Source organism: Rubrivivax rivuli (assembly GCF_004016505.1).
In the GTDB taxonomy this organism is placed as follows: Bacteria; Pseudomonadota; Gammaproteobacteria; order Burkholderiales; family Burkholderiaceae_C; genus Rubrivivax; species Rubrivivax rivuli.
Genome location: NZ_SACR01000001.1, coordinates 958842 through 1012940, shown reverse-complemented (window position 1 = coordinate 1012940; position 54099 = coordinate 958842). Strand labels below are relative to the sequence as shown.

Below are 54099 nucleotides of genomic sequence, written 5' to 3'. Positions count from 1 at the left end.
GCGCAGACGGTGGGCTTGTGTGTCGGGCCTCAGGCCCTTCAACGAAACCGCCGGCGGGCACAAGTGCTCACCGGCGCGGGAAACTCTTGATTGTAGCGCAGGCGAATGGACTTCGCCCGGAGCGTACCGGGCTGACCGCCCGGCACCAACTCAGATGCGACGGCGCTTCTGCGGGCGGCAACCGTTGTGCGGCACCGGCGTCACATCGCTGATCGAGTTGATGCGGATACCCAGCGAGGCCAGGGCACGCACGCTGCTCTCACGGCCGGGGCCGGGGCCCTTGATGCGGACGTCGAGGTTCTTGATGCCTTGTTCCTGGGCGGCACGGCCACAGGTCTCGGCAGCCACCTGGGCAGCGAAGGGCGTGCTCTTGCGCGAGCCCTTGAAGCCCTGACCACCGCTGGAAGCCCAGGCCAACGACCCGCCTTGGCGGTCGGTGATGGTGATGATGGTGTTGTTGAACGACGCGTGCACGTGCGCAATACCGTCGGCGACGTTCTTGCGGACCTTTTTGCTGACGCGCCGGGCGGCGGTGTTGACGGGTGCCTTGGCCATGTCTTGATTCTCTCAGTGTTCCGGGCAGCTTACTTCTTCAGCGCGGCAGCGCCCTTGCGCGGACCCTTGCGGGTGCGGGCATTGGTGCGCGTACGCTGGCCGCGCACGGGCAGGCCGCGGCGGTGACGGAAGCCGCGGTAGCAGCCCAGATCCATCAGGCGCTTGATGCTGATGGACAGTTCGCGACGCAGGTCGCCTTCGATGGTCATGCGGCCGATCTCTTCACGGATCTTTTCCAGATCGGTGTCAGAGAGGTCCTTGATCTTCTTCGAGTAGGGGATGCCCACCGTGTCGCAGATCTTCTGCGCCGTGGTGCGACCAATACCGTAGATCGAGGTCAGGCCGATTTCCGCATGCTTGTGCGGAGGGACGTTGATACCGGCAATGCGTGCCATGTTGCTTCCTCTGGATCAGCCTTGACGCTGCTTGTGACGCGGGTCGGTGCAGATCACGCGCACCACACCCTTGCGGCGGATGATTTTGCAATTGCGGCACATCTTCTTGACGGAAGCGGCGACCTTCATGATCTTCTCCTTGACCCGAATTCGGGGGCTCTTACTTGGCGCGGAACACGATCCGCGCGCGACTCAAATCGTAGGGCGTGAGTTCAACGGTCACTTTGTCACCGGGCAGGATGCGGATGTAGTGCATGCGCATCTTGCCGGAGATGTGACCGAGCACCACGTGCCCGTTTTCCAACTTCACGCGGAAGGTGGCGTTGGGGAGATTCTCGAGAATCTCGCCCTGCATCTGGATAACGTCGTCCTTGGCCATGTCCTCAGCTTGCCTTGAAGTTGGCCTTCTTCAGCAGACTTTCGTACTGCTGGCTCATCACGTAGCTCTGGACCTGCGCCCAGAAATCCATCGTGACGACGACGATGATCAGCAGCGACGTTCCACCAAAGTAGAACGGCACGCTGTACTTCAAGACCAGGAACTCAGGCAGCAGGCAGACGGCTGTGATGTAAACAGCGCCGGCCAGCGTCAGGCGGCCCAGGATGCGATCGATGTACTTGGCGGTTTGATCACCAGGCCGGATGCCGGGGATGAACGCGCCACTCTTCTTCAGGTTGTCTGCCGTCTCACGGCTGTTGAACACCAGCGCCGTGTAGAAAAAGCAGAAGAACACGATCATCGCGGCGTACAGCATCACGTAGATCGGTTGCCCCGGCGACAACGCGGTCGACAGATCCTTCAACCAGCGCAGGCCTTCACCGGTGGCAAACCAGCCCACCACCGTCGCCGGCAACAGGATGATCGACGAGGCGAAGATCGGCGGGATCACGCCCGACATGTTCAGCTTCAGCGGCAGGTGCGAAGACTGGCCGCCATAGACCTTGTTGCCGACCTGGCGCTTGGCGTAGTTCACCAGGATCTTGCGTTGGCCGCGCTCCACGAACACCACCGCGTAGGTCACGCCGATGACCAGGGCGATGATGATCAGGCAGGCGATGATGCTCATCGCACCGGTGCGCACCAGCTCGAACAGGCCACCGATCGCCGAAGGCAGGCCAGCGACGATGCCCGCAAAGATCAGGATCGAGATGCCGTTGCCCAGGCCACGCTCGGTGATCTGCTCACCCAGCCACATCAGGAACATCGTGCCCGCCACCAGGCTGACCACCGCCGTCATGCGGAAGCCAAAACCCGGTGCCAGCACCAGCCCAGGCGAGCCTTCCAAAGCCAGGGCGATGCCCAGGCTCTGGAAGATGGCCAGGCCCAGCGTGCCGTAACGCGTGTACTGCGTGATCTTGCGCTTGCCCGCCTCGCCTTCCTTCTTGATGGCCTCGAGCGAGGGCACCACGTAGGTCATCAGCTGCATGATGATGCTGGCGCTGATGTAGGGCATGATGCCCAGGGCGAAGACGGTGAAGCGCGAGAGCGCCCCGCCACTGAACATGTTGAACAGGTTCAGGATGCCGCCGGCCTGGCTCTTGAAGAGCTGCTGCAGCGCGACGGGGTCGATGCCCGGCACGGGGATGTGCGCCCCGATGCGATAGACCACCAGCGCGAGCAGCAGGAAGACGATCCGCCTGCGCAGATCGCCAAACTTGCCGCTCTTGGCCAGCTGGTTCGCGTTGGTTGCCACTCGCTTGGTTTCCTGAATCAGGCCGCGGCTTGCGCGGGCTTCTTGGCAAGCTTCTTGGGCGGCGTCACGGCAGCGACGGTCTCCACCGTGCCGCCAGCGGCCTCAATGGCGGCCTTGGCGCCCGCGGTCGCCCCGATGCCCTTCAGGGCCACCTTGCGCGTCAGCTCGCCCGACTTGATCACCTTGACGGTCTTGATCAGCTCGCGCACCAGCCCAGCGGCCTTCAGCGTCAGCAGGTCCACCTCGTCGGCGCCCAGCTTCTCCAGGTCGGCCAGCGTGACTTCGCCGTTGTACTTCAGCTGCGCCGACTTGAAGCCGCGCTTGGGCAGGCGGCGCTGCAGCGGCATCTGGCCGCCCTCGAAGCCCACCTTGTGGTAGCCACCGGCACGCGAGCTCTGGCCCTTGTGGCCACGGCCGGCGGTCTTGCCCAGGCCGGAACCGATGCCACGGCCGACGCGACGGCGCGCCTTCTTGCTGCCCTCTGCGGGCTTGATCGTGTTGATTTGCATCACAGCACCAGAACCAGGTAAGCGACCTTGTTGATCATGCCGCGCACAGCGGGCGTGTCTTCCAGGGTGCGCGTGCTGTTGACCTTGCGCAGGCCCAGGCCCCGCACGGTGTCGCGGTGCGACTGGCGCGTGCCAGCCACGCTCTTGACGAGCTTGACCGTGAGGGTCTTCTTTTCAGTCGAGTCGGACATGAGGTTCTCCTCTTTCAGTTGAAGAGGTCTTCAACCGACTTGCCGCGCTTGGCCGCCACTTCGGCGGGCGTCGTCGAACGCTTGAGCGCGTCCAGCGTTGCGCGGACCATGTTGTACGGGTTGCTCGAGCCCAGGCTCTTGGCGACGATGTCGGTGACACCCATCACTTCGAACACCGCGCGCATCGGGCCACCGGCGATGATGCCGGTACCAGGGGCGGCCGGCGCCATCAGCACCTTGGCAGCGCCGTGCTCACCGCGCACGTTGTGCTGGATCGAGCCGTTGCGCAGGCTGACCTTGGTCATGTTGCGGCGGGCCGATTCCATGGCCTTCTGCACCGCAACCGGCACTTCCTTGGCCTTGCCCTTGCCCATGCCGATGCGGCCGTCGCCGTCACCCACCACCGTCAGTGCGGCGAAGCTGAGCGTGCGGCCGCCCTTCACCACCTTGGTGACGCGGTTGACCGCGATCATCTTTTCCTTGAGCCCGTCGTCGTTCGCTTCGGTCTGCGCGCGGGGAGTGAACTTTGCCATTTCGGTATTCCTGTGCTGCGCGGCTTAGAACTGCAGACCGGCTTCGCGAGCCGCATCTGCCAGCGCCTTGACGCGGCCGTGATAGGCGAAACCCGAGCGGTCGAAGGCGACCTTCTCGATGCCGGCGGCCTTGGCCTTCTCGGCGATGCGCTTGCCCACCAGCGTAGCGGCGGAAACGTTGCCGCCGTTGCCACCGGTCTGGTCGCGGACTTCCTTCTCGGCTGTCGATGCGCTGGCCAGCACCTGGGCGCCATCGCCGGAGACGATGCTCGCGTAGATGTGCAGGTTGGAGCGGTGCACCGCCAGACGCACAGCACCCTGCAGCGCGATGCGCACGCGGGTCTGGCGCGAACGGCGCAGGCGTTGTTCTTTCTTGGTCATGCTCATGGCGGCGCTCCTTACTTCTTCTTCGTCTCTTTCAACACCACGCGTTCGCCCACGTAGCGGATGCCCTTGCCCTTGTAGGGCTCGGGAGGACGGAAGGCACGCACCTCGGCGGCCAGCTGACCCACCACCTGGCGGTCGGCGCCGGTGATGACGATTTCAGTCTGCGTCGGCGTGGTGACCTTGATGCCCTCGGGCATGTCCTTCACCACCGGGTGCGAAAAACCGATCTGCAGATTGAGCTTTTGACCGGCGGCCTGGGCACGGAAGCCCACGCCCACCAGGCTGAGCTTCTTCTCGAAGCCCTTGCTGACGCCACCGACCATGTTGGCCACCAGCGCGCGCATCGTGCCGCTCATCGCGTCGGCCGCAGCGCTGTCGTTGGCGGGCGTGAAGGTCAGCACGCCGGCGTTGTTCTGCACCGTGACCAGCGGGTTGGCGGCGCGCACCAGCGTGCCGTTGCTGCCCTTGACGGTGATCTTCTCTGCCGTGATGGCCACATCCACGCCTTGCGGGACGGCCACGGGCATCTTTCCTACGCGGGACATTGTTCTGCTCCCCTTAAGCGACGTAGCAAAGCACTTCGCCACCGACACCGGTCTGGCGCGCCTTGCGGTCGGTCATCACGCCCTTGGGCGTGGTGACGATGGCCACACCGAGGCCGTTCATGACTTGCGGAATCGCGTCACGGCCCTTGTAGATGCGCAGGCCCGGGCGGCTCACGCGCTCGATGCGCTCGATCACCGGCTTGCCGGCGTAGTACTTCAGCGCGATTTCGAGCTCGGGCTTGCCGGTCTCTTCGTGCACTGCGTAGCCGTCGATGTAACCCTCGTCCTTCAGCACTTGCGCGATTGCGACCTTCAGCTTGGAAGACGGCATCTTGACGGCCGACTTGTCGACAGCCTGCGCATTGCGAATGCGGGTCAGCATGTCGGCGATGGGATCACTCATGCTCATGAAATTGCTCCTGATCTTCTCGCCGGATTACCAGCTGGCCTTGACCACGCCGGGAATGTCACCCTTGAAGGCGAGCTCACGGATCTTGTTGCGCGCCAGGCCGAACATGCGGAACGTGCCACGGGCGCGACCGGTCAGCGCGCAGCGGTTGCGCAGGCGCGTCGGGTTGGCATTGCGGGGCAGCTGCTGCAGTTGCAAGCGCGCGGCATAGCGCTCTTCGTCGCTGAGCTTGGCGTCGTTGGACGTGCTCTTCAGCTCAGCGTACTTCTTCGCGTACTTGGCAACCAGCTTCTCGCGCTTTTCTTCGCGCTGCTTGACGGAAAGTTTGGCCATGGTGGTTGCCTTCAGTTCTTGAACGGGAACTTGAACGCCGCGAGCAGCGCCTTGCACTCGTCGTCGGTCTTTGCACTGGTCGTGATGCTGATGTTCATGCCACGGATCGCGTCGATCTTGTCGTACTCGATCTCGGGGAAGATGATCTGCTCTTTCACGCCGATGTTGTAGTTGCCGCGACCATCGAAGCTGCGGCCGCTGATACCCCGGAAGTCACGCACGCGCGGCAGAGCCACGGTGACGAAGCGGTCCAGGAATTCGTACATGCGCACACCGCGCAGCGTGACCATCGCACCGATGGCCTGGCCTTCGCGGATCTTGAAACCGGCGATCGGCTTCTTGCTCTTCGTGACCACGGGTTTCTGGCCGGCGATCTTGGTCAGGTCGCCCACGGCGTTGTCCATGACCTTCTTGTCGCTGACAGCCTCGCTCACGCCCATGTTCAGCGTGATCTTCTGCAGGCGGGGCACCTGCATGATCGAGGTGTAGCCGAACTTGGCGATCAGCTCGGGGACGATCTTCTCGCGGTAGATGGCCTGCAGGCGCGCTTGCACTGCAGCACCCTGGTTCGCGGGGCCCGGCTGGGCTGTCGATGCTTGTTTCTTTGCCATGACGTTCTTTCCGTTCAGGCCTTGATCTCGTCGCCCGACGACTTGAAGACGCGAACCTTCTTGCCATCGGCCAGCAGCTTGATGCCCACGCGATCGGCCTTGCCGGTGGCGGCATTGAAGATGGCGACGTTCGACTGGTGGATGGGCATGGTCTTGTCGACCACACCACCCGTCGTGCCCTTGAGCGGGTTCGGCTTGACGTGCTTCTTGGCAACGTTCACGCCCTCAACGACGATGTGGTCGGCATCGACGCGCTGCGTCACGGTGCCGCGCTTGCCCTTGTCGCGGCCGGTGGTCACGATGACCTGGTCGCCTTTGCGAATCTTGTTCATGGTCGGGTCCTAACGAAGCGGCGCTTACAGCACTTCAGGGGCCAGCGAGACGATCTTCATGAAGCGCTCGCCACGCAGTTCGCGCGTGACCGGCCCGAAGATGCGGGTGCCGATGGGCTCGAGCTTGGCGTTCAGCAGCACGGCGGCATTGCCATCGAAGCGGATCAGCGAGCCATCCTGGCGGCGCACGCCCTTGGCGGTACGCACGACAACGGCGCTGTAGACCTCGCCCTTCTTCACACGACCACGCGGCGCAGCTTCTTTGATGCTGACCTTGATGACGTCGCCGATGCCGGCGTAACGACGCTTGGAACCACCCAGCACCTTGATGCACTGGACAGACTTCGCGCCCGTGTTGTCGGCCACGTCGAGCCGCGATTGCATTTGGATCATTGTGTCTCCCCAACTTGCCCCGTTGCAGCAGAGCTGCGTCGGTCAGTCTTGGGCCCTTGGATGGGTTGAACTGCTTCGCGCCAGAGTCGCCCGCCAGGGGCAGCCGCACAGCGCGAGCAGCGAAGCGTTCGAGTATGGCACAGCTTTCAATTCGCCGTCAAGCGGCTGCTGTGCAGAAACTTGGGTCAGGCCAGCAAAGCCTTGGCCTGGGCCAACATCGTGCCGGCGTCGCTGACCTCGAACTTGCCGGGGCCTTCGACGTTCAGCGACTTCACTTCGCCGTCCACCACCAGCATCGAGTAGCGGTTCGAACGCAGGCCCATGCCGCGTGCGGTGAGGTCCAGCGTCAGGCCCGTGGCCTTGGTGAACTCGGCACTGCCGTCGGCCATCATGCGCACCTTGCCGGCGGTCTTCTGATCGCGGCCCCAGGCACCCATGACAAACGCGTCATTGACCGAGACGCACCAAATCTCGTCCACACCCGCCGCCTTCAGCGCATCGGCGTGTTCGACGTAACCAGGCACATGCTTGGCCGAACAGGTCGGCGTGTAGGCACCGGGCAGCGCGAAGATGGCGATCTTCTTGCCGGCGGTGATCTGGGCCACGTCAAAGCTGTTGGGGCCCAGGGAGCAACCGTTGCCCTCGACCTCGATGAATTCGTTCAGCGTGCCCGCGGGCAGCTTGTCTCCGACCTTCAGCATGTGCGTTCTCCTGGCGGGATAAGACAAACGACCGGAGCTGGCATCACCAGCGTCCGGCCGCTCGGCAAGAAGGCAGCCGAAGCTGCCTCACGGTGTGTCAGACCAGCTTGGCCTTTTCGAGCAGCTTGGTGACAACCCACGACTTGGTCTTGCTGATGGGGCGGCCTTCGGCGATCTCGACCAGGTCACCCAGCTTGTATTCGCCTTTTTCGTCGTGCGCGTGGTACTTGCGCGACTTGGCGACGATCTTGCCGTAGAGCTCGTGCGCGGTGCGGCGCTCGACCAGCACGGTGACGGTCTTGGCGCGCTTGTCGCTGACGATGCGGCCAACCAGCGTGCGGGTGTTCTTCACCGGCGCGGCAGCGGTTTGTGCTTCGCTCATTTCGCAGCCCTCTTCTTTTCCGCGATGATGGTCTTCACGCGAGCGATTTCACGCTTCGTGTTGCCCAGTTGCGTGTGGTTGGTCAGCTGCTGGGTCGCCTTCTGCATGCGCAGGCCGAAATGGGCCTTCAGCAGGTCAGAGACTTCCTTTTCCAGCGCCGCCACGTCCTTGGCACGCAGTTCAGATGTCTTGCTCATGGTTGCTCCTGGTCAGGTACCGACCTGGCGGGCCACGAAAGTGCAACGCAGCGGCAGCTTGGCCGAAGCCAGCTGGAACGCCTCACGTGCCAATTGCTCAGGCACGCCGTTGATTTCGTAAAGCACCTTGCCCGGCTGGATCTCGGCCACGTAGTACTCGGGGTTGCCCTTGCCGTTACCCATGCGCACTTCGGCCGGCTTCTGCGAAATCGGCTTGTCGGGGAAGATGCGGATGAAGATGCGACCACCGCGCTTGATGTGGCGGCTGATGGCACGACGGGCGGCTTCGATCTGGCGGGCCGTGATGCGGCCGCGCTCGGTGGCCTTGAGGCCGAAGTCGCCGAACGACACAGCGGCGCCACGGGTGGCGATGCCGGTGTTGCGGCCCTTGTGTTCCTTGCGGAACTTGCGACGTGCGGGTTGCAGCATCGTTATTCTCCTTTGGTCTCGCCAGCGGCCGGCGTGGCCGGCGCAGCGCGACGAACGCGCTTGACGGCCGGGCCCTTGGGGCCATCGGCGGCGGGCGATGCCGGCGCTGCGGCCGTCGTCACTTCACCACGGGGCGCGGGCGCACGGTCACCACCTGGGCGGCCACGGCCACCCGGGGCGCCCGGACGGTCGCCAGGGCGGGGGCCACGGCGGTCACGGCGCTCGTTGTCGCCTTCGGTCTTCGCCAGTTGCGGCGCTTCGCCGTTGGCCAGGCGGTCACCGCGATAGACCCACACCTTCACGCCGATGACGCCGTAGGTCGTCTTGGCTTCGCTGAAGCCGTAGTCGATGTCGGCCTTCAGGGTGTGGAGGGGCACGCGGCCTTCGCGGTACCACTCGCAACGCGCGATTTCGATGCCGTTCAGGCGGCCCGAGCTCATGATCTTGATGCCCAGAGCACCCAGACGCATGGCGTTCTGCATCGCGCGCTTCATGGCGCGGCGGAACATGATGCGCTTTTCGAGCTGCTGCGTGATGCTGTCGGCGATCAGTTGCGCATCGACTTCCGGCTTGCGGATTTCTTCGATGTTCACTGCCACCGGCACGCCCAGGCGGCGGCCCAGTTCGGCCTTCAGGTTCTCGATGTCCTCGCCCTTCTTGCCGATCACCACGCCCGGACGTGCCGAGAAGATGGTGATGCGGGCGTTCTTGGCGGGGCGCTCGATCAGGATGCGCGAGACGGCGGCGCTCTTGAGCTTCGCCTTCAGGTACTCACGCACCTTCAGGTCTTCGGCCAGCATCGTGGCGAAGTTGCCCTTGGTCGCGAACCAGCGGCTCTGCCAGGCGCGTGTGACGGCGAGGCGGAAGCCGGTCGGATGGATTTTTTGTCCCATGTTCTTTCCAGTGCCTCAGTTGCCGACCGTCACATAGATGTGACAGGTGCCCTTGCTGATGCGTGCACCGCGGCCCTTGGCGCGAGCCGAGAAGCGCTTGAGCACGGCACCCTGCTCGACGTAGATCGACTTGATCTTCAGTTCGTCGATGTCAGCGCCGTCGTTGTGCTCGGCGTTGGCCACAGCCGAATCGACGACCTTCTTGATGATGCCGGCGGCCTTCTTCTGCGTGAAGCTGAGGATGTTGACGGCCTGAGCCACGGTCTTGCCGCGGATCATGTCGGCCACCAGACGACCCTTGTCGGACGACAGGCGCACACCACGGGCGATTGCTTTGGTTTCCATAGCGTCGGCTCCTTAGCGCTTGGCTTTCTTGTCCGCGGGGTGACCCTTGAACAAGCGCGTGAGTGCGAATTCGCCGAGCTTGTGGCCGACCATCTGGTCGGTCACGTACACGGGCACGTGCTGCTTGCCGTTGTGCACGGCCACCGTCAGGCCGATGAACTCGGGCAGGATGGTGCTGCGGCGCGACCAGGTCTTGATCGGCTTCTTGTCCTTGATGGCGGCGGCCTTCTCGACCTTGGCCATCAGGTGGTGGTCCACGAAGGGACCTTTTTTCAGCGAACGGGTCATGTTCTACGACCTCACTTCTTGCGACGCGAGACGATCATCGTCTGCGTGCGCTTGTTGCTGCGAGTGCGGTAGCCCTTGGTGAGGGTGTTCCACGGCGACACCTGCGGCTGGCCTTCGCCCGTCTTGCCTTCACCACCACCGTGCGGGTGGTCGATCGGGTTCATGGCGGTACCGCGCACGGTCGGGCGGATGCCCTTCCAGCGGATCGCACCGGCCTTGCCGTACTGGCGCAGGCTGTGCTCTTCGTTCGACACTTCGCCGATGGTCGCGCGGCAGTCGATGTGGATCTTGCGGACCTCACCCGAACGCAGACGCAGCTGGGCGTAGATGCCTTCGCGGGCCATCAGCGTGACGCTGGTGCCGGCCGAACGGGCAATCTGCGCACCCTTACCCGGCAGCATTTCCACGCAGTGGATGATGGAACCCACGGGGATGTTGCGGATGGGCAGCGTGTTGCCGGCCTTGATTGGGGCCTCGGGGCCGCTGAACAGCGTGGCACCAGCCTCAACACCGCGCGGGGCGATGATGTAGCGGCGCTCGCCGTCGGCGTAGCACAGCAGCGCGATGTGGGCGGTGCGGTTCGGGTCGTACTCGATGCGCTCGACCTTCGCCGGGATGCCGTCCTTGTTGCGCACGAAGTCGACCACGCGGTAGTGGTGCTTGTGACCACCGCCCTTGTGGCGCATCGTGATGTGGCCGTTGTTGTTGCGGCCGGACTTCTGCTTCTGCGGCTCGAGCAGCGAAGCTTCCGGGGCACCCTTGTGCAGGTGCTTGTGCACCACCTTCACCACGGCACGGCGGCCGGGCGATGTGGGCTTGACCTTGATGACAGCCATGATTACGCGGCCTCCCCGGAGAAGTTGAGCTCCTGGCCCGGCTTCAGCGACACAAACGCCTTCTTGACGTGGTCGCGGCGGCCGATGGTGCGGCCGAAGCGCTTGACCTTGCCCTTTTGCACAGCCGTGGAGACCGAAGCCACCTCGACCTTGAACATCAGCTCGACCGCAGCCTTGATTTCAGGCTTGGTGGCATCGCGCAGGACCTTGAACAACACCTGGTTGTTCTTCTCGCCCAGGCGCGTGGCCTTTTCCGAGATGATCGGCGCCACCAGCACCTGGCTGAGGCGGCCTTCGTCGAACTTGCGTTCGGCAGGAGTCGGATTCATGCGGCTCATGCGAACATCTCCTTGAGCTGTTCGATCGCGCCCTTGGTCACCAGCACCTTCTTGTAGAAGACGAGGCTCAGCGGATCGGCGTAACGCGGCTCGACCACCAGGACGTTCGACAGGTTGCGCGAAGCCAGCGCGATGTTGTCGTCGATCTGGTCGGCGATCACCAGCACCGAGTTCTTGGTGTCCGTGCCCAGGCCCATGGCCTTGAACTTGGCAGCCAGCAGCTTGGTCTTGGGGGCGTCGATGCTGATGCTGTCGACCACCGCCAGACGGCCGTCACGGGCCAGCTGCGACAGGATGGACGCCATGCCGGCGCGGTACATCTTCTTGTTCACCTTCTGCGAGAAGTTCTCGTCAGGGCGGTTCGGGAAGATGCGACCACCACCACGCCACAGCGGCGAGCTGGTCATACCGGCGCGAGCGCGGCCGGTGCCCTTCTGGCGGAACGGCTTCTTGGTGGAGTGCTTGACTTCACCGCGGTCGAGCTGGGCGCGGGTGCCTTGGCGGGCGTTGGCCTGGAAGGCCACGACCACCTGGTGCACCAGGGCTTCGTTGTAGTCACGGGCGAAGACCGTGTCGGGCGCGTCCACCTTCGAGGTGGCCTGGCCTTGTTCGTTCAGGAGCTCGAGCTGCATCATTGGGCCCCTTTCTTCACACGCGCCTTGATGGCGGGGCGCACGACCACATGGCCGTTCTTGTGGCCCGGCACGGCGCCGCGCACGAGCAGCAGCGAACGGGCTTCGTCCACGCGCACGATGTCCAGGTTCTGGGTGGTGACGGTTTCGTCGCCCATGTGACCGGTCATCTTCTTGCCCGGGAACACGCGGCCCGGGTCTTGCGCCATCGAGATCGAGCCCGGCACGTTGTGCGAACGGCTGTTGCCGTGCGACGCGCGCTGCGAGCTGAAGTTGTGGCGCTTGATCGCGCCCTGGAAGCCCTTGCCCAGCGAGGTGCCCTGCACGTCGACCTTCTGGCCGGCGGCGAACACGCTCACAGGAACAACAGCGCCGGCCTTGTACTGGCCAGCGACTTCAGCAGTGACGCGGAATTCTTTGAGGACCTCACCGGCTTCGACGCCGGCCTTGGCCAGGTGCCCGGCTTCGGGCTTGGTGACACGGCTGGCCTTGCGGGTTCCGAACGCAACTTGCAGTGCGTTGTAGCCGTCGGTCGCAGCGGTCTTGACTTGCGTGACGCGGTTGTTGGACACGTCGAGCACCGTCACGGGGATGGTGTCGCCATCGTCCGTGAAGATGCGCGTCATGCCCACCTTGCGGCCCAGCAAGCCGAGCTGTTCGCTCATGCTCATGGTTTTCTCCAGCGCCCAACGATGTGGACGCCTTGTTCACGATCCCGGGAACGATTGCCCGGGGCGGGTAATGCCGTCCCTCTACCGAAGTAGAGAGCGGAAAAGCCCGCGAGTATAACCTTTGCGGGCAATCCCGCAATGGCCGTCCTCGCAGGCGGCTGCGTTTACTGCAGCTTGATCTCGACGTCCACGCCAGCCGGCAGATCGAGCTTCATCAGCGCGTCCACGGTCTTGTCGGTGGGGTCGACGATGTCCATCAGGCGCTGGTGCGTGCGGATCTCGAACTGGTCGCGGCTCGTCTTGTTGACGTGCGGCGAGCGCAGGATGTCGAAACGCTGCATGCGCGTCGGCAGGGGAACGGGGCCCTTGACGATGGCGCCCGTGCGCTTGGCGGTGTCCACGATTTCCAGAGCCGACTGGTCGATCAGCTTGTAATCGAAGGCCTTCAGGCGGATGCGGATCTTTTGCTTGGCAGACATGGCAGATCCTTATTCGATGATCTTGGCCACGACGCCGGCGCCGACGGTGCGGCCGCCCTCACGGATGGCGAAGCGCAGGCCTTCTTCCATCGCGATCGGGTTGATCAGCTTCACCGTGATGCTGACGTTGTCGCCAGGCATCACCATCTCTTTATCCTTCGGCAGCTCCACCGCACCCGTCACGTCCGTCGTGCGGAAGTAGAACTGCGGGCGGTAGTTGTTGAAGAACGGCGTGTGACGACCGCCCTCTTCCTTGCTCAGCACGTAGATCTCGGCCGTGAAGTGCGTGTGCGGCTTCACCGAACCGGGCTTGCACAGCACCTGGCCGCGCTCCACGTCTTCGCGCTTGGTGCCGCGCAGCAGGATGCCCACGTTGTCGCCCGCCTGGCCCTGGTCCAGCAGCTTGCGGAACATCTCCACGCCCGTGCAGGTGGTCTTCTGCGTGGCCTTGATGCCGACGATCTCGATTTCCTCGCCGACCTTGATGATTCCGCGCTCCACGCGACCGGTCACCACGGTGCCGCGGCCCGAGATCGAGAACACGTCTTCCACCGGCATCAGGAAGGTGCCGTCCACCGCGCGCTCCGGCGTGGGGATGTAGCTGTCCAGCGCGTCGGCCAGGCGCATGATCGCCTGCTCGCCCAGATCGCCCGTGTCGCCTTCCATGGCCAGCTTGGCGCTGCCCTTGACGATGGGGGTGTCGTCACCGGGGAAGTCGTACTTGCTCAGCAGCTCGCGCACTTCCATCTCGACGAGCTCCAGCAGCTCGGCGTCGTCCACCATGTCGCACTTGTTCAGGAACACGATGATGTAGGGCACGCCCACCTGGCGGGCCAGCAGGATGTGCTCGCGCGTCTGGGGCATCGGGCCGTCAGCGGCCGAGCACACCAGGATCGCGCCGTCCATCTGGGCGGCACCCGTGATCATGTTCTTCACGTAGTCAGCGTGACCCGGGCAGTCCACGTGCGCGTAGTGGCGGTTGGCCGTCTCGTACTCGACGTGCGCGGTGTTGATCGTGATGCCGCGCGCCTTCTCTTCCGGCGCCGCGTCGATCTGGTCGTAGGCCTTGGCCTCGCCACCGAACTTCTTCGCCAGAATCGTCGTGATCGCCGCCGTCAGCGTCGTCTTGCCATGGTCCACGTGACCAATCGTGCCCACGTTCACGTGCGGCTTCGTGCGTTCAAATTTACCTTTTGCCATTTCTCAATCTCCGGAAAAGAGCAGTGCCAGTGTTTTGGTTTTAGGTTTCCGGAGGCCTGCTGAACCGCACGCCACTGGCAGCGTGCGCCAAGCCTCCGAAGACCAGCTGAATGTTTACTTGCCGCGTGCGGTGATGATGGCGTCGGCGACGTTCTTCGGAGCTTCGCTGTAGTGCTTGAACTCCATCGTGTACGTCGCGCGGCCCTGGCTCATCGAGCGCAACGTCGTGCTGTAGCCGAACATTTCCGACAGCGGCACTTCGGCGCGGATCACCTTGCCACCGCCAGGCATGTCGTCCATGCCCTGCACCATGCCGCGACGGCTGGACAGGTCGCCCATCACGCCGCCGGCGTAGTCTTCCGGCGTTTCCACTTCCACGGCCATCATCGGCTCCAGGATCACCGGCTGGGCCTTGCGGCAGCCGTCCTTGAAGCCCATCGAAGCGGCCATCTTGAAGGCGTTTTCGTTCGAGTCCACCTCGTGGTACGAACCGAAGGTCAGCGTGACCTTCACGTCCACCACCGGGTAGCCGGCCAGCACGCCGTTGGGCAGCGTTTCTTCGATGCCCTTCTGCACCGCGGGAATGAATTCACGCGGCACCACACCACCCTTGATGGCGTCGACGAACTCGAAGCCCTTGCCCGGCTCTTGCGGCTCGACCTTCAGCACGACGTGGCCGTACTGGCCCTTGCCGCCCGACTGGCGCACGAACTTGCCTTCCACATCGGCCACGGCCTTGCGGATGGTTTCGCGGTAGGCCACCTGCGGCTTGCCAACGTTGGCTTCCACGCCAAACTCGCGCTTCATGCGGTCGACGATGATTTCCAGGTGCAGCTCGCCCATGCCGGAAATGATGGTCTGGCCACTCTCTTCGTCGGTGCGCATGCGGAAGGACGGGTCTTCGGCGGCCAGACGGCCCAGCGCGATGCCCATCTTTTCCTGGTCGGCCTTGGTCTTGGGCTCGACAGCCTGGCTGATCACCGGCTCCGGGAAGATCATCTTTTCCAGCGTGATGATGCTGTCCGGGTCGCACAGGGTTTCGCCCGTGGTGACGTCCTTCAGGCCCACGCAGGCGGCGATGTCGCCGGCCAGAATTTCCTTGATTTCTTCACGCTGGTTGGCGTGCATCTGCAGGATACGGCCGATGCGCTCCTTCTTGCCGCGGATCGGGTTGAAGACCGAGTCGCCGCTCTTCAGCACGCCCGAGTAGACGCGCACGAAGGTCAACTGGCCGACGTACGGGTCGGTCATCAGCTTGAAGGCCAGCGCCGAGAACTTCTCTTCGTCGGTACGGGCACGGGTGACCGGCTTGTCGTCTTCGTCGGTGCCGGGCACCGGCGGGATGTCCGCAGGCGAAGGCAGGAAGTCGATCACGGCGTCCAGCATGCGCTGCACGCCCTTGTTCTTGAAGGCGGTGCCGCAGAGCATCGGCTGGATCTCGGTGCTGATCGTGCGCGTGCGCAGGCCGTGCTTGATCTCGGCCTCGGTCAGCTCACCCGTTTCCAGGTACTTGTTCATCAGCTCTTCGCTGGCCTCGGCAGCGGCCTCGACCATCTGCTCGCGCCACTTGTTCGACTCTTCCACCAGCTCGGCGGGGATGTCGTGGTACTCGAACTTCATGCCCTGGCTGGCCTCGTCCCAGATGATGGCTTTCATCTTGAACAGGTCGACCACGCCCTTGAAGTTTTCTTCAGAGCCGATGGGCACCACCACGGGCACGGGGTTGGCCTTCAGGCGCGTCTTCATCTGGTCGTAGACCTTGAAGAAGTTCGCACCCGTGCGGTCCATCTTGTTGACGAACGCGAGGCGCGGCACCTTGTACTTGTTGGCCTGGCGCCAGACGGTTTCCGACTGAGGCTGCACGCCACCCACGGCGCAGTACACCATGCAGGCTCCGTCGAGCACGCGCATCGAACGCTCGACTTCGATGGTGAAGTCGACGTGTCCGGGCGTGTCGATGATGTTGAAGCGGTGCTCCGGATAGGACAGGTCCATGCCCTTCCAGAAGCAGGTGGTGGCAGCCGACGTGATCGTGATGCCGCGCTCCTGCTCCTGCTCCATCCAGTCCATCGTGGCGGCGCCATCGTGCACTTCACCGATCTTGTGGTTCACACCCGTGTAGTACAGGATGCGCTCGGTCGTGGTGGTCTTGCCGGCATCGATGTGCGCGCTGATACCGATGTTGCGGTAGCGCTCGATGGGGGTCTTGCGGGCCATGGTCTATCTCCAAATGCAGGGGCCGCCTGCGGGTTAGTGCTAACCCGCAAAGGCGGCCGGTGGGCTACGTCGTGCTGTGCTTAGAAGCGGAAGTGCGAGAACGCCTTGTTCGCTTCGGCCATGCGGTGGACTTCGTCGCGCTTCTTCACGGCACCGCCGCGGCCTTCGCTGGCCTCGAGCAGTTCGTTGGCCAGACGCGCGGCCATGCTCTTCTCACCGCGCTTGCGCGCGCTTTCCTTCAACCAGCGCATGGCCAGGGCCTGCCGGCGAACGGGGCGAACTTCCACGGGAACTTGGTAGTTCGCACCGCCGACACGGCGGGACTTCACTTCGACCATCGGCTTGATGTTGTTCAGCGCAACCATGAAGACCTCGAGGGGGTCCTTGTTGGCCTTGGTTTCAACCTGCTCGAGCGCACCGTAGATGATGCGCTCGGCGATGGCCTTCTTGCCCGATTCCATGATGACGTTCATGAACTTGGACAGATCGACCGAGCCGAACTTCGGGTCAGGCAGGATCTCGCGCTTGGGTACTTCGCGACGACGTGGCATGGGAGTCTTCCTTCTATCGTTTCAGTTGGCCGGCGCTGCTGGCGCCCGCCGCGAAAGGCCATCAGGGCCCTTCACTTACTCGGCCGCTCACCCACACAGGGAAGAGCCGGCCGCAATGGTTCGGCCGATCAGGCCTTCTTGGGACGCTTCGCGCCGTACTTGGAGCGCGACTGCTTGCGATCCTTGACGCCTTGCAGGTCCAGCGAACCGCGCACGATGTGGTAACGCACACCGGGCAGGTCCTTCACACGGCCGCCGCGCACGAGCACGACGCTGTGCTCTTGCAGGTTGTGGCCCTCACCGCCGATGTAGCTGATGATCTCGAAACCGTTGGTCAGGCGCACCTTGGCGACCTTCCGCAAGGCCGAGTTCGGCTTCTTGGGAGTGGTGGTGTAGACGCGGGTGCAGACACCCCGGCGCTGCGGGCTGTTCTGCATCGCAGGCGACTTGGACTTCGTGACTTCGACCTGACGGCCGTGGCGCACGAGCTGATTGATGGTTGGCATAAAAGTAACTTGTTCCCGTTTGAAGCTACGCAATCTTTTCGGTGGAGCGTGGGCTTCAAGTGCAAGGATGCCGGGCGGTTGCCGCAGCACGCATTCGCAAGGGTGGGCCCGGCGTGCGCCGCCTTCTTTGAACCCTGGCCCCCTGTGGATGGGCACCAGAGCAGGAGCAAGCTCCCAGGGCTGAACGCAGCAAAGTCTGCCGAAAAGCCTTCTAGTATATTCGGCCGCGCCTTCAGCAGCAAGTCAGGGGCTCGATCTGAGCGAGAGTTTGTCCGCCCCGCGCGCCGCGGTGGTGCTCGATACCAACACCGTGCTCGACTGGCTGGTCTTTCGCGAGCCCGCGGTCGCGGCCCTGGCCGCGGCGGTGGAGCAAGGGCAAGTGCAGTGGCTCGCCTGCCCGGCGATGCGCGATGAGCTGGCCCGCACACTGGGCTACCGCACGCTGGTGAAGTGGAAGCCCGACAGTGAGCGCGTGCTCGCATCTTTCGACCAGCACGCCCAGCTGCACGCCGTGCCGCCGCCGGCACCCCTGCCCTTGCGCTGCAGCGACCCCGACGACCAGGTCTTCCTCGAACTCGCGCTCGCGCACCGTGCGACCTGGTTGCTCACGCACGACCGCGCGCTGCTGAAGCTGGCGCGCAGGGCGCGGCCGCTGGGGCTGACCATCCTGCGCCCGCAAGCATGGGTGTTGCCCGCCGTGCCCTGAACCCGCCGCCGGGCTGCGCCCAAGAAAAAGGCGGCCCGCAGGCCGCCTTCTCAGCTCAGTGGTGAACCGGCTGCGCCGGCCCACCCTCAGGCTTCAGTCGCTCACTCGGTGCTGTCGCCAGCGGCCGCTGCCGTGGCGGCATCGACACCGGCCATCTGCACCGCCGCCAGCTCTTCAGCTTCCTGCAGCGCAATGGCGCGACGCTCGCTCTCGTCCATGGCTTCCTTGGCCTTGCGGGCTTCGTGGAAGGCCATGCCGGTGCCTGCAGGGATCAGGCGGCCGACGATCACGTTTTCCTTCAGGCCACGCAGCTCGTCGCGCTTGCCCATGATGGCAGCTTCGGTGAGCACGCGGGTGGTTTCCTGGAAGGACGCCGCCGAGATGAAGCTGTCGGTCGACAGCGACGCCTTGGTGATGCCCAGCAGCACGTCGGCGTGCGTGGCCGGCACCTTGCCTTCGGCACGCAGGCGCTCGTTGGTGTTGAGCAGCTCGCTGCGTTCCACCTGCTCGCCGTTGATGTACGACGAATCGCCGGCGTTGACGATCTGCACGCGGCGCAGCATCTGGCGAACGATCACCTCGATGTGCTTGTCGTTGATCTTCACGCCTTGCAGACGGTAGACGTCCTGCACCTCGTCGACGATGTAGCGCGCCAGTTCCTCGATGCCCAGCAGGCGCAGGATGTCCTGCGGGTCTGCGCTGCCGTCGACCACCAGTTCGCCGCGGTTGACCACCTGGCCTTCGTGCACCAGGATGTTCTTTTCCTTGGCGACCAGCTCTTCGTGCACCTGGCCTTCGGGGCTGGTGATCTGCAGGCGGTTCTTGCCCTTGGTCTCCTTGCCGAAGCTGATGGTGCCGGTGATCTCGGCCAGCGTACCCACGTCCTTCGGGCTGCGCGCTTCGAAGAGCTCGGCCACCCGCGGCAGACCGCCGGTGATGTCGCGCGTCTTCTGGCCTTCCATCGGGATGCGCGCCAGCACTTCGCCGGGGCCCAGGTCCTGGCCGTCGCGCACCTGGATCAGGGCGCCCACCGGGAAGCCGATGGTCACGGCGTGGTCGGTGCCGGGGATCTTCACTTCCACGCCTGCGGCGTCCAGCAGCTTGACCTGCGGGCGCACCACCTTGGCGGCGCCGCGGCGCTTCGGGTCGATCACGACCAGCGTGCTCAGACCCGTCACTTCGTCCACCTGCTTGGCGACGGTGACACCCTCTTCCACGTTCTCGAACTTCGCCTTGCCGGCGAATTCCGTGATGATGGGGCGGGTCAGCGGGTCCCAGTTGGCCAGCACGGTGCCGGCCTTCACGTGCTGGTCGGGCTTGACGTTCAGCGTCGCGCCGTAAGGCAGCTTGTGACGCTCGCGCTCGCGGCCGTGCGGGTCGCTGATGACGATTTCGCCCGAACGCGAGATCACCACCAGGGTGCCGTTGGCGTTGGTGACGTAGCGCATCGTGGCGTTGAAGCCGATCAGGCCTTCGCTCTTGGCGTCCACGCTGCTGGCCACGGCCGCACGCGATGCCGCACCACCGATGTGGAAGGTGCGCATCGTCAGCTGCGTGCCGGGTTCACCGATGGACTGCGCCGCGATCACGCCGATGGCCTCACCCACGTTCACCAGGCCACCACGGCCCAGGTCGCGGCCGTAGCACTTGGCGCAGATGCCGAAGCGCGTGTCGCAGGTCAGGGCCGTGCGCACCTTCACTTCGTCCACGCCCGCGGCTTCCAGGGTGTCGATGAGGTCTTCGTCCAGCATCGTGCCGGCGGCGACCATCAGCTCCTGCGTCTCTGGGTGCAGCACCTCGGTGGCCGTCACGCGGCCGAGGATGCGGTCGCGCAGGCTTTCGATGACTTCACCACCCTCCACCAGCGCGCGGCGGTTCATGCCGTTCTGCGTGCCGCAGTCGACTTCCGTCACCACCAGGTCTTGCGTCACGTCCACCAGGCGGCGCGTGAGGTAGCCCGAGTTCGCGGTCTTCAGCGCCGTGTCCGCCAGGCCCTTGCGGGCACCGTGGGTGGAGATGAAGTACTGCAGAACGTTCAGGCCTTCGCGGAAGTTGGCCGTGATGGGCGTCTCGATGATGCTGCCGTCAGGCTTGGCCATCAGGCCGCGCATGCCGGCCAGCTGGCGGATCTGCGCAGCAGAACCGCGCGCGCCCGAGTCGGCCATCATGTAGATGGAGTTGAAGGACTCCTGGTCGACTTCCTTGCCGTGGCGGTCTTGCACCTTCTGCTTGGACAGCTGGCTCATCATGACCTTGCCGACTTCGTCGCCGGTCTTGCCCCAGATGTCCACGACCTTGTTGTAGCGCTCGCCCGCAGTCACCAGGCCCGAGACGTACTGCTGCTCGATCTCCTTGACTTCCTTCTCGGCGCGCTCGATCAGGCCCGGCTTCTCCTTCGGCACCAGCATGTCGTCGATGGCGATCGAGATGCCGGCGCGCGTGGCCAGGCGGAAGCCGTTCTGCAGCAGCTTGTCTGCGAAGACGACGGTTTCCTTCAGGCCGCACTTGCGGAAGCTGGCGTTGATCAGCTTGCTGATCTCCTTCTTCTTCAGCGCCTTGTTGATGTTGCTGAAGGGCAGGCCCTTGGGCAGGATCTCGCTCAGCAGCGCACGGCCGACGGTCGTGTCCACCAGCTTGGTCTCGGGCACGAACTCGCCGGTGGCGGCGTCCTTGTGCCACTCGACCATGCGCACGGCGATCTTGGCGGTGATCTCCACCACGCCGTTGTCGAGTGCGCGCTGGAGCTCCTGCATGTCCATGAAGACCATGCCCTCGCCCTTGCCGTTGATGCGTTCGCGGGTGGCGTAGTACAGGCCCAGCACCACGTCTTGCGAAGGCACGATCGACGGTTCGCCGTTGGCCGGGAACAGCACGTTGTTGGAGGCCAGCATCAGCGTGCGGGCTTCCATCTGCGCTTCGATGCTCAGCGGCACGTGAACGGCCATCTGGTCACCGTCGAAGTCGGCGTTGAAGGCCGAGCACACCAGCGGGTGCAACTGGATGGCCTTGCCTTCGATCAGCACCGGCTCGAAAGCCTGGATGCCCAGGCGGTGCAGCGTCGGCGCGCGGTTCAGCAGGATCGGGTGCTCTTTGATCACCTCTTCCAGGATGTCCCACACCACCGGCGTGCCGCTCTCGACTTCCTTCTTCGCCGCCTTGATGGTGGTGGCGATGCCCATCGCCTCCAGGCGCGAGAAGATGAAAGGCTTGAACAGCTCGATGGCCATCAGCTTGGGCAGGCCGCACTGGTGCAGCTTGAGCGTCGGGCCGACCACGATGACCGAACGGCCCGAGTAGTCGACGCGCTTGCCCAGCAGGTTCTGGCGGAAGCGGCCGCTCTTGCCCTTGATCATGTCGGCCAGCGACTTCAGCGCGCGCTTGTTCGCGCCCGTCATCGCCTTGCCGCGGCGGCCGTTGTCCAGCAGGCTGTCCACGGCCTCTTGCAGCATGCGCTTTTCGTTGCGCACGATGATTTCCGGCGCCTTCAGCTCCAGCAGCCGCGCCAGGCGGTTGTTGCGGTTGATGACGCGGCGGTAGAGGTCGTTGAGGTCAGAGGTCGCAAAGCGGCCACCGTCCAGCGGCACCAGCGGGCGCAGGTCGGGCGGCAGCACCGGCAGCACTTCCATCACCATCCAATGGGGACGGATGCCGCTCTTCTTGAAGGCTTCCAGCACCTTCAGGCGCTTGGAGTTCTTCTTGATCTTCAGCTCGGAGCCGGTCATGTCGTTGCGGATCTTGTCGATCTCCGCATCGATGTCCATTTCCTCGAGCAGCTTCTTGATGCCCTCGGCGCCCATCAGCGCGACGAACTCGTCACCGAATTCGGCGTGCTTGGCCTCGAAATCGTCCTCGCTCATGATGCTGAACTTCTTCAGCGGGGTCATGCCGGGGTCGACGACGACATACGCTTCGAAGTACAGCACGCGCTCGATGTCGCGCAGGGTCATGTCGAGCACCAGGCCCAGACGCGACGGCAGCGACTTCAGGAACCAGATGTGCGCGCAGGGCGCGGCCAGGTCGATGTGACCCATGCGCTCGCGGCGCACCTTGGTCTGCGTGACTTCAACGCCGCACTTCTCGCAGATCACGCCACGGTGCTTCAGGCGCTTGTACTTGCCGCACAGGCACTCGTAGTCCTTGATCGGGCCAAAGATCTTGGCGCAGAACAGGCCGTCGCGCTCGGGCTTGAAGGTGCGGTAGTTGATGGTCTCGGGCTTCTTCACCTCGCCGAAAGACCAGGAACGGATCTTCTCAGGAGAAGCCAGTCCGATCTTGATGGCATCGAAATGCTCATCAGGGGTGAATTGCTTGAAAAGGTCGAGTAGTCCCTTCATGCGTCGGCTCCTTAATTGCGTTCGAGTTCAATGTCGATGCCCAAGGAGCGGATTTCCTTGACCAACACATTGAAGGATTCCGGCATGCCGGCTTCGATGGCGTGTTCGCCCTTGACGATGCTCTCGTACACCTTGGTACGGCCGTTCACGTCGTCGGACTTCACCGTCAGCATTTCCTGCAGGATGTACGAAGCGCCGTAGGCTTCCAGCGCCCACACTTCCATCTCGCCGAAACGCTGGCCGCCGAACTGCGCCTTGCCGCCCAGCGGCTGCTGGGTGACGAGCGAGTACGGGCCGGTCGAGCGGGCATGCATCTTGTCGTCCACCAGGTGGTGCAGCTTCAGCACGTGCATGTAGCCCACGGTCACCGGGCGCTCGAAGGCTTCACCGGTGCGGCCGTCACTCAGGATGGCCTGGGTGCGCGTGGCGGTCAGGCCCTTCTTGGCGGCGATGTCGTCCGGATAGGCCAGCTTCAGCATGGCGCGGATCTCTTCTTCCGCGGCACCGTCGAACACCGGGGTGGCGAAGGGCACGCCGTGCTGCAGGTTGCCGGCCATCTCGAGCACTTGCTCGTCGCTCAGGTCGTCGAGGTGCTCGCCCTTGCCGCCGCTCTTGTTGTAGAGCTCGTCCAGGAACTTGCGGATCTCGGCCACCTTGGCCTGCTCTTGCAGCATGTTGCCGATGCGCTGGCCGATGCCCTTGCCGGCCCAGCCCAGGTGCACTTCCAGCACCTGGCCCACGTTCATGCGCGAAGGCACACCCAGCGGGTTCAGCACGATGTCCACCGGCGTGCCGTCGGCCATGTAAGGCATGTCTTCCACGGCGGTGATCTTCGAGACCACACCCTTGTTGCCGTGGCGGCCGGCCATCTTGTCGCCCGGCTGCAGGCGGCGCTTGACGGCCAGGTACACCTTCACCATCTTCAGCACGCCCGCGGGCAGCTCGTCGCCCTGGGTGAGCTTCTTGCGCTTCTCTTCGAACGCGAGGTCGAAGCTGTGGCGCGTCTGGTCGAGGCTGTTCTTGATGCTTTCCAGCTGGTTGGCGACGTCGTCTTCCGCCGGGCGGATGTCGAACCAGTGGTACTTCTCCACCGAGGCCAGGTAGTCCTTGGTGATGGCCGTGCCCTTGGCGATCTTGTTCGGACCGCCGTTGGCCACCTTGCCGTTGAGCAGCTTGGCGATACGGTCGAAGGCGTCGGCCTCCACGATGCGCAGCTGGTCGTTCAGGTCGAGGCGGAAGCGCTTGAGCTCGTCGTCGATGATCTGCTGGGCGCGCTTGTCGCGCACGATGCCTTCGCGGGTGAAGACCTGCACGTCGATGACGGTGCCCTGCGTGCCCTGGTCGACGCGCAGCGAGGTGTCCTTCACGTCGGAAGCCTTCTCGCCGAAGATGGCGCGCAGCAGCTTCTCTTCCGGCGTCAGCGTGGTCTCGCCCTTCGGCGTGACCTTGCCCACCAGCACGTCGCCGGGGTTCACCTCGGCGCCGATGTAGACGATGCCGCTCTCGTCCAGGCGGGCCAGTTGCTGCTCGCTCAGGTTCGGGATGTCGCGCGTGATTTCTTCGGAGCCCAGCTTGGTGTCGCGGGCCATGACCACCAGTTCCTCGATGTGGATCGAGGTGTAGCGGTCTTCGGCGACGACACGTTCGCTGATGAGGATCGAGTCCTCGAAGTTGTAGCCGTTCCAGGGCATGAAGGCGACCAGCATGTTCTGGCCCAGGGCGAGTTCGCCCAGGTCCGTCGACGCGCCGTCGGCCACCACGTCACCGGCACCGACCAGGTCGCCACGCTTGACGATGGCGCGCTGGTGGATGTTGGTGTTCTGGTTGGAACGCTGGTACTTGATGAGGTTGTAGATGTCCACGCCCACCTCACCGGCCACCGTTTCCGCGTCGTTCACGCGGATCACGATGCGGTTGGTGTCGACGTAGTCGACCACGCCACCGCGGCGGGCCGTGACCACGGTGCCCGAGTCGACCGCGGCGACGCGCTCGACGCCGGTGCCCACCAGGGCCTTCTCGGGGCGCAGCGTCGGCACGGCCTGGCGCTGCATGTTGGCGCCCATCAGTGCGCGGTTGGCGTCGTCGTGCTCCAGGAAGGGCACGAGCGAGGCGGCCACCGACACGATCTGCGCCGGCGCCACGTCCATGTACTGCACACGCTCGGGGCTCAGCAGCACCGACTCGCCCTTTTCACGGGCGCTGACCAGTTCGTCGATCAGCTTCCCGTCGGCGTCCAGGCCGGCGTTGGCCTGGGCGATGACGTACTTGCCTTCTTCGATGGCCGACAGGTAGTCGATCTGGTCCGTCACCTTGCCATCGACCACGCGACGGTAGGGCGTCTCCAGGAAACCGTACTCGTTCAGTTGGGCGAAGAGAGAGAGCGAGTTGATCAGGCCGATGTTCGGGCCTTCCGGCGTCTCGATCGGGCAGACACGGCCGTAGTGCGTGGGGTGCACGTCGCGCACTTCGAAGCCGGCACGCTCGCGGGTCAGACCGCCCGGGCCCAGGGCCGAGACGCGACGCTTGTGCGTGATCTCGGACAGCGGGTTGGTCTGGTCCATGAACTGCGAGAGCTGGCTCGCACCGAAGAACTCCTTCAGCGCCGCGCTGATCGGCTTGGAGTTGATCAGGTCGTGCGGCATCAGGGCTTCGGTCTCGGCCTGGCCCAGACGCTCCTTCACGGCCTTCTCGATGCGCGCCAGGCCGCTGCGGTACTGGTTCTCGGCGAGTTCGCCCACGCAACGCACGCGGCGGTTGCCCAGGTGGTCGATGTCGTCGACATCGCCATTGCCGTTGCGCAGATCCACCAGGATCTTGACGACATCGAGGATGTCGTCATTGCTCAGCGTCATCTTGCCTTCGGGCGTGTCGCGGCCCACGCGGGCGTTGAACTTCATGCGGCCGACACGGCTGAGGTCGTAGGTGTCCTCGCTGTAGAACAGGCGGTGGAAGAGGGCTTCCACGGCGTCTTCGGTCGGCGGCTCGCCGGGGCGCATCATGCGGTAGATGGCCACGCGCGCGGCCAGCTGGTCGGTGGTCTCGTCAGAGGCCAGCGTCTGGCTGATGAACGCGCCCTGGTTGAGCTCGTTCGTGTAGATGCACTGGATGTCCTTGATGCCGGCGGCGCGCAGCTTCTTCAGCAGCGCTTCGGTGACCTCTTCGTTGGCCTTGGCCACGATCTCACCGGTGTCGCCATCCACCATGTTCTTGCTGATGACGCGGCCGACCAGGAAGTCTTCCGGCACGCTCACGAAACCCGTGCCGGCCTGTTCCAGCTGGCGCACGTGGCGAGCGGTGATGCGCTTGTCCTTCTCGACGACGACGTTGCCGTTCTTGTCGGTCAGGTCGAAGCGCGCCACTTCGCCCTTCAGGCGATCGGCCACGAACTCCATCTGCGCGCCCGAGTCCATCAGGCGGAAGTTGTCGTTCTGGAAGAAGTGGGCCAGGATGGTTTCCGGCGTCAGGCCGATGGCCTTCAGCAGGATGGTCACCGGCATCTTGCGGCGGCGGTCGACACGGAAGTACAGGATGTCCTTCGGGTCGAACTCGAAGTCGAGCCAGCTGCCGCGGTAGGGGATGATGCGCGCGCTGAACAGCAGCTTGCCGCTGCTGTGCGTCTTGCCCTTGTCGTGCTCGAAGAACACGCCGGGGCTGCGGTGCAGCTGCGACACGATCACGCGCTCGGTGCCGTTGACGATGAAGGAACCGTAGTCGGTCATCAGGGGCACTTCGCCCATGTAGACCTCTTGCTCCTTGATTTCTTTCACGACGCGCTGCGGATGGCTCTCGCGGTCGTAGATGATCATCTGCAGCTTCGCACGCACGGCGGCGGCGTAGGTCAGGCCGCGCTGCTGGCATTCGCGAACGTCGAAGGGCGGCTTCGCGATGTTGTATTCGATGAACTTCATCTCCACAAAGCTGTTGTGGGAGACGATGGGGAAGGCGGAGAGGAAGGCCGCCTGCAGGCCCTCGGGCTTGCGTTTCTGGGGCGGAACATCCTTCTGCAGGAAGGCGACATAACTGTCGCTCTGCATGGTCAGAAGATAGGGAACCTTGAGGACACTCTCACGCTTGCCGAAGCTCTTGCGAATGCGCTTCCGCTCGGTGTAGGTGTAGGGGGTTGCTTGCGCCATTGAACTCTCCGTGTCGAGAACGCACACCTGGCCTAGGCATGCGATCTGCGGCGACTGGCTGGCTCGAGCCCCCGGTGTCCGCCTGCGCGGCCCCGCCTCAGTCAAGAGGCAGGTTCTCTCCGAAGACTCTCGCCGACTCGGGCCTTGCGCCCGAGGTCTGGTGACGGGCCACTACCCGTCGCTGGCGGACAACCGAGGCATTGCACCTCAGTCCGACCAAACCCGTTCTCTGCAGTCGGATCAGAGAACACTGAACGAAGCCCCCAGGCTGCGGGGCCGGCTGCGCCGGCGTCCTCGCCACCCCCCGAGGGGGCTCTGCCTGCGGCCCGGCGAAGCCGGTTCCGCGGCAGTCCTTGATGGACTTCGTTCGCTGTTCTCGAACAGCGAATGGGGCGAGTCTCTCGCGAGACTCGCCCGTTGGACTTACTTGATCTCGGCCTTGGCGCCAGCGTCCACCAGCTTCTTCAGAGCGGCTTCGGCGTCGGCCTTGGGGATGGCTTCCTTGACGGGCTTCGGAGCGCCGTCCACCAGGTCCTTGGCTTCCTTCAGGCCCAGGCCCGTCAGTTCGCGCACGGCCTTGATGACCGAGACCTTCTGGGCGCCAGCGTCCAGAAGGATCACGTTGAATTCGGTCTTCTCTTCAGCGGCCGGGGCAGCAGCGCCACCGCCACCAGCGGCCGGGGCGGCCATGGCTGCGGCGGACACGCCGAACTTCTCTTCAATGGCCTTGACCAGGTCATTGAGTTCCATCACCGACATGCTGTCCATGGCGGACAGGAAAGCGTCTTTATCGAATGCCATTTGGGGTTCCTCGAAACGATTGATTCTGAAAGGGGGATGCTGGATCAAGCTGCGGGCGCTGCGGCTTCGGCTTCCGCCGTTGCACCGCCACCGCGCTTTTCGGCCACTGCAGCCAGCACGCCAGCCATGCGCTGGATCGGCGACTTCAGCAGGCCGGCCACCTGGGCGATCAGCACTTCGCGGCTCGGGATCGCGGCCAGGGCTTTGACGCCGTCGACCGTGAGTGCCTTGCCGGCGTAGGCGCCGCCCTTGATGACGAGCTTGTCGTTGGTCTTGGCGAAGTCACTGATGACTTTCGCCGCGGCCACGGCATCTTCGGAAAAGCCGTAGATCAGCGGACCGACCATGGCACCCTGGGCCACCTCGAACGGGGTGCCGGCAACGGCGCGACGGGCCAGGGTGTTCTTCAGCACGTGAAGGTACACACCCTTGGACCGCGCATCGACGCGCAGCTTGTTCAGGCTTTCCACGGTGAGGCCACGGTACTCGGCCAACGCCAGCGTCTGCGAACGTGCGGCTTGCGCCGACACCTCCGTGACCACGGCAGCCTTCTCGCTTTTATTGAGACTCAAGGTCTGTTCCTCACACAAAACGTGCCCTTGCCTCGCGGCGCAGGCACACCCGGATTCAGCAGCCTTGCTGTTCGGGAACCCCTCTCAGAGAACCTTTGCAGCGGGACCGCCATCTGCGCTGGCTTCGAGCAGCGCCTTTCGGCCTTGCTCTCGATTACGGGCTGGCGCTTGCGCGCTTCACCCACCAGCGGTCTTGGATGGCCCACCAGCAGCGAACTGCCAGCGGCCCACCAATTCATACAGCAGCGCGCCAGACTCGCGCGCCGCCTTCATTCAAGTTCGATCAGGCCGCAGCGGCGTTGATCGACGAGGTGTCGACGCGAACGCCCACGCCCATGGTCGAAGACACGGCTACCTTGCGCAGGTAGACACCCTTGCTGCTGGCCGGCTTGGCCTTGTTCAGGGCGTCGATCAGCGCACGCAGGTTTTCCGTCAGCTTGCCGTCGTCGAACGAGCGGCGGCCGATGGTGCCGTGGATGATGCCGGCCTTGTCGACACGGAACTGCACCTGGCCGGCCTTGGCGTTGCGCACGGCCTGGGCCACGTCGGGCGTGACGGTACCGACTTTCGGGTTCGGCATCAGGCCGCGCGGGCCCAGCACCTGACCCAGGGTACCGACGATGCGCATCGTGTCGGGGCTGGCGATGACGACGTCGAAGTCCATCTTGCCGGCCTTGATCTCGGCGGCCAGGTCGTCCATGCCGACGATGTCGGCGCCGGCGGCCTTGGCTTCTTCGGCCTTGGCGCCCTGGGCGAACACGGCCACGCGCTTGGTCTTGCCGGTGCCGGCGGGCATCACGACGGCGCCACGCACCACCTGGTCGGACTTCTTGGCGTCCACGCCCAGCTGCACGGCCACGTCGATGGATTCATCGAACTTGGCGGTGGCGTGTTCCTTCACGAGGCTCAGCGCCGCTTCCAGCGGGTACAGCTTCAGGCTGTCGACCTTGCCCTGCAGGGCCTTGGCTTTCTTGGTGAGCTTGGCCATGTTCAGACTCCTTCGACGATCAGGCCGATCGAACGGGCCGAGCCCGCGATGATCTTGACCGCGCCGTCCATGTCAGCGGCGTTCAGATCCTTCATCTTGATCTTGGCGATCTCTTCGAGCTGCTGGCGCGTGACCTTGCCAACCTTGTCGAGGTGGGCCTTGCCCGAACCCTTGGTGATGCCGGCGGCCTTCTTCAGCAGCGCGGTCGCCGGGGGCGACTTGATGATGAAGGTGAAGCTCTTGTCGGCGAAGGCCGTGATGACCACGGGCAGCTTCATGCCGATCTCGAAGCCTTGCTGGGTCTGGGCGTTGAACGCCTTGCAGAACTCCATGATGTTCAGGCCGCGCTGGCCCAAGGCAGGGCCGATGGGGGGCGAGGGGTTGGCCTTGCCGGCCGGTACTTGCAGCTTGATGAAGCCGACGATCTTCTTTGCCATGAATGGCTCCTCGAGTTCAAACGCCGCCGGGCAAATGCCGCGTGCAGCTCCTCGTCAAACGACCCGGACCAACGAACGAAACGCAGGCGCCGGGTCGGGCACGCCTGCGTTGAAAAAACTCAGATCTTCTCGACCTGCGCGAAGTCGAGCTCGACGCCGGTGGCGCGGCCGAAGATGGTGACCGAGACCTTGACCTTGCTCTTCTCGTAGTTCACGTCTTCGACGGCGCCGTTGAAGTCGGTGAACGGACCTTCCTTCACACGCACCAGTTCGCCCACCGTCCACTCGACCTTTGGGCGCGGCTTGTCCACGCCCTCTTGCATCTGGTTGACGATCTTGGCGACCTCGGCTTCAGAGATCGGGGCTGGGCGGTTGCGCGCGCCACCGATGAAACCGGTGACCTTGCTGGTGTGCTTCACCAGGTGCCAGGTGTCGTCGGCCATGTCCATCTCCACGAGCACGTAGCCCGGGTAGATGCGGCGCTCGGTGACGCTCTTCTTGCCGTTCTTCAGTTCCACCACTTCTTCGGTGGGCACGAGGATGCGGCCGAACTTGTCCTGCATGCCGGCGCGGTCGATGCGCTCGCGCAGGTTGCGCTCGACGGCCTTTTCCATGCCCGAGTAGGCGTGGACGATGTACCAGCGCTTGGTGGAGGGGGCAGCGGCCGGCGCGGCGCCGGTGTCAACTTGTTCGGTCATCGTGTGTGCCTCAGCTGCGCCAACCCAGGATCAGGTCGAAGATCGCCCACTCGAGCGTCTTGTCGGTGAGCCACATGAACAAGGCCATCACCACCACGAAGGCGAAGACGTAGCCGGTCATCTGCATGGCTTCCTTGCGGGTGGGCCAGACGACCTTCTTGGTCTCGCGCACCGAATCGGCGCCGAAGGCGATGAGCTGCTTGCCCGATTCGGAGGTGAAAAACAGCGCCACGGCCGCCCCCAGCAGGGCCAGCAGGGCGACGACGCGCACCCACAGGTCTTGTTTGCCGAGGTAGTAGAAGGCCACGATCGAAGCCAGCACGAGCAGCGCCGCACCGGCCAGCTTGGCCTTGTCAGCGCCCGTGGAGACGGTTTCGACTTGGGGTTGGGTGGACATGGGTTCCAGCGTGTAGGTCGCGGTCAGCGACGGCGCCCTTCGGCGGATTCAGACGCAAGGCCCGCAGCACCGAAAAGTGCTGCGGGCCGGCTGTGAAAGGCCACTCGGGGCTACCAGGTGGCAGGGGCGGAGGGAATCGAACCCCCGACCTTCGGTTTTGGAAACCGGCGCTCTACCAATTGAGCTACACCCCTGCGGAAAAACTCACTCGATGATCTTGGCCACGACGCCGGCGCCGACGGTGCGGCCGCCTTCACGGATGGCGAAGCGCAGGCCTTCTTCCATCGCGATCGGGTTGATCAGCTTCACCGTGATGCTGACGTTGTCGCCAGGCATCACCATCTCCTTGTCCTTCGGCAGCTCAACTGCACCCGTCACGTCCGTCGTGCGGAAGTAGAACTGCGGGCGGTAGTTGTTGAAGAACGGCGTGTGACGACCGCCCTCTTCCTTGCTCAGCACGTAGATCTCGGCCGTGAAGTGCGTGTGCGGCTTCACCGAACCGGGCTTGCACAGCACCTGGCCGCGCTCCACGTCTTCGCGCTTGGTGCCGCGCAGCAGGATGCCGACGTTGTCGCCCGCCTGGCCCTGGTCCAGCAGCTTGCGGAACATCTCCACGCCCGTGCAGGTGGTCTTCTGCGTGGCCTTGATGCCGACGATCTCGATTTCCTCGCCGACCTTGATGATCCCGCGCTCCACGCGACCGGTCACCACGGTGCCGCGGCCCGAGATCGAGAACACGTCTTCCACCGGCATCAGGAAGGTGCCGTCCACCGCCCGCTCCGGCGTGGGGATGTAGCTGTCCAGCGCGTCGGCCAGGCGCATGATCGCCTGCTCGCCCAGATCACCCGTGTCGCCTTCCATGGCCAGCTTGGCGCTGCCCTTGACGATGGGGGTGTCGTCACCAGGGAAGTCGTACTTGCTCAGCAGCTCGCGCACTTCCATCTCGACGAGCTCCAGCAGCTCGGCGTCGTCCACCATGTCGCACTTGTTCAGGAACACGATGATGTAAGGCACGCCCACCTGGCGGGCCAGCAGGATGTGCTCGCGCGTCTGGGGCATCGGGCCGTCAGCGGCCGAGCACACCAGGATCGCGCCGTCCATCTGGGCGGCACCCGTGATCATGTTCTTCACGTAGTCAGCGTGACCCGGGCAATCCACGTGCGCGTAGTGACGGTTGGCCGTCTCGTACTCGACGTGCGCGGTGTTGATCGTGATGCCGCGCGCCTTCTCTTCCGGCGCCGCGTCGATCTGGTCGTAGGCCTTGGCCTCGCCACCGAACTTCTTCGCCAGAATCGTCGTGATCGCCGCCGTCAGCGTCGTCTTGCCATGGTCCACGTGACCAATCGTGCCCACGTTCACGTGCGGCTTCGTGCGTTCAAATTTACCTTTTGCCATTTCCTTGCGCTCCTGGCTAAGACAAGTGGGATCGAAGAAGAAGTGGTGCCCATGGCGGGAATCGGACCCGCGACCTCTCCCTTACCAAGGGAGTGCTCTACCACTGAGCCACATGGGCATCGTCAAGGGCCTGCGGGCGACGGCGCTGCCGAACACCAGCAGACCCTTGACGACGAAAACACCGAACTACCGAAACTGAAGAAACAACCTTGGCGCCGTGGAGCGGGAGACGGGAATCGAACCCGTGTCATTAGCTTGGAAGGCTAAGGTTCTGCCATTGAACTACTCCCGCCCGGCAAACTCTCGCCACCGATTGCAGGCCTCGCCGCGGCTGCACGGCAAGAAGTCTCTGGTGGAGGAGGCTGGATTCGAACCAGCGTAGGCGTAAGCCAACAGATTTACAGTCTGCCCCCTTTAGCCACTCGGGCACCCCTCCGGAGAGCCGGTGACTATAACACGGGCCGCGCCGCCGCCAAGCCCCAGCTGATCGGCGGCCGGCCGGCGGCCTGCAGGAAGCGGTTCGCTTCCCCGAAGTGGCCACAGCCGATGAAGGGCACGGGCGGCCGCAACGCAGACAGCGGCGAGGGGTGGTTGCTGCACAGCACACGATGCGCTGTGCCTGTCAGTTGCGGCGCCAGCGCCTGGGCGTGGGCACCCCAGAGCATGAAGACCTTGGGCACAGGATCGTCAGCCGCCATGCGGCAAATGGAATCAGTGAGCGCCTGCCAACCCAGCTTGCTGTGGCTGGCCGCGGCCCCTTCTTCCACGGTCAGCACGGTGTTCAGCAGCAGCACGCCCTGGCGCGCCCAGGGCAGCAAGGACGGCTGCAGCGGCGGCGGCAGCCCGAGGTCGCGCTGCAGTTCCTTGAAGATGTTGCGCAGGCTGGGCGGCGGCTTCTGCCCGGCGGGCACCGAGAAGGCCAGGCCCTCGGCCTGGCCTGGGCCGTGGTACGGGTCTTGACCCAGGATCACGACCTGCACCTGCGACAGCGGCGTCAGCGACAGCGCTCGCAGCGGCTCGGCGGGGTAGACCGTTGCGCCGGCGGCCAACCGCGCATCCACGGCCCGCACCAATGCATGCCCGGCCGGGCTGTTGCGCCAGCGTTCTACCAGCGGCTGCCAGTCGCCGTGGTCAGCCGCCAGCCACTCGCCCAGCGGGCGTTGGAGCCTGTTCGAGGCGGTCGTCAATCGAACAGCGCCGACAGCGCCACGCCCGGCTCCGGCGCGCGCATGAAGGCTTCGCCCACCAGGAAGGCATGCACCTGCGCCGCGCGCATGCGCTGCACGTCGGCGCGGCCGAGGATGCCCGACTCGGTGACGAGCAGCCGGTCGGCCGGCACGCGCGGCAGCAGGCCGAGCGTGGTGTCCAGCGTCACCTCGAAGGTGCGCAGGTTGCGGTTGTTGATGCCCAGCAGTGGCGTCTTGAGCAGCAGCGCACGGTCCAGCTCGTCGCCATCGTGCACTTCCACCAGCACGTCCATGCCCAGGGCCAGCGCGGCAGCTTCCAGGTCGGCCATCTGCTCATCGCTCAGGCAGGCGGCGATGAGCAGGATGGCGTCGGCCCCCAGCGCACGCGCTTCCATCACCTGGTACTCGTCGACCATGAAGTCCTTGCGCAGCACCGGCAGCGCGCAGGCGGCGCGGGCCTGCTGCAGGAAGGCGGCGCTGCCCTGGAAGAAACGCTCGTCGGTCAGCACGCTCAGGCAGGCGGCGCCATGGGCGGCGTAGCTGGCGGCGATCTCGGCGGGCACGAACTGTTCGCGCAACACACCCTTGCTCGGGCTGGCCTTCTTCACTTCGGCAATCACCGCGGCGCGTCCGGCAACCAGCTTCGCGCGCAGCGCAGCCTCGAAACCCCGCACGTCACGCCGCGCCTCGGCCTCTTCGCGCCAGCTGGCCAGGCTGCGGCGCTGGCGTGCGGCGGCCAGCTCTTCGTGCTTGACCGCGACGATCTTGTTGAGGATGTCGCTCATGCCGAGGCCAGTTCCTTGCTGCGCGCCACGAACTGGTGCAGCTTGGCGAGCGCACGGCCTGAGGCGATGCCTTCGCGCGCTACCGCCACGCCTTCGGCCATGCCGGGCACCACGCCCGCGGCGTACAGCGCCACGCCGGCGTTGAGGATGACGATGTCGCGCGCCGGGCCCGGCTCGTTGTCCAGCACGGCCTGCATCAGCGCGCGCGACTGCTCGGGCGTCTCGACCTTCAGCGCGCGGCTGCTGGCCATGGTGAGGCCGAAGTCTTCGGGGTGGATCTCGTACTCGCGGATGGCACCGTCCTTGTACTCGCCCACCATCGTGGCCGAGCCGAGAGACACCTCGTCCATGCCGTCACGACCGTAGACCACCACCGCGTGTTCGGCGCCCAGGCGCTGCAGCGCGCGCACCTGGATGCCCACCAGATCGGGGTGGAACACGCCCATCAGGATGTTGGGCGCGTCGGCCGGGTTGGTCAGCGGGCCCAGGATGTTGAAGAGCGTGCGCACGCCGAGTTCGCGCCGCACCGGCGCGACGTTTTTCATCGCCGGGTGGTGGTTGGGCGCGAACATGAAACCGATGCCGGTGTCGGCGATGCAGCGCGCCACCGCCTCGGGCGCCAGCGTCATCGGCACACCCAGCGTTTCCAGCACGTCGGCGCTGCCGCTCTTGCTGCTGACACCGCGGTTGCCGTGTTTGCTGACGCGCGCACCGCAGGCCGCCGCCACGAACATGCTGCAGGTGCTGATGTTGAAGGTGTGCGAGCCGTCGCCGCCCGTGCCGACGATGTCGACCAGATGCGTGCGATCGGCCACGTTGACCTTGGTGGAGAACTCGCGCATCACCTGCGCCGCAGCGGTGATCTCGCCGATGGTCTCCTTCTTCACGCGCAAGCCCACCAGCAGCGCGGCCATCATCACCGGGCTCATCTCGCCGCTCATGATGCGGCGCATCAGCGCCAGCATCTCGTCGTGGAAGATCTCGCGGTGCTCGATCACGCGCGTGAGCGCCTCGTGGTTGCTGATGGGCATGGTGGGGGCCTTCACAGGTGTTGCCGCAGCACGGCCACGGCGCGGGTGATGTCGTCGGCCGAGACGTTCAGGTGCGTCACGAAGCGCAGGCGGTACAGGCCCGTGCACAACACGCCGGCAGCGCGCAGGCGCTCCACCACGCCCGGTGCTTTCTCGGGCGCAAGGTCGACGAAGACGATGTTGGTCTGCGGCGGCTGCACCGTCACGCCCGGCAGGCCGGCCAGGCCTTCGGCCAGGGCGCGGGCGTTGGCGTGGTCGTCGGCCAGGCGCTCGATGTGGTGGTCGAGCGCGTAACTCGCTGCGGCGGCCAGCACACCCGCCTGGCGCATGCCGCCGCCCAGCATCTTGCGCACGCGGTGCGCGCGGGCGATGAAGTCCTTCGGGCCGACGAGCGCCGAGCCCACGGGTGCGCCCAGGCCCTTGCTGAAGCACACCGAGACGCTGTCGAAGTGCTGCGCAATCTGCCGCGCCGGCACACCGCTGGCCACCGCGGCGTTGAACAGGCGCGCGCCGTCCAGGTGCGTGGCCAGGCCCTTGCGCCGCGCCAGCGCGGTGGCCGCTTCGATGTAGGGCAGCGGCAGCACCTGGCCGCCCCAGGTGTTCTCCAGCGCCAGCAGCCGCGTCTTCGCGAAGTGCGCGTCGTCGGGCTTGATGTTGGCCTCGATGTCCGACAGCAGGATGGAACCATCCGCCTGCTGCGGCAGCGGCTGCGGCTGGATGCTGCCCAGCACCGCGGCGCCGCCGCCTTCCCAGCGGTAGGTGTGGGCCATCTGGCCGACGAGGTACTCGTCGCCGCGGCCGCAGTGCGCCATCAGGCCGCACAGGTTGCTCTGTGTGCCGGTGGGCACGAAAAGCGCCGCCTCCTTGCCGAGCAGCGCGGCGATCTTGGCCTGCAGCTCGTTGACGCTGGGGTCGTCGGCGAAGACGTCATCGCCCAGCGCCGCGGCGTGCATGGCCGCGCGCATGGCAGGCGTGGGCAGCGTGACGGTGTCGCTGCGCAGGTCGATGGCTTGGCTCATGTTCAGCGCACTTGCTCCAGGAAGTTCTTCAGCATCGCGTGCCCGTGTTCGCTGAGGATGGACTCGGGGTGGAACTGCACACCTTCCAGCGGCAGGCCGCGGTGGCGCAGGCCCATGATCTCGCCATCTTCGCTGGTGGCGGTGACGATGAGGTCGGCCGGCAGCGAAGCCCGTTCCACCGCCAGCGAGTGGTAGCGGATGACGCTGAAGTGCTCGGGCAGCGCGTGGAACACGCCCTGCTGGTCGGTGCGGATGGTGCTGGCCTTGCCGTGCATCTGCACCTGCGCGCGCACCACCTTCCCGCCGAGGGCCGCACCCATGGCCTGGTGGCCCAGGCACACGCCCAGCATGGGCAGCTTGCCAGCGAAGTGGCGGATGGCCTCGATGCACACGCCCGCCTCGGCCGGGCTGCAGGGCCCGGGCGAGAGCACCAGGCGCTCGGGCTTCAGTGCGGCGATGCCGGTCACATCGATCTCGTCGTTGCGCACCACGCGCACGTCTTCGCCGAGCTCGGCGAAGTACTGCACCAGGTTGAAGGTGAAGCTGTCGTAGTTGTCGATCATGAGGAGCATCTCAGAAGCCCTCCTCGACGAGTTCTGCCGCGCGGATCAGGGCCCGCGCCTTGTGTTCGGTTTCGCGCCATTCCATCTCGGGGATGGAGTCGGCCACCACACCCGCGGCGGCCTGCACGTACAGCGTGCCGCCCTGCACGATGCCCGTGCGGATGGCGATGGCCACGTCCATGTCGCCAGCGAAGCTCAGGTAGCCGCAGGCGCCGCCGTAGATGCCGCGCTTGACGGGTTCCAGCTCGTCGATGATCTCCATCGCCCGGATCTTGGGCGCCCCGGTCAGCGTGCCGGCGGGGAAGGTGGCGCGCAGCACGTCGAGGTTGCTCATGCCGTCGAGCAACTGCCCCTCGACGTTGCTGACGATGTGCATCACGTGCGAATAGCGCTCGATGACGAAGGCGTCGGTCACCTTCACGCTGCCGGTCTTGGCGATGCGCCCGATGTCGTTGCGCGCCAGGTCGATCAGCATCAGGTGTTCGGCGCGTTCCTTCGGGTCGGCGCTGAGCTCGGCTTCCAGGGCCTTGTCCAGCTCGGGCGTGGCCCCGCGCGGGCGCGTGCCGGCCAGCGGGCGGATGGTGACTTTCGCGCCCTCGGCCGTGCGCTCCTGGCGCACCAGGATTTCGGGGCTGGCGCCGACGATCTGGAAGTCGCCCATGTCGTAGAAGTACATGTAGGGCGAGGGGTTCAGGCTGCGCAGCGCGCGGTACAGCGACAGCGGGCTCTCGGTGTAGCGCTTCTTCAGCCGCTGACCCACCTGCACCTGCATCATGTCGCCGGCGGCGATGTACTCCTTGGCCTTGGCCACCGCGGCCAGGTAGGCGGCCTTGTCGAACTCGCGCTCCACCGGGTGGCTGGGCCCGCGCTTGACCGGCGGCGCGGTGACGCTGTAGCGCAGCTGGTCGCCCAGTTCGCCCAGGCGCTTTTTGCCCTTGAAGTAGGCCTCGGGCTGCGCGGGGTCGGCATAGACGATGAGGTAGAGGCGCCCGGACAGGTTGTCGATGACGGCCAGTTCCTCGCACTGCAGCAGCAGCACGTCGGGCGTGTCCAGGCCGCCCGTCTTCCAGGTCTTGGCCAGCTTGGGCTCGACGTAGCGCACGGCGTCGTAGCCGAAGTAGCCGGCCAGCCCGCCGCAGAAGCGCGGCAGCCCGGGGGTCAGCGCCACCTTGAAACGCTGCTGGTAGGCCGCGATGAAATCGAGCGGGTTGCCTTCGTGCGTTTCCACCACCTCGCCGGCGGTCACCACCTCGGTCTGGAAACCGCGGGCGCGCAACAAGGTGCGTGCCGGCAGGCCGATGAAGCTGTAGCGGCCGAAACGCTCGCCGCCCACCACGCTTTCCAGCAGGAAGCTGTGCTTGGCGCCGCCGGCCAGCTTGAGGTAGAGGGACAACGGCGTTTCCAGGTCGGCGAAGGCCTCCTGGATCAGCGGGATGCGGTTGTAGCCTTCGCGGGCCAGGCTTTGGAACTCAAGTTCGGTGATCACGTCTCGCACCTGTTCACACGGGGGCCGCGGCCTGGGGATGCCAGTGCTGGGCGGCGGTGTTCGGGGGGCGGGCCGTCCCTGCAGGGTGCAGGGGCTTGGCCCGCGGTGGGGGGCCGGCCGGCGAAGCGGCTAGCAGCAAGGGCTGTGCGAGCGACGCCAGGGCCAGGCTCCCTGGTCGTACAGACCGGGCCGGCGGGCGGCAAGCGTGGACAAAGGCAGCAACATGACCGGGTCAGTTTAGCAGCCCGTTCCCAGGCCGTTCCCACCGCCCGCGCTGCGTGGCAGACTGCGCGCCCTTTCCGCTTTCAACGAAATCGAGCCGCCGCCATGCACCGTCGTTCCCTGCTGGCCCTGATTGCCACCGCAGCGCTGTCAGCGCTGCCCGGTGGCGCCCAAGCCCAGGCCGCCAACCCCGCCGCCGTGCCAGGCAGCGTCGAGGTTTCGGGTGTGCGCTACACCCCCACCGTGCAGGTGGCTGGCAGCACCCTGCAGCTCAACGGCGCAGGCACGCGCTACAAGTTCGTGGTGCGTGTCTACACGGCCGGCCTCTACCTGGGCACCAAGGCGGCCACGCCCGAGGCGGTGTACGCCGCCTCGGGCCCCAAGCGCATCCACGTGGTGATGCTGCGCGACATCGACGCCAACGAATTGGGCAAGCTGTTCACGCGCGGCATGCAGGACAACGCGCCGAAGGAGGCCTTCAGCAAGTCCATCCCCGGCACGCTGCGCATGGCCGACATCTTCTCGGCCAAGAAGCGCCTGCAGACGGGCGAGAACTTCTCTGTCGACTACGTGCCGGGGGTCGGCACCAGCGTGCTGGTCAATGGCAAGGCGCAAGGCGAGCCGGTGCGCGAGCCTGAATTCTTCAATGCGCTGCTGAGCATCTGGCTCGGCCCCAACCCGGCCGACGACGGCCTGAAGGCCTCGTTGCTGGGCCAGGAAGCCCCGACCCCGCGCAGCGGCCGCAACCGCTGAGGCCACGGGCAGCGATTCAGCCCGCCAGCAAGGGCGCGATCGCGTCCAGCCGCGCGACGATGGCATCGGGCTGCGCGCTGGCCACCGGCTCGCCGTGGTTGTAGCCGTAGCTCACCAGCACCACCGGGCAGCCGGCGGCGCGGGCCGCGGCGGCATCGTTGCTGGAGTCGCCCACCATCAGCGTGCGTGACGGAGGCGTGCCCAGGGCCTCGCAGGCCTTGAGCAGCGGCAGGGGATGCGGCTTCTTGTGAGCGAAGGCGTCGCCGCCAAAGACGAGTTCGAAGTGGCCGTCCAGGCCCTTGCTGGCCAGCAGGGGCCGCGCGAAAGCGCCGGGCTTGTTGGTCAGGCACACCAGGCGCAGGCCCGCGGCGCGCAAGGCCTGCAGGCCTTCCACCACGCCCGGGTAGACCGCCGAGTGCCGGCCGTTGATAGCCAGGTAGTGGTGCTGGTAACGCTCCCACGCCGGCTGCTGCAGGGCCGCGGGTGCACCCACGGCGGCCAGGCACTGCGCAATGAGGTGTTCGCTGCCCTTGCCGACGGTGCGCACGATGAAGTCGCGCCCCACGGGGTGCAGGCCGAGGTCGGCCCAGGCCAGGCCGATCGCGGCCTCGAAGTCACCCACGGTGTCGACCATCGTGCCGTCGAGATCGACGATGGCCGCAGCCAGGTTCGCGGCCTGCAAGCTCATCGTTGAACCTTCGCCTTCTGGGGCCGAGCCATCGGCCCGCCGTGCCGCGCCAGCCAGGCCGCGAACTCGGTGTACCAGAGCCGGCTGTTGCGCGGCTTGAGCACCCAGTGGTTCTCATCCGGGAACCACAGCAGCCGTGCGTCGATGCCGCGCGCCTGCAGCGTGTTGTAGTAGGCCAGGCCGTTGCAGTCGGGCACGCGGAAGTCTTGCGCGCCGTGCGTCACCAGCGTGGGCGTGTGCATCTGCGCCGCGAAGCTGTGCGGGCTCTGCGCGGCCACGCGGGCCGGGTCTTCCCAGTACCTGGCGCCCAGGTCGAGCGGGCGCGTGGTGTAGCTGTCGGCGCTGAAGGTGGCGATGCGGTCATACACGCCCGCGTGGCAGACGTAGGCTCGGTAGCGCCCCGGCGCCACATGCCCGTTCATCCACGCCACCAGGAAGCCGCCGTAGCTGCCGCCGGTGGCGTAGACGCGCGTCTTGTCGGCCCAGCGCTGCTGCAGCAGCCAGTCGGTGGCGGCCTCGATGTCCTGCAGTTCCAGTTCGCCCTGCCGGCCGATCAGGCTGTCGCGGAAGGCGAAGCCGAAGCCGCTGCTGCCGTGGTAGTTCACCTGCGCAATGACGTGGCCGGGCGCGGCGAAGATGTGCGGGTTCCAGCGCCAGCTGAAGGTGTCGCCGGCGGCGGCAAAGGGCCCGCCGTGGATGACGTGGTTGACCGGGTGCTTCTTCTTGGCGTCGAAGCCCGGCGGGAAAACCAGCCACACCTGCACGGGTTCGCCCAAGGCACCGGTCACCGAGACCTCACGCACCTCGCCGAAGGCCACGCCGGCCAGCAGTGCGTCGTTGAAGTCTTCCAGCCGGCGCGGCGCGGCGGCCGCATCGGCCAAGCTGCGCGCCAGCACGCGGGCCGGATGGGTGGCGCTGTCGGCCTGCACCACCACGGTGTCGCCGGCGACATCGAAGCCCTGCACCCAGCCACCGGCATGCAGCACGGTGGGTGCGGCGGCCTCGGCCTCCACAGGGCATCGCCACAAGGGGCAGCGGCCGCGGTCTTCGGCGGTGAAGAGCACAGCGCTGCCATCGGGCGCCCAGCGCAAGGGCGTGTTGATGGCGCGGTCCCAGCCAGGTACCAGCACGCGCAGCGTGGCAGCGCCCTTGATGCCCTTGCTGCGCTTGCTGCCAGCAGTCGCGGGCGTGACGAGAGCCGGCTGCGCCAGCGCAGTGTGCTTGCGGCCCACGTGCGCCGCGGCCACGGCGATGTGGCGGCCGTCGGGGCTGTAGACGGGGCCGGCCAGGTCCCAGGCGGCATCGTCGACCAGTGGCTGCACGCGCCGCGTGGCGATGTCGATCTCGCTCAAGGCCAGGCGGTTCACCTGCAGCGGGCGTGCCGAGGGGTCGTGCACGAAGGCGATGCGGCGGCCTGAGGGATGCACGTCGTAGACCTCGTTGCCGGCCCCGTCGCGCGGCAGTTCCAGCGCCGTGCCTTCGAAGAGATCGGTGACGCGGCCGCTGGCCAGGTCGAGCAGCAGCAGGTGCAGCACGCGGCCCTGCGGCACGTTGTGGTCCCAGTGGCGGTAGTAGCCCTCGCTGGTGGCGTAGCCGCTTTCCTTGCGCTCGCGCCAGGCGGCCATCGCCTTGTTCTGCGCGGCGGCACCCTTCAGGCCGGGCCAGACCCAGGCCGAGAAGACCACGCGACGCCCATCGGGCAGCCACTTGAAGGACTCGATGCCGGGGCCGAACTGGCTGTGGCGCCGGGCTTCGCCCCCGTCGGCGGCGATGGTGTAGAGCTGCGGGCTGCTGTCCTTGAGATCTTCCTGCTCGCGGCGCGCCACGAAGGCGATGCAGTCGCCGCGCGGCGACCAGGCGGGCTGGCCGTCGCGTTCGCCGCAGCTCGTCAGCGCACGCGGCGCCTGCCGGTCGGTGGGCAGCAGCCACAGGCGAGAGCGCGTGTGGTTCTTCTCCATCGACGGCGTGGCCACCGACACCACGGCGGCGCGGCCGTCGGGTGCGAGGCTCACGCCGCCCAGGCGCTGCAGTTGCCAGAGGGTGTCGACGTCGAGCGGGCGGGCCAGTCGGCGCGGGGTCGCGCGCTTCTTCGGGGGGGCGGTGTCTTTCATCCCCGCAGTGTCGCCGTTGCCGGCCGGGCTGTCAGGCGCGGGCGTCCAGGCCCTCGGACATCGCCACCTCCAGCCGGCCGCTGGCGCGCCAGTCTTGCAGCGTGCCGGCGGAAGCCGCCTTCAGTGCGGCGGCCGATTCGGCCTCGGCCTTCACCACGCCCAGCCAACCATCGCGCCCGCTGCGCTTGACGGCGAAGAGCGCAGCGTCGGCAATGTCCACCACCGCGGCCCAGCTCAGCACGCCGGGGTGCGCCGGCGCCGGCGGGAAAGCAGCAAAACCCACGGAGCAGGTGCGTTGCAGCAGCGTGCCATCGTCCAGCCGGAAGGGGGTGTCGGCCACGAGGTGGCGCACGCGCTCGGCCAGCTCGGCGGCCCGGTGGCGCGAGGTGCCGCGCGCGACGATCAGGAACTCTTCGCCGCCCCAGCGCACCAGGTGATCGCCCTGGCGGAAGGCCTGCTGCAGCCGCTCTCGCATCTGCATCAGCACGGCGTCACCGGCCGTGTGGCCGTGGGCGTCGTTCACCTGCTTGAAGTGGTCGATGTCGATGACGAAGAAGACGAGGTCGGCGTCCTCAGGCGGCGGTGTGCCGCTGCGCAAGGCCTGCTCGGCGCGGCGCACGGCCAGGGCCACGTCGGCCTCGATGTTCTGCGCCAGGAAGCGCCGGTTGTGCAGCCCTGTCAGCGGGTCGGTGAGGCTGGAGGCCTCCAGCGCCTGGGTCTTGAGCTGCAGTTGCTGCGACAGCGCCTGCAGCGCCTCGGTGCGCTCACGCACCCGCAGCTCCAGCACCGCCTGCTGGCGCCGCAGCAGGCGTGTGCGCAGGCTCACCACCGACCACACCAGCAGCGCGGCCAGCACCACGCCCCCGACGCGCGCCCACCACGTCTGCCACCAAGCCGGCAGCACCTCCACCGGGATGAGCAGCTCGCGCGGGCTCCAGGCGCCCACGCGGTTGCTGCCCTGCAACTGCAGCGTGTAGCGGCCGGGCGGCAGGTTGCCGTAGCTCGCCACCCGGAAGTCGGAGCCACTTTCGATCCACGCACTGTCGAAGCCCTGCAGCCGGTAGCGGTAGCGGTTGCGCTCGGGGTGGCCGTAGTCCAGTGCCGCGAACTCGACACTGAAGCGGCCTTCGGGCGGCCGCAGCCTCAGCTGTCCTTGCAGGCGCGCCAGCGGCACACGCTCGCCATCGATGCGCAGATCGGACACCACCACCGGCGGCACGTGGTCCCACGGGCGGAAGCGATCGCTCTCCACCACCAGGATGCCCGTGCTCCCGCCGTAGAGCAGGCGCCCGTCGGCCAGCTTGGTGTAGGCGCGGAACCAGCCGGTGCCGATGTCCACGCCGTCGGCCTGGCTCAGTTCGTAGCGACTGTCGTCGCGAGGGTCGTAGACGGTCTGGTGCGTCCAGATGCGGCCCTGGGCGTCTTCCAGCAAGTTGGCGCCGAAGCTCGCGCGCGAATCGGCACCCTGGCTGTCGGTCACGGGCTGGAAGCGCGCGCTGCGGCCATCCCAGGCCACCATCCGATGAAGGCCGGCGCTGGTGTCCACCCACAGCATCTGCTGCCGGTCCATCAGCAGGCCCAGCACCACGGGCTTGAGCAGGCCAGCGCCCGCCACCGCCAGCACCGGCGCGAGCACGGGTTGACCGGGCGCTGCACGGTACAGGCCGTTGTTGCCGCCCACCCAGACCGTGCCGTCGGCCGATTCGGCCAGCGCGTTGACGTTGCCGCTGAGCACGCCGCCGTCGGCCAGTGCCACGCGCAGGAAGCGCCCGCTGGCGCCGTCCCGGCGGTACACACCGTCTTGCGTGCCCACCCACAGCGTGCCGTCTCGGGCCGCCATCAAGCGCCGCGGCCGGCCCTGACCGGCCTGGTGGCGTGCCAGCAATCGGCGACTTTCGGAAAACTCGTACAGCTCGCTGTCGGCACCCACCCAGATGTGGCCGTCGGCAGTCTGCGTGATGGCGCCCACGAGACCGCCGCCGAAACCGCGCGGGCGCTGCGGCTCAGGGGGAATCTCGGCCAGCAACTGCAGCCGGGCGTCGAGCACGGCCACGCCACGTTCGTTGGTGCCGGCCCAGATCTCGCCGTTGCGCATCTGGTGCAGGCTGCGCACGTTAGCCTCGGCGAAGACGCTGCCCTCGCGGCCATCGCCATGGCGTACCCACAGCCCCGGGCGTGCGCTGTGGCGCTGCAGGCCGCCACCATAACTGCCCACCCACAGGTTGCCGGCCTGGTCGCGCAGCAGCGCCACCACGTTGTGGCCGGCCAGGCCCCAGGGCTTGCGCAGGTCGCGCCGCAAGTGCTTGACGAGCGTGCCGTCGTCCACCCGGCGCACGTCGATGCCGCTCTCGCGGCCGATCCAAAGCTCGCGCTCGTCGGCCCAGGCCATGGAGAGCACGGCACTGTCATTGCCCACCACCAGGCCGGCGCGCTGCAACCAGCGCGCCTGGCCGCTGCCGGGCTCCAGCACCGCCAGATCGCCCTGGCGCGTGCCCACCCAGAGCCGGCCGTCGGGTGCCTCGGCAATCATCGAGACGATGCGGCCGGCCAGGCTCTCGGCCACCTGCGGGCTGGAGAGCACAGGCTCGAAGCGCGTCTCGCCGCGTCGCTTGCGCAACAGGCCACTCCAGGTGCCCACCCACAGGCTGCCCTGGCGGTCGACGCGAAGGGCGTGCACGCGGTCGTCGGGCAGGTCACCGCTGGCGCGGCGGTAGGCGCGGAAGGTCTGTTCGCCAGGTGCCAGGCTGTACAGGCCGCCGCCGGTGGTGCCGACCCACAGCACACCCTCGGCATCCAGCGCCAGCGCACGCACGGTGCCGCTGGCCAGCGCCCCGGCGCGCGTGGCATCGGGGCGGTAGACCGTCCAGACGTTGCTGGCGATGTCCAGTCGCGCCAGGCCTTCGCCTTCCAAGCCCACCCACAGCACGCCGCCTGGCGCCGCCAGCAGGCTGCGCACGTGGCTGGCGCCCTGGGGCGCGCCGGCCGGCGCGCTGCGCACCGGCACCGGGCGCAGCTGGTAGCCGTCGTAACGCACCAGGCCCACCGTGGTGCCTATCCACAGCAGGCCGTTCTCGTCCTGCGCCAGCGCGGTGACCACGCCGTCATTGATGGAGCGTGTGTCGCCCACGCGCTCCATGCGCGGTTCGGCCAGGGGGTCGCTCTGTGCGTAGGCGCAGGCGCCCGTGCACAACAGCATCCACAAGCACAGCAATCGCAGCGGTCGCAGCATGGCCGCCGAACTATAGCCAGCGCCTGTGATGGCACAGGGCTGCCGGGCCCGCGCCCGGCTGCAGGGTCAGCCGATGCTCTCGACCTGCCGGCTCTGCTGGTACGCCGCGCCGAAGCGGTTGGCCAGGAAATCGGGCAGCGCCACTTCTTCCTGGCGGATGAAGCCCTTCTGCGGCAGCTTGCCTTCGCGGAAGAGGTCGACCGCCGCGCAGATGCCGGCGGCCGTGGTGATCTGGATGGCGCTCAGCGGGTGCGTCTCGCTGCGCTCGGCGAAGATCTTGCGCGCGAAGACCTCCTGCACCAGCGCACCCTTCTTCATGCCACTGACGGTGACGAAGACCAGCACCACGTCCTGCATGGTGCTGGGGATGCTCTTGCGCATGATGTCCTTGAGCGTCTCGGTGTCCTGGTTGAGCTGCAGCTCTTCCAGCAGCATCTTCATCAGCGCCTGGTGGCCGGGGTAGCGCACGCTCTTGTAGTCGAGCGTCTGCACCTTGCCGGCGAGCGTCTCGCACAGCGTGCCCAGGCCGCCGCTGGTGTTGAAGGCCTCGTACTCGGTGCCGTCCAGGCTGAAGTGCTCCAGGCCTTCGAGCGGCAGCACCTCGATGTTCTTGCCACCGCGGATGGCCTCGCAGGGGTGGCAGTACTCGTTGATGAGGCCGTCCACGCTCCAGGTCAGGTTGTATTTCAGGCTGTTGGTCGGGAAGGCCGGCAGCGCGCCGACGCGCATCTTCACTTCCTGCAGGCTGTCGAAGCCTTGCGCCAGGTGGTGCGCCACGATGCCGATGAAACCCGGCGCCAGACCGCACTGCGGCATGAAGGCGGTGTTCGCGCCTTCGGCCAGCTGCTTGATGGCGCGCGTGGCGGCCACGTCTTCGGTCAGGTCGAAGTAGTGGCAGCCGGCTTCGCGCGCAGCCGTCGCGGCCAGGGTGGCCAGGTGGTAGGGCAAGGCGTTGATGACCGCCTGCTGCCCACGCAGCGCGCCCAGCAGCGCCTGCGCGTCGGAGGTCTCCACCACACGGGTCTGCACCGGCATGCCGGCCAGCTTGGCCAGGGCCTCGGGGCTGCGGTCGACGACCGTGACTTCGTAGTCGCCGCTGTGCGAGAGCAGGTGGGCGATGGTGTGGCCGATGTGGCCGGCGCCGAGCAGGGTGATGCGCATGGGAAAGGCTTTCCGTGAGGGGCTGAACTGCCCGGCAGTCTAGGCCGCAGCCCCGACGGAAGAAAGCCTCAATGCGTCATATACGATGCTTAAGCCGACGTATCGTCACACTGATTGAACGTATCGACGAACTCAACCGCCGAGCGGGCTTTCCATGCCCGCTGCAGCCGATCAAGCCGCCTGCAACTGCTCGCGGATCTCGCGCGCGGCGGCGCGCTTGGCGCGGGTGCTGGCCTTCTGGTAGGCCTCTTCGGCTTCGCGCCGCATCTCTATGGCGCGTTCCAGCGCCTTCTCGTAGCGCTCGATGCTGTAGGTGTTCTCGGTGCCGATGTAGATGGTGCGCCGCCTGGGCTTGTCGCCGAAGCGCGGGATCAGCACCATCAGGCTGCAGTCGCGCGTCTGGCTGTTGCGGCGCATGCGCACGACGGGGCCGGTGATGCCGGGCGGCAACTGGTTGCTCTTGTTGGCGCTGGGCGCGCGCTGCAGCAGCGAAGGCGCCGGCAGCTTGTTGATGCGCTTGATCAACTCCTGCGTGGCGCGCTGCAGCGAGGCGGCTGCGCCTTCGGCGCCGTCTGAGTACAGCTTGGTGCCGCCGTAACGCAGCTGCCAGCCGTGGGTGGCGCGGTGGTCGATGCGCTGGATGCCTTGCGGCACTTCAAAGATCTCACCGCTGAAGATCGTGATCTTGCGGACTTTCATGCAGGCCCCTGGAATGGCGCGAAGCTGCGCCCCTCTGCGGCCTTTCGGCGTCTGCCGGGCAAACCTGAGGCTGCCTGGCCTGTGCAAGCCACGCTGGCGGTGAAAATGCCGCATGCCCGTGCTGGACACCCTCGACCGCCGCCTGCTCGCCCTGCTGCAGGCCGACGCCCGCACCAGCACCGCCGATCTCGGCCGGCGCCTGGGCGTGGCGCGCACCACCGTGCTGGCGCGCCTGACCCGGCTGGAACGTGAAGGCGTGATCGTCGGCTACACGGTACGGCTGGCCGCCCTGGAAAGCGAGAGCAGCGTGGAAGCCTATGTCGGCATCACCACCGAACCGAAGGCCGGCGCGCTGGTGACGCAGCGCCTGGCCGCCTTGCCTGAACTCCGCCAGCTGTGCAGCGTGAGCGGCGAATCCGACTACCTGGCGCTGCTGCGCACCGAATCCACGGCCCGGCTCGACCAGCTGCTGGATGAGATCGGGGCCATCGAAGGCGTCACCAAGACCAACACCTCAGTCGTTTTGGCCCGCCGCATCGACAGGACCTGATCAGCGCGCCAGTTCCGCGCGCATGGCGTCGATGACAGCCTTGTATTCGGGCTGGTTGAAGATGGCGCTGCCGGCCACGAAGGTGTCGGCGCCGGCATCGGCCACGCGGCGGATGTTGTCGACCTTGATGCCGCCGTCCACTTCCAGGCGGATGTCGCGGCCGGTCTGTTCGATGAGCTTGCGCGCCTGCTCGATCTTGCGCAGCGCACTCGGGATGAAGCTCTGCCCGCCGAAGCCCGGGTTGACGCTCATGATGAGGATCAGGTCGACCTTGTCGATGACGTACTGCAGCACGTCCAGCGGCGTCGCGGGGTTGAACACCAGGCCGGCCTGCTTGCCCTCGGCCTTGATGAGCTGCAGCGTGCGGTCGACGTGCGCGCTGGCCTCGGGGTGGAAGCTCACCAGGTCGGCACCGGCCTGGCAGAAGGCCTGCGCCAGCGCGTCCACCGGTTGCACCATCAGGTGCACGTCGATGGGCACGCGGCTGTGCTTGCGCAAGGCCTGGCAGACCATGGGCCCGAAGGTGAGGTTGGGCACGTAATGGTTGTCCATCACGTCGAAGTGGATCCAGTCGGCGCCGGCGTCGATGACGTTGCGCACTTCTTCGCCAAGGCGGGCAAAGTCGGCCGAAAGAATGCTCGGGGCGATGCGGAAATCACTCATCTTTCGATTCTAGGTGTCCACGCCGCCGACGCCGGGGCGGGGGCGCGCCGCCCAGGGGCGGCTCCTAGAATGCGCGCCATGGCCAAACCCGAGTTCACCTGCGAAGTGCGCGTGCAGTACCTGCCCGAGCAGTCTCAGCCGCCCGAGGGGCCCTACGCCTTCGCCTACACCGTCACCATCCGCAACACCGGCGACGTGACGGCGCAGCTCGTGGCGCGCCACTGGGTCGTCACCAACGCCGACGGCCACCACGAAGACGTGCGCGGCCTGGCCGTGGTGGGCCACCAGCCCGTGCTCAAGCCCGGCGAGCAGTTCGAATACACGAGCTGGACGCGCATCGACACACCCCACGGCAGCATGCGCGGCACCTTCTTCTGCATGACCGAACACGCCCACCCCTTCGACGCCCTGGTGCCGGAGTTCGCGCTGGTCTATCCGGGCGCGCTGCACTGAGCGCCTCTGGCATGGCGCAGAGCTGGGATCTCACTGCGCTGATCAACGCTGCCGACGCGAAGGCGGGTCAGGCCGAACGCCACCTGTGGCTGGTGCGCCTGATGGAATGGCTGCGGCACGCGCCGCGTTCGGCCACACCCGCGCCGCCGGGCACCGAGCCGCCTGATCACACCCGCACCCCGCTGCCGGTGCTGCGCCTGCGCCACCTGCTGAACCAGGTCGAGAAGAACGAGCAGCTGCGCCAGCAGGTGCAGGGCCTGGCCGAGGCCTTCTGGCGCGACATCGACGCCGCCTCGCTGTTCGCCGACCTGGGCTTCGGCGCACGCCTGTCCTTCGGCAGCGAACTGATCTCGCGCGTGCACCTGCGCCTGCTGCCCGGCACGCCCGAGACGCGCGACCTGGCCAGCCTCTTCCGCCTGCTCTTCGAACCCGAAGACGCCGAGTGGGTGGCCGCCCTGGACAGCGGCACGCTGGCCCGCGCAGCCAAGCTGCTGGGCCCGGCCGACGGCGAGGTGCTGCGCGGCGTGCTGCTGGGCGCCATCACCATCCTCGTCAGCGCGGTGCATTCGGCCGGCCACACCACGGCCTTGCGCCAGCGCATGGACGCCACGGCGCTGCAGGACGAGCCCTTCCGCCAGCTCACGCAGGCGGCCGCCGCGCTGCGCGAGGCGGTGCTGCAGGGCCGTCATGACGAAGCGCTGAAGGCCGCCGCCTACCTGCGCGCGCTGCTCGACGCCTGCCGCCACGCCGCCGCCAGCGTGATGCCGCACCTGGAGCAGTACGGCGTGTCGGTGGACATCGTCTTCGACCTCGACCAGCTGCGCGGGCGCACGCTGCGCATCGAGCAGCTGGTGGATTGCGTGCTCGCGCCCGAGCCGCTGCCCGAAGGCCGACGCCTGCTGCTGGAGCTGCTGCGCGTGCTGGGCGAACAGCTGGGCCTGCGCGCCCTGTTTGCGCGGCACTACTCGCTGCTGGCGCGCCAGGTGGCCGAACGCAGCGCCGAGACCGGCGAGCACTACATCACCCGCAGCCGCACCGAGTACCGCGACATGCTGCGGCGCGCCCTGGGCGGCGGCGCGGTCATCGCGGGCACCACCTTCCTGAAGTTCGCCATCGCGGCCCTGGGCTTCACGGCCTTCTGGGGCGGCTTCTGGGCCGGTGTGAACTACGCGGCCAGCTTCGTGCTGGTGATGCTGCTGCACTGGACGGTGGCCACCAAGCAGCCCGCGATGACGGCCCCGGCGATGGCCGCCTCGCTGCCGCGCGGCACGAGCGCCAGCGACGCCGAGATCGAAGGCTTCGTCGACCGCGTGGCCCAGCTGATCCGCTCGCAGGCGGCGGCCATCGCAGGCAACCTGGCGATGTGCTTCCCGCTCGTGCTGGCGGTGCAGCTCATCGCCAAGGCGGCGTTCGGCGAGACGCCGGTGGGCGAAAAGGACGCGCAGTACGTGCTGCACAGCATCACGCTGCTGGGGCCCACCGCGCTCTTCGCGGCCTTCACGGGCGTGCTGCTGTTTGCCAGCAGCCTGGTGGCGGGTTGGGCCGAGAACTGGTTCGTGCTGCACCGGCTGGACAGCGCCATCGCCTGGAACCCGCGCATCGTGGCGCGCCTGGGCGCGGCACGCGCGCAGCGCTGGGCGCGCTGGTGGCGTGCCCACATCTCGGGGCTGGCCGCCAACATCAGCCTGGGCCTGATGCTGGGGCTGGTGCCGGCGCTGCTGGGTTTCTTCGGCCTGCCCATCGACGTGCGCCACGTCACGCTGGCCAGCGGGCAGCTGGGCGCGGCGCTGGGCGCCTTGGGCTGGGGCCTCCTGGCGCAGCCTGCCTTCTGGTGGTGCGTGGCGGGCATTGCCGTCACCGGCGTGCTGAACCTGACGGTGAGCTTCACGCTGGCCTTCCGCGTGGCGCTGCGCTCGCGCGGCGTGCGTGTGCAAGACCGCCGCCGCATCGGCGCGGCGCTGTGGCGCCGGCTGCGCACGCAGCCCTTGAGTTTCTTCAGGCCGCCATCGGAAGGCAGCGGGCCGGGCGGCGCCTAGGCCTTCGGCGGCGGGTCTTCGCCGGGCGGGTCTTCAGGCGTCTCTTCGCGCCGCCGGCCCGAGAACATCGTCCACCAGACCGCGAAGATCAGCACGGCCAGCGCGGCCAGGGCTTCCAGGATCAAGAGCCACATCGGGAATGTCGTTCCAGGTTCTCAGGTGGCCACGGCGATGCGGTCGCGGCCCTGGGCCTTGGCGTCCTGCAGGGCGCGCGCGGCGCGTTCCAGGGTCTGCGCCACCGCCTCGCCGGCGTGGTGCTCGGCCAGGCCGCAGCTCATGGTGACGGCCACCGCCGTGTTGCCATGCAGGATGCGCAAGGCCCCCACCTTCTGGCGCAGGCGCTCCAGGCCGCCGCGGGCCAGCGCGGCGCGCGTGTCGCCCAGCATCAGCACGAAGTCGTCGCTCTCCCAGCGGCTGAGCATGTCGGAGACGCGCACATGGCGCTGCGCCTCCTGGGCCACGGCACGCATCACGGCATCGCCCACCGCATAGCCATGTGCTTCATTGACGGGCTTGAAGCCGTCGATGTCCAGCACCGCCAGGCAAAAGCTCTGGCCGCTGCGGATGCAGCGCTGGTGCTCCTGGTCGATGAGCTCTTGCATGTGGCGGCGGTTGATGAGGCCGGTGAGCTCGTCGCGCGTGGTGTGCTCGCGCAGGTTGGACAGCGCCTGCGCCAGCTCGGCGCGCTGCTGGCGGGCGCGCTGGCGCAGGCGCGACAGGCGCGAGGCCAGCAGCGAGACGCCCGGCACCATGGTGGCCACCAGCAGGAAGTGCCCGAGTTCGATGCGCCAGGGGTAGGCCGCCGGCCGCAGCACCGCCATGGCGGCCATCACGGCACCGAAGAGCAGCACCGCGTAGGCACTCACCCAGCGCATCTGCCGCGGCGAGGCGATGAACATGCCGAACATCAGCACCACCATCACCATCGGGAAGACCGCGCCGCGGCCGGCGCCCAGCAGGGCGTAGGCCACGGCCCCGCTGGCCAGCGCAAACACCATCTGCGGCACGGTCAGCGAAGGCTCGGACCAGCGGCGCGAGGCGCCGCTGCGGATCATCAGGAAAAAGCCCACCATGCCCGCCAGCGTGACGGCCGACCACCACAGCACCGGCGCCCAGGGCGCGACGCCGACCGCGGCGAAGTAGTTCATCGCCGCCACGCCGGCCGCGAGCAGCAGCAGCGCCAGCCCGGCCTGGGCCAGGCGGGTGCGTTGGCTGGGTTCGGTGCCGAGCAGCAGGTCGAGCAGGCGGGTCATGAGGCGCGGAGGGTAGCGCACTCGCCTGGGGCCGCCCCTGCACCAGGCAGGGCCGCGCCGGGCCTCCTCGGCGCTCAGCGCACGCGCAACAGGTGCGAAAGCGGCAGCGCCGCGCCCGCCTTCACCTCGCCCAGGCTGAAGCTGGTCTGCAGGTCCTTCACGTGCGGCAGCTTGAAGAGCGTCTGCATGGCCCAGCGCGAGAACGCATCCAGGTCGGTGGCCATCACGTGCAGCTCGAAGGTGCCCGTGCCGCTGATGTAGTGGCAGGCCACCACCTCGGGCAGCTCGCGGATGGCGGCTTCCAGCGCCTGCGTGGCCTGCGCGTTGTGGCGCTCGGCGTCCACGCGCACGAAGGCCAGCACGCCCAGGCCGATCTTGCGGCGGTCGATCTCCGCCCTGTACCCGGTGATGTAGCCCTGCTCTTCCAGCCACTTCACGCGGCGCCAGGTGGGCGCGGCGCTCAGGCCGATGCGGGCGGCCAGCTCGGTGTTGGACAGCCGCGCTTCGGCCTGCAGCTCGCGCAGGATGGCCACGTCGTAGCGGTCTAGCGCACGGGTGCCGTCGGCTTCGGCCGGCTCAGGGGGCGGCGCAACCCCGCCGACTGAGGTTTTCCCTGATTTCACCCGGTTGGGCACGATCTGCTTCTTGTTGGCCACTTTCGAGCAAGCTCCTTTCTTGCAGCATGCCTGAGCGGGCATCAAAAGAAAAGACATGCCAGACGCGTTTACCTACACTGCGGCACGCGTCTTGCGGGCCGTTGTGGCATCCGCGTTCGCCCTGCAGCACCGAGGAGCCCGCCGCATGAATGCCCCCTTGCCCGAACACATCCGCAAGGCGCTCGAGTCCGTCACGCTCGACGACAAGTACAGCCTCTCCAGCGGCCGTGCCTTCATGAGCGGCGTGCAGGCCCTGGTGCGCCTGCCCATGCTGCAGCGCGAGCGCGACGAACGCGCCGGGCTGAACACCGCCGGCTTCATCAGCGGCTACCGCGGCAGCCCACTCGGCGGCTATGACCAGGCGCTGTGGGCCGCCAAGAAGCACCTGGCGGCCAAGCACGTGGTCTTCCAGCCGGGCGTGAACGAAGAACTCGGCGCCACCGCCGTGTGGGGCACGCAGCAGCTCGACCTGTGGCCGCAGAGCAAGAAGTACGACGGCGTCTTCGGCATCTGGTACGGCAAGGGCCCGGGCGTGGACCGCTGCAGCGATGTGTTCAAGCACGCCAACATGGCCGGCACTTCCAAGCACGGCGGCGTGATCGCCATCGCCGCCGACGACCACGTCAGCAAGAGCAGCACCGCGCCGCACCAGAGCGACCACATCTTCAAGGCCTGCGGGCTGCCGGTGTTCTTCCCGTCCGACGTGCAGGGCATCCTGGACATGGGCCTGCACGCCATCGCCATGAGCCGTTTCAGCGGCGTGTGGAGCGGCATGAAGACCATCCAGGAGGTGGTGGAGTCTTCGTCTTCCGTGGTGGTGGACCCCGATCGCGTGAAGATCGTGCTGCCCGAAGACTTCGTCATGCCGCCCGGCGGCCTGCACGTGCGCTGGCCCGATGCCCCGCTGGAGCAGGAAGCGCGGCTGATGGACTACAAGTGGTACGCGGCCCTGGCCTATGTGCGCGCCAACAAGCTGAACCACAACGTCATCGCCACGGCGCAAGACCGCTTCGGCGTCATCGCCAGCGGCAAGGCCTTCAACGACACGCGCCAGGCCCTGGCCGACCTGGGCCTGGACGACGCCACCTGCCAGGCCATCGGCCTGCGCCTGCACAAGGTGAACGTGGTGTGGCCGCTGGAAGCCAGCATCACGCGCGATTTCGCGACCGGGCTTTCAGAGATTCTGGTGGTGGAAGAGAAGCGCCAGGTCATCGAGTACCAACTCAAGGAAGAGCTCTACAACTGGCGCCCCGACGTGCGCCCCAACGTGCTGGGCAAGTTCGACGAGCCGGAGGGTGACAGCGACGGCGGCGAATGGAGCCGCCCCAACCCCAGCGACAACTGGCTGCTGCGCGCCAAGGGCGACCTCACGCCGGCCATCATCGCCAAGGCCATCGCCAAGCGCCTGAAGAAGATGGGCGTGCCGGCGGACATCGCCGCGCGCATGGACGAGCGCCTGGCCACCATCGCCGCGCGCGAAACGCAGCTCGCCGCGATGAAGGCCGACACCGGCGAGCGTGCGCCCTGGTTCTGCAGCGGCT

60 protein-coding genes, 4 tRNA genes and 1 pseudogene (1 of these 65 cut by a window edge) are annotated in these 54099 nt (G+C 66.6%); 6 read left to right on the top strand and 59 right to left on the bottom strand.

Annotated features, from left to right (window positions below):
• Positions 1-150: 150 nt before the first annotated feature.
• From rpsK to rpsL, 31 genes and pseudogenes are all read right to left on the bottom strand, one after another.
• Complete coding sequence (rpsK, locus tag EOE66_RS04395) at positions 151-555, bottom strand: 30S ribosomal protein S11 (RefSeq protein WP_054138265.1); 405 nt, start codon at positions 553-555, stop codon at positions 151-153.
• Between the two features lie 29 nt (positions 556-584).
• The gene (gene rpsM, locus EOE66_RS04390) at positions 585-950 is read right to left on the bottom strand and encodes a 30S ribosomal protein S13 (RefSeq protein WP_054138264.1); all 366 of its coding nucleotides are present in this window, start codon (positions 948-950) and stop codon (positions 585-587) included.
• Between the two features lie 15 nt (positions 951-965).
• Positions 966-1079, bottom strand: coding sequence for a 50S ribosomal protein L36 (gene rpmJ / locus EOE66_RS04385; protein WP_009548427.1), 114 nt, complete (start codon positions 1077-1079; stop codon positions 966-968).
• Positions 1080-1110: 31 nt separating this feature from the next.
• Positions 1111-1329, bottom strand: coding sequence for a translation initiation factor IF-1 (infA, locus tag EOE66_RS04380; protein ID WP_009855680.1), 219 nt, complete (start codon positions 1327-1329; stop codon positions 1111-1113).
• Positions 1330-1333: 4 nt separating this feature from the next.
• Positions 1334-2644 (bottom strand): preprotein translocase subunit SecY, encoded by a 1311-nt coding sequence (gene secY, locus EOE66_RS04375; RefSeq protein WP_128227408.1) that lies wholly within the window; start codon positions 2642-2644, stop codon positions 1334-1336.
• 83 nt (positions 2645-2727) lie between these two features.
• Positions 2728-3153 (bottom strand): annotated as a pseudogene (gene rplO / locus EOE66_RS04370) (50S ribosomal protein L15); the annotation flags it as partial.
• Positions 3153-3344, bottom strand: coding sequence for a 50S ribosomal protein L30 (rpmD, locus tag EOE66_RS04365; RefSeq protein ID WP_054138261.1), 192 nt, complete (start codon positions 3342-3344; stop codon positions 3153-3155). The pseudogene rplO and the gene rpmD, both read right to left, overlap by 1 nt.
• Positions 3345-3358: 14 nt before the next feature.
• Positions 3359-3877 carry a 30S ribosomal protein S5 gene (rpsE, locus tag EOE66_RS04360; protein WP_054138260.1) on the bottom strand — a complete coding sequence of 173 codons (519 nt, stop codon included), beginning with the start codon at positions 3875-3877 and terminating at the stop codon, positions 3359-3361.
• Positions 3878-3901: 24 nt separating this feature from the next.
• On the bottom strand, positions 3902-4264 hold the full coding sequence (rplR, locus tag EOE66_RS04355; RefSeq protein WP_128227406.1) for a 50S ribosomal protein L18: 363 nt from the start codon (positions 4262-4264) through the stop codon (positions 3902-3904).
• Between the two features lie 11 nt (positions 4265-4275).
• Positions 4276-4809: a 50S ribosomal protein L6 gene (gene rplF / locus EOE66_RS04350; protein WP_054138258.1), complete on the bottom strand. Its 534-nt coding sequence runs from the start codon at positions 4807-4809 to the stop codon at positions 4276-4278.
• A gap of 13 nt (positions 4810-4822) precedes the next feature.
• Complete coding sequence (rpsH, locus tag EOE66_RS04345) at positions 4823-5218, bottom strand: 30S ribosomal protein S8 (RefSeq protein WP_128227405.1); 396 nt, start codon at positions 5216-5218, stop codon at positions 4823-4825.
• Between the two features lie 27 nt (positions 5219-5245).
• On the bottom strand, positions 5246-5551 hold the full coding sequence (rpsN, locus tag EOE66_RS04340; RefSeq protein WP_054138256.1) for a 30S ribosomal protein S14: 306 nt from the start codon (positions 5549-5551) through the stop codon (positions 5246-5248).
• An 11-nt stretch (positions 5552-5562) separates the two neighbouring features.
• Positions 5563-6162 (bottom strand): 50S ribosomal protein L5, encoded by a 600-nt coding sequence (gene rplE / locus EOE66_RS04335; RefSeq protein ID WP_128227404.1) that lies wholly within the window; start codon positions 6160-6162, stop codon positions 5563-5565.
• Positions 6163-6176: 14 nt separating this feature from the next.
• Entirely contained in the window at positions 6177-6494 is a 318-nt protein-coding gene (gene rplX, locus EOE66_RS04330) for a 50S ribosomal protein L24 (RefSeq protein ID WP_128227403.1), read from the bottom strand.
• Between the two features lie 24 nt (positions 6495-6518).
• On the bottom strand, positions 6519-6887 hold the full coding sequence (gene rplN, locus EOE66_RS04325) for a 50S ribosomal protein L14 (RefSeq protein ID WP_054138254.1): 369 nt from the start codon (positions 6885-6887) through the stop codon (positions 6519-6521).
• 185 nt (positions 6888-7072) lie between these two features.
• On the bottom strand, positions 7073-7588 hold the full coding sequence (locus tag EOE66_RS04320) for a peroxiredoxin (protein WP_128227402.1): 516 nt from the start codon (positions 7586-7588) through the stop codon (positions 7073-7075).
• A gap of 97 nt (positions 7589-7685) precedes the next feature.
• On the bottom strand, positions 7686-7970 hold the full coding sequence (rpsQ, locus tag EOE66_RS04315; protein ID WP_128227401.1) for a 30S ribosomal protein S17: 285 nt from the start codon (positions 7968-7970) through the stop codon (positions 7686-7688).
• The gene (gene rpmC, locus EOE66_RS04310) at positions 7967-8167 is read right to left on the bottom strand and encodes a 50S ribosomal protein L29 (RefSeq protein ID WP_054138251.1); all 201 of its coding nucleotides are present in this window, start codon (positions 8165-8167) and stop codon (positions 7967-7969) included. The genes rpsQ and rpmC overlap by 4 nt, the downstream gene beginning before the upstream one ends.
• A gap of 12 nt (positions 8168-8179) precedes the next feature.
• Positions 8180-8596 carry a 50S ribosomal protein L16 gene (rplP, locus tag EOE66_RS04305; protein WP_054155159.1) on the bottom strand — a complete coding sequence of 139 codons (417 nt, stop codon included), beginning with the start codon at positions 8594-8596 and terminating at the stop codon, positions 8180-8182.
• Between the two features lie 2 nt (positions 8597-8598).
• Positions 8599-9489: a 30S ribosomal protein S3 gene (gene rpsC, locus EOE66_RS04300; RefSeq protein ID WP_054138249.1), complete on the bottom strand. Its 891-nt coding sequence runs from the start codon at positions 9487-9489 to the stop codon at positions 8599-8601.
• Positions 9490-9504: 15 nt separating this feature from the next.
• Entirely contained in the window at positions 9505-9834 is a 330-nt protein-coding gene (gene rplV / locus EOE66_RS04295) for a 50S ribosomal protein L22 (protein ID WP_054138248.1), read from the bottom strand.
• Between the two features lie 12 nt (positions 9835-9846).
• Positions 9847-10122, bottom strand: coding sequence for a 30S ribosomal protein S19 (rpsS, locus tag EOE66_RS04290; protein ID WP_054155156.1), 276 nt, complete (start codon positions 10120-10122; stop codon positions 9847-9849).
• Between the two features lie 11 nt (positions 10123-10133).
• The gene (rplB, locus tag EOE66_RS04285; RefSeq protein WP_128227400.1) at positions 10134-10958 is read right to left on the bottom strand and encodes a 50S ribosomal protein L2; all 825 of its coding nucleotides are present in this window, start codon (positions 10956-10958) and stop codon (positions 10134-10136) included.
• Positions 10959-10960: 2 nt separating this feature from the next.
• The gene (gene rplW, locus EOE66_RS04280; protein ID WP_128227399.1) at positions 10961-11296 is read right to left on the bottom strand and encodes a 50S ribosomal protein L23; all 336 of its coding nucleotides are present in this window, start codon (positions 11294-11296) and stop codon (positions 10961-10963) included.
• A complete protein-coding gene (gene rplD, locus EOE66_RS04275) occupies positions 11293-11928 on the bottom strand; it encodes a 50S ribosomal protein L4 (protein ID WP_054138244.1) in 636 nt (211 codons plus the stop codon). The genes rplW and rplD overlap by 4 nt, the downstream gene beginning before the upstream one ends.
• The gene (gene rplC, locus EOE66_RS04270) at positions 11928-12599 is read right to left on the bottom strand and encodes a 50S ribosomal protein L3 (RefSeq protein ID WP_128227398.1); all 672 of its coding nucleotides are present in this window, start codon (positions 12597-12599) and stop codon (positions 11928-11930) included. Before rplC ends, rplD begins: the two co-directional genes overlap by 1 nt.
• Positions 12600-12763: 164 nt before the next feature.
• Positions 12764-13078 carry a 30S ribosomal protein S10 gene (rpsJ, locus tag EOE66_RS04265; protein WP_054138242.1) on the bottom strand — a complete coding sequence of 105 codons (315 nt, stop codon included), beginning with the start codon at positions 13076-13078 and terminating at the stop codon, positions 12764-12766.
• Between the two features lie 9 nt (positions 13079-13087).
• Positions 13088-14278: an elongation factor Tu gene (gene tuf / locus EOE66_RS04260; RefSeq protein WP_128227390.1), complete on the bottom strand. Its 1191-nt coding sequence runs from the start codon at positions 14276-14278 to the stop codon at positions 13088-13090.
• A 114-nt stretch (positions 14279-14392) separates the two neighbouring features.
• Positions 14393-16495 (bottom strand): elongation factor G, encoded by a 2103-nt coding sequence (gene fusA / locus EOE66_RS04255; RefSeq protein WP_128227397.1) that lies wholly within the window; start codon positions 16493-16495, stop codon positions 14393-14395.
• An 80-nt stretch (positions 16496-16575) separates the two neighbouring features.
• Entirely contained in the window at positions 16576-17046 is a 471-nt protein-coding gene (gene rpsG, locus EOE66_RS04250) for a 30S ribosomal protein S7 (RefSeq protein ID WP_054140044.1), read from the bottom strand.
• Between the two features lie 128 nt (positions 17047-17174).
• On the bottom strand, positions 17175-17552 hold the full coding sequence (gene rpsL / locus EOE66_RS04245; RefSeq protein WP_054140043.1) for a 30S ribosomal protein S12: 378 nt from the start codon (positions 17550-17552) through the stop codon (positions 17175-17177).
• Between the two features lie 268 nt (positions 17553-17820).
• Between rpsL and EOE66_RS04240 the strand changes: the two genes are divergently transcribed.
• Complete coding sequence (locus tag EOE66_RS04240; protein ID WP_245478888.1) at positions 17821-18258, top strand: putative toxin-antitoxin system toxin component, PIN family; 438 nt, start codon at positions 17821-17823, stop codon at positions 18256-18258.
• Between the two features lie 101 nt (positions 18259-18359).
• Here EOE66_RS04240 and rpoC read toward each other — a convergent pair whose 3' ends face one another.
• From rpoC to trpE, 19 genes are all read right to left on the bottom strand, one after another.
• Positions 18360-22592 carry a DNA-directed RNA polymerase subunit beta' gene (rpoC, locus tag EOE66_RS04235; protein WP_128227395.1) on the bottom strand — a complete coding sequence of 1411 codons (4233 nt, stop codon included), beginning with the start codon at positions 22590-22592 and terminating at the stop codon, positions 18360-18362.
• An 11-nt stretch (positions 22593-22603) separates the two neighbouring features.
• On the bottom strand, positions 22604-26725 hold the full coding sequence (rpoB, locus tag EOE66_RS04230; protein ID WP_128227394.1) for a DNA-directed RNA polymerase subunit beta: 4122 nt from the start codon (positions 26723-26725) through the stop codon (positions 22604-22606).
• A gap of 423 nt (positions 26726-27148) precedes the next feature.
• The gene (gene rplL / locus EOE66_RS04225) at positions 27149-27526 is read right to left on the bottom strand and encodes a 50S ribosomal protein L7/L12 (RefSeq protein ID WP_128227393.1); all 378 of its coding nucleotides are present in this window, start codon (positions 27524-27526) and stop codon (positions 27149-27151) included.
• 44 nt (positions 27527-27570) lie between these two features.
• On the bottom strand, positions 27571-28098 hold the full coding sequence (rplJ, locus tag EOE66_RS04220; RefSeq protein ID WP_054140039.1) for a 50S ribosomal protein L10: 528 nt from the start codon (positions 28096-28098) through the stop codon (positions 27571-27573).
• A 283-nt stretch (positions 28099-28381) separates the two neighbouring features.
• Positions 28382-29086, bottom strand: coding sequence for a 50S ribosomal protein L1 (rplA, locus tag EOE66_RS04215; RefSeq protein WP_054140038.1), 705 nt, complete (start codon positions 29084-29086; stop codon positions 28382-28384).
• A 2-nt stretch (positions 29087-29088) separates the two neighbouring features.
• On the bottom strand, positions 29089-29523 hold the full coding sequence (rplK, locus tag EOE66_RS04210; RefSeq protein WP_054140037.1) for a 50S ribosomal protein L11: 435 nt from the start codon (positions 29521-29523) through the stop codon (positions 29089-29091).
• A gap of 119 nt (positions 29524-29642) precedes the next feature.
• Complete coding sequence (nusG, locus tag EOE66_RS04205; RefSeq protein WP_128227392.1) at positions 29643-30221, bottom strand: transcription termination/antitermination protein NusG; 579 nt, start codon at positions 30219-30221, stop codon at positions 29643-29645.
• Between the two features lie 10 nt (positions 30222-30231).
• A complete protein-coding gene (secE, locus tag EOE66_RS04200) occupies positions 30232-30618 on the bottom strand; it encodes a preprotein translocase subunit SecE (RefSeq protein ID WP_128227391.1) in 387 nt (128 codons plus the stop codon).
• Between the two features lie 118 nt (positions 30619-30736).
• A tRNA-Trp gene (locus EOE66_RS04195) sits at positions 30737-30812 on the bottom strand.
• 10 nt (positions 30813-30822) lie between these two features.
• Positions 30823-32013, bottom strand: coding sequence for an elongation factor Tu (tuf, locus tag EOE66_RS04190; RefSeq protein ID WP_128227390.1), 1191 nt, complete (start codon positions 32011-32013; stop codon positions 30823-30825).
• 43 nt (positions 32014-32056) lie between these two features.
• A tRNA-Thr gene (locus EOE66_RS04185) sits at positions 32057-32131 on the bottom strand.
• A 100-nt stretch (positions 32132-32231) separates the two neighbouring features.
• Positions 32232-32305, bottom strand: a tRNA-Gly gene (locus EOE66_RS04180).
• A gap of 58 nt (positions 32306-32363) precedes the next feature.
• Positions 32364-32449 (bottom strand) — tRNA-Tyr (locus EOE66_RS04175).
• 13 nt (positions 32450-32462) lie between these two features.
• Positions 32463-33200, bottom strand: a complete 738-nt coding sequence (locus tag EOE66_RS04170; RefSeq protein ID WP_128227389.1) for a uracil-DNA glycosylase — start codon at positions 33198-33200, stop codon at positions 32463-32465.
• Positions 33197-33985, bottom strand: coding sequence for an indole-3-glycerol phosphate synthase TrpC (gene trpC, locus EOE66_RS04165; protein WP_128227388.1), 789 nt, complete (start codon positions 33983-33985; stop codon positions 33197-33199). The genes EOE66_RS04170 and trpC overlap by 4 nt, the downstream gene beginning before the upstream one ends.
• Complete coding sequence (gene trpD, locus EOE66_RS04160) at positions 33982-35016, bottom strand: anthranilate phosphoribosyltransferase (RefSeq protein WP_128227387.1); 1035 nt, start codon at positions 35014-35016, stop codon at positions 33982-33984. Before trpD ends, trpC begins: the two co-directional genes overlap by 4 nt.
• A gap of 11 nt (positions 35017-35027) precedes the next feature.
• Entirely contained in the window at positions 35028-36035 is a 1008-nt protein-coding gene (gene ltaE / locus EOE66_RS04155; RefSeq protein ID WP_128227386.1) for a low-specificity L-threonine aldolase, read from the bottom strand.
• Between the two features lie 2 nt (positions 36036-36037).
• Positions 36038-36607, bottom strand: a complete 570-nt coding sequence (locus EOE66_RS04150) for an aminodeoxychorismate/anthranilate synthase component II (RefSeq protein WP_128227385.1) — start codon at positions 36605-36607, stop codon at positions 36038-36040.
• Between the two features lies 1 nt (position 36608).
• Positions 36609-38084 carry an anthranilate synthase component I gene (gene trpE / locus EOE66_RS04145; RefSeq protein WP_128227384.1) on the bottom strand — a complete coding sequence of 492 codons (1476 nt, stop codon included), beginning with the start codon at positions 38082-38084 and terminating at the stop codon, positions 36609-36611.
• A 327-nt stretch (positions 38085-38411) separates the two neighbouring features.
• Here trpE and EOE66_RS04140 point away from each other — a divergent pair, with 327 nt between their 5' ends.
• Positions 38412-39059 carry a chalcone isomerase family protein gene (locus EOE66_RS04140; protein ID WP_128227383.1) on the top strand — a complete coding sequence of 216 codons (648 nt, stop codon included), beginning with the start codon at positions 38412-38414 and terminating at the stop codon, positions 39057-39059.
• Between the two features lie 16 nt (positions 39060-39075).
• Here the strand turns inward: EOE66_RS04140 and gph are convergent, their stop codons facing one another.
• From gph to EOE66_RS04115, 5 genes are all read right to left on the bottom strand, one after another.
• Complete coding sequence (gph, locus tag EOE66_RS04135) at positions 39076-39747, bottom strand: phosphoglycolate phosphatase (RefSeq protein ID WP_128227382.1); 672 nt, start codon at positions 39745-39747, stop codon at positions 39076-39078.
• A complete protein-coding gene (locus EOE66_RS04130) occupies positions 39744-41858 on the bottom strand; it encodes a dipeptidyl-peptidase 5 (RefSeq protein WP_128227381.1) in 2115 nt (704 codons plus the stop codon). Before EOE66_RS04130 ends, gph begins: the two co-directional genes overlap by 4 nt.
• Before the next feature lie 31 nt (positions 41859-41889).
• The gene (locus EOE66_RS04125) at positions 41890-45087 is read right to left on the bottom strand and encodes a ligand-binding sensor domain-containing protein (RefSeq protein WP_128227380.1); all 3198 of its coding nucleotides are present in this window, start codon (positions 45085-45087) and stop codon (positions 41890-41892) included.
• 66 nt (positions 45088-45153) lie between these two features.
• A complete protein-coding gene (locus tag EOE66_RS04120) occupies positions 45154-46248 on the bottom strand; it encodes a saccharopine dehydrogenase family protein (protein WP_128227379.1) in 1095 nt (364 codons plus the stop codon).
• Positions 46249-46419: 171 nt separating this feature from the next.
• Entirely contained in the window at positions 46420-46947 is a 528-nt protein-coding gene (locus tag EOE66_RS04115; protein ID WP_128227378.1) for a hypothetical protein, read from the bottom strand.
• 112 nt (positions 46948-47059) lie between these two features.
• Between EOE66_RS04115 and EOE66_RS04110 the strand changes: the two genes are divergently transcribed.
• Positions 47060-47497 carry an Lrp/AsnC family transcriptional regulator gene (locus tag EOE66_RS04110; RefSeq protein ID WP_128227377.1) on the top strand — a complete coding sequence of 146 codons (438 nt, stop codon included), beginning with the start codon at positions 47060-47062 and terminating at the stop codon, positions 47495-47497.
• On the opposite strand, the gene rpe is transcribed toward EOE66_RS04110, so the two are convergent.
• On the bottom strand, positions 47498-48160 hold the full coding sequence (gene rpe / locus EOE66_RS04105) for a ribulose-phosphate 3-epimerase (RefSeq protein ID WP_128227376.1): 663 nt from the start codon (positions 48158-48160) through the stop codon (positions 47498-47500). It lies immediately after the preceding gene.
• Positions 48161-48238: 78 nt separating this feature from the next.
• Between rpe and apaG the strand changes: the two genes are divergently transcribed.
• Entirely contained in the window at positions 48239-48613 is a 375-nt protein-coding gene (gene apaG, locus EOE66_RS04100) for a Co2+/Mg2+ efflux facilitator ApaG/CorD (RefSeq protein WP_128227375.1), read from the top strand.
• A gap of 11 nt (positions 48614-48624) precedes the next feature.
• Complete coding sequence (tlpB, locus tag EOE66_RS04095; protein WP_128227374.1) at positions 48625-50649, top strand: transporter-like protein TlpB; 2025 nt, start codon at positions 48625-48627, stop codon at positions 50647-50649.
• On the opposite strand, the gene EOE66_RS21725 is transcribed toward tlpB, so the two are convergent.
• From EOE66_RS21725 to EOE66_RS04085, 3 genes are all read right to left on the bottom strand, one after another.
• Positions 50646-50783, bottom strand: a complete 138-nt coding sequence (locus EOE66_RS21725; RefSeq protein ID WP_164884990.1) for a hypothetical protein — start codon at positions 50781-50783, stop codon at positions 50646-50648. The two genes, tlpB and EOE66_RS21725, sit on opposite strands and share 4 nt — an antisense overlap.
• Before the next feature lie 21 nt (positions 50784-50804).
• Entirely contained in the window at positions 50805-51902 is a 1098-nt protein-coding gene (locus EOE66_RS04090; protein WP_128227373.1) for a GGDEF domain-containing protein, read from the bottom strand.
• 74 nt (positions 51903-51976) lie between these two features.
• A complete protein-coding gene (locus EOE66_RS04085) occupies positions 51977-52558 on the bottom strand; it encodes an Lrp/AsnC family transcriptional regulator (RefSeq protein WP_375137452.1) in 582 nt (193 codons plus the stop codon).
• A 145-nt stretch (positions 52559-52703) separates the two neighbouring features.
• Here EOE66_RS04085 and EOE66_RS04080 point away from each other — a divergent pair, with 145 nt between their 5' ends.
• On the top strand, positions 52704-54099 hold the 5' portion of the coding sequence (locus tag EOE66_RS04080) for an indolepyruvate ferredoxin oxidoreductase family protein (RefSeq protein ID WP_128227371.1). It continues 2165 nt past the right edge of the window; 1396 of the gene's 3561 nt are visible here — the first part of the coding sequence; the start codon lies at positions 52704-52706; its stop codon lies beyond the right edge, outside the window.

Bases quoted from the DNA above. Each gene is read 5' to 3' on its own strand.
- rpsK (WP_054138265.1), bottom strand. From the start codon at position 555: ATGGCCAAGGCACCCGTCAACACCGCCGCCCGGCGCGTCAGCAAAAAG.
- rpsM (WP_054138264.1), bottom strand. From the start codon at position 950: ATGGCACGCATTGCCGGTATCAACGTCCCTCCGCACAAGCATGCGGAA.
- rpmJ (WP_009548427.1), bottom strand. From the start codon at position 1,079: ATGAAGGTCGCCGCTTCCGTCAAGAAGATGTGCCGCAATTGCAAAATC.
- infA (WP_009855680.1), bottom strand. From the start codon at position 1,329: ATGGCCAAGGACGACGTTATCCAGATGCAGGGCGAGATTCTCGAGAAT.
- rpmD (WP_054138261.1), bottom strand. From the start codon at position 3,344: ATGTCCGACTCGACTGAAAAGAAGACCCTCACGGTCAAGCTCGTCAAG.
- rpsE (WP_054138260.1), bottom strand. From the start codon at position 3,877: ATGGCAAAGTTCACTCCCCGCGCGCAGACCGAAGCGAACGACGACGGG.
- rplR (WP_128227406.1), bottom strand. From the start codon at position 4,264: ATGAGCATGACCAAGAAAGAACAACGCCTGCGCCGTTCGCGCCAGACC.
- rplF (WP_054138258.1), bottom strand. From the start codon at position 4,809: ATGTCCCGCGTAGGAAAGATGCCCGTGGCCGTCCCGCAAGGCGTGGAT.
- rpsH (WP_128227405.1), bottom strand. From the start codon at position 5,218: ATGAGCATGAGTGATCCCATCGCCGACATGCTGACCCGCATTCGCAAT.
- rpsN (WP_054138256.1), bottom strand. From the start codon at position 5,551: ATGGCCAAACTTTCCGTCAAGCAGCGCGAAGAAAAGCGCGAGAAGCTG.
- rplE (WP_128227404.1), bottom strand. From the start codon at position 6,162: ATGGCAAAGAAACAAGCATCGACAGCCCAGCCGGGCCCCGCGAACCAG.
- rplX (WP_128227403.1), bottom strand. From the start codon at position 6,494: ATGAACAAGATTCGCAAAGGCGACCAGGTCATCGTGACCACCGGCCGC.
- rplN (WP_054138254.1), bottom strand. From the start codon at position 6,887: ATGATCCAAATGCAATCGCGGCTCGACGTGGCCGACAACACGGGCGCG.
- EOE66_RS04320 (WP_128227402.1), bottom strand. From the start codon at position 7,588: ATGCTGAAGGTCGGAGACAAGCTGCCCGCGGGCACGCTGAACGAATTC.
- rpsQ (WP_128227401.1), bottom strand. From the start codon at position 7,970: ATGAGCGAAGCACAAACCGCTGCCGCGCCGGTGAAGAACACCCGCACG.
- rpmC (WP_054138251.1), bottom strand. From the start codon at position 8,167: ATGAGCAAGACATCTGAACTGCGTGCCAAGGACGTGGCGGCGCTGGAA.
- rplP (WP_054155159.1), bottom strand. From the start codon at position 8,596: ATGCTGCAACCCGCACGTCGCAAGTTCCGCAAGGAACACAAGGGCCGC.
- rpsC (WP_054138249.1), bottom strand. From the start codon at position 9,489: ATGGGACAAAAAATCCATCCGACCGGCTTCCGCCTCGCCGTCACACGC.
- rplV (WP_054138248.1), bottom strand. From the start codon at position 9,834: ATGGAAACCAAAGCAATCGCCCGTGGTGTGCGCCTGTCGTCCGACAAG.
- rpsS (WP_054155156.1), bottom strand. From the start codon at position 10,122: ATGACCCGTTCGCTGAAAAAAGGTCCCTTCGTGGACCACCACCTGATG.
- rplB (WP_128227400.1), bottom strand. From the start codon at position 10,958: ATGGCTGTCATCAAGGTCAAGCCCACATCGCCCGGCCGCCGTGCCGTG.
- rplW (WP_128227399.1), bottom strand. From the start codon at position 11,296: ATGAGCCGCATGAATCCGACTCCTGCCGAACGCAAGTTCGACGAAGGC.
- rplD (WP_054138244.1), bottom strand. From the start codon at position 11,928: ATGCAGCTCGAGCTCCTGAACGAACAAGGCCAGGCCACCTCGAAGGTG.
- rplC (WP_128227398.1), bottom strand. From the start codon at position 12,599: ATGAGCATGAGCGAACAGCTCGGCTTGCTGGGCCGCAAGGTGGGCATG.
- rpsJ (WP_054138242.1), bottom strand. From the start codon at position 13,078: ATGTCTGCCAAGCAAAAGATCCGCATCCGCCTGAAGGCCTTCGATTAC.
- tuf (WP_128227390.1), bottom strand. From the start codon at position 14,278: ATGGCAAAAGGTAAATTTGAACGCACGAAGCCGCACGTGAACGTGGGC.
- fusA (WP_128227397.1), bottom strand. From the start codon at position 16,495: ATGGCCCGCAAGACCCCCATCGAGCGCTACCGCAACATCGGTATCAGC.
- rpsG (WP_054140044.1), bottom strand. From the start codon at position 17,046: ATGCCACGTCGTCGCGAAGTACCCAAGCGCGAGATCCTGCCTGACCCG.
- rpsL (WP_054140043.1), bottom strand. From the start codon at position 17,552: ATGCCAACCATCAATCAGCTCGTGCGCCACGGCCGTCAGGTCGAAGTC.
- rpoC (WP_128227395.1), bottom strand. From the start codon at position 22,592: ATGAAGGGACTACTCGACCTTTTCAAGCAATTCACCCCTGATGAGCAT.
- rpoB (WP_128227394.1), bottom strand. From the start codon at position 26,725: ATGGCGCAAGCAACCCCCTACACCTACACCGAGCGGAAGCGCATTCGC.
- rplL (WP_128227393.1), bottom strand. From the start codon at position 27,526: ATGGCATTCGATAAAGACGCTTTCCTGTCCGCCATGGACAGCATGTCG.
- rplA (WP_054140038.1), bottom strand. From the start codon at position 29,086: ATGGCCAAGCTCACCAAGAAAGCCAAGGCCCTGCAGGGCAAGGTCGAC.
- rplK (WP_054140037.1), bottom strand. From the start codon at position 29,523: ATGGCAAAGAAGATCGTCGGCTTCATCAAGCTGCAAGTACCGGCCGGC.
- nusG (WP_128227392.1), bottom strand. From the start codon at position 30,221: ATGACCGAACAAGTTGACACCGGCGCCGCGCCGGCCGCTGCCCCCTCC.
- secE (WP_128227391.1), bottom strand. From the start codon at position 30,618: ATGTCCACCCAACCCCAAGTCGAAACCGTCTCCACGGGCGCTGACAAG.
- tuf (WP_128227390.1), bottom strand. From the start codon at position 32,013: ATGGCAAAAGGTAAATTTGAACGCACGAAGCCGCACGTGAACGTGGGC.
- trpC (WP_128227388.1), bottom strand. From the start codon at position 33,985: ATGAGCGACATCCTCAACAAGATCGTCGCGGTCAAGCACGAAGAGCTG.
- trpD (WP_128227387.1), bottom strand. From the start codon at position 35,016: ATGCCCATCAGCAACCACGAGGCGCTCACGCGCGTGATCGAGCACCGC.
- ltaE (WP_128227386.1), bottom strand. From the start codon at position 36,035: ATGAGCCAAGCCATCGACCTGCGCAGCGACACCGTCACGCTGCCCACG.
- EOE66_RS04150 (WP_128227385.1), bottom strand. From the start codon at position 36,607: ATGCTCCTCATGATCGACAACTACGACAGCTTCACCTTCAACCTGGTG.
- EOE66_RS04140 (WP_128227383.1), top strand. From the start codon at position 38,412: ATGCACCGTCGTTCCCTGCTGGCCCTGATTGCCACCGCAGCGCTGTCA.
- gph (WP_128227382.1), bottom strand. From the start codon at position 39,747: ATGAGCTTGCAGGCCGCGAACCTGGCTGCGGCCATCGTCGATCTCGAC.
- EOE66_RS04130 (WP_128227381.1), bottom strand. From the start codon at position 41,858: ATGAAAGACACCGCCCCCCCGAAGAAGCGCGCGACCCCGCGCCGACTG.
- EOE66_RS04125 (WP_128227380.1), bottom strand. From the start codon at position 45,087: ATGCTGCGACCGCTGCGATTGCTGTGCTTGTGGATGCTGTTGTGCACG.
- EOE66_RS04120 (WP_128227379.1), bottom strand. From the start codon at position 46,248: ATGCGCATCACCCTGCTCGGCGCCGGCCACATCGGCCACACCATCGCC.
- EOE66_RS04115 (WP_128227378.1), bottom strand. From the start codon at position 46,947: ATGAAAGTCCGCAAGATCACGATCTTCAGCGGTGAGATCTTTGAAGTG.
- EOE66_RS04110 (WP_128227377.1), top strand. From the start codon at position 47,060: ATGCCCGTGCTGGACACCCTCGACCGCCGCCTGCTCGCCCTGCTGCAG.
- rpe (WP_128227376.1), bottom strand. From the start codon at position 48,160: ATGAGTGATTTCCGCATCGCCCCGAGCATTCTTTCGGCCGACTTTGCC.
- apaG (WP_128227375.1), top strand. From the start codon at position 48,239: ATGGCCAAACCCGAGTTCACCTGCGAAGTGCGCGTGCAGTACCTGCCC.
- tlpB (WP_128227374.1), top strand. From the start codon at position 48,625: ATGGCGCAGAGCTGGGATCTCACTGCGCTGATCAACGCTGCCGACGCG.
- EOE66_RS21725 (WP_164884990.1), bottom strand. From the start codon at position 50,783: ATGTGGCTCTTGATCCTGGAAGCCCTGGCCGCGCTGGCCGTGCTGATC.
- EOE66_RS04090 (WP_128227373.1), bottom strand. From the start codon at position 51,902: ATGACCCGCCTGCTCGACCTGCTGCTCGGCACCGAACCCAGCCAACGC.